This window comes from Nocardioides islandensis (assembly GCF_015352455.1).
In the GTDB taxonomy this organism is placed as follows: domain Bacteria; phylum Actinomycetota; class Actinomycetes; order Propionibacteriales; family Nocardioidaceae; genus Nocardioides; species Nocardioides islandensis.
In genome coordinates this window covers 1-55,523 of record NZ_JADKPN010000003.1, presented here as the reverse complement: position 1 = coordinate 55,523, position 55,523 = coordinate 1, and the positions used below count along the sequence as shown (strand labels likewise).

Below are 55,523 nucleotides of genomic sequence, written 5' to 3'. Positions count from 1 at the left end.
TTCTTGGTGATCCCGCCGACCCAGACCGAGGGGTCGTACGTCGGCTGGCTGGCCATCGCCACCACGCGACCGGTCTTCGCCTCGAGCACCACGACCGCCCCGGAGTCGGCGGCGTAGTTGCGGCCGGTCACGGGGTCGTGCGTCGCCCGCGCCAGCATCATCGTGTCGTGGAGCCGGCGCTCGACGACGCTCTGCACCTTCGCGTCGATCGAGGTGACGAGCGTGTCGCCCGGCTGGCCGGAGACCTCGCTGTCGTCCCCGATCACGCGGCCCATCGAGTCGACGGCCACGGTCCGGTAGCCGGGCATGCCGCGCAGCCACCTGTCGTACTCCTGCTCGACGCCGGCCCGCCCCACGACCGACGCGCCGTTCACGGAGGTGTCGTCGCTCTTCTGCGCCTGCTCGTACTCGTCGGCGGTGATCGGGCTGAGGTACCCGAGCACGTGCGCGAGGTTGATGCCGTACGGCGACGGGTAGCTGCGCACGCTCTGCTGCTCGGCCAGCACGGCCGGGTAGTCCTCGGGCTGCTCGAGGATCCGCAGGGCGACGGCCTTGCCGACGTCCGAGGCGACGGGGACGGGTTGGTACGGCGAGCCGTTCCAGCAGACGCCGACCTTGCTGTCCCGGTCGCCGCAGGAGACGAGCTTCGCGTGGATGCGGGCCGGTCGCATGTCCAGCACGGATGCCAGCCGCTTCACGACGACCTCGGAGCCGTGCTCGCCCAGCTTCGACAGGACGTTGCGGTCGACGCTGACCACCCACGACATCCGGTTGGCCACCAGCGGGCGGCCCTGGTCGTCGACGATCAGGCCGCGCTCGGGCTGCTCGACGATGTCGCGCAGGGACTGGGAGGCCGCACGGGCGTGGTACGTGTCGCCGCTGACCACCTGGAGGTAGTAGAGCCGCGCGAACAGGGTCGCGAAGAGCGAGAACACGAGTGCCTGGATCACCAGCACCCGCAGGCGACCTCGCTCCTGCCGCACCGTCACGCCCGGCCCGGCTCGAGCGCCGTGAGCACCCGCATCAGCCCGGGCATCAGCAGCGGCGTGAGCAGGACGTCCCAGACCACGGCGATCAGCACCACCGGCAACAGGTCGGCCACCGAGACCACGGGGTCCTGGAGCAGCAGTCCGGTGATGGCGTAGACCGAGGTGCCCACGAACGAGGAGGCCGCGACGGTGGTCATCACCGCGGTGGCGGTCGGCCGGGTGTCGGTGCCGTCGGGGCGGACCCGGCCGGCGACGTACCCGACGACGACGAGCGCGAGCGCCCACCGGCCGGCGACGTGGTCCGCCGGCGGGGCGAGGTCGAGCAGGACCCCGGCGACGAACCCGAGGACGGCGGCCTGCTCCGGTCCGCGCACGAGAGCGGCGGCGACCACGACGAGCAGGCACAGATCGGGCACGACGCCGTGCACGGCCAGGTGCGGGAAGAACGACACCTGCAGCACGAGGGCCAGGGAGACGAGGGCGACCGTGACGGCCCACTTGAGGGAGCTCACTGAAGTCTCCCGTCGGCCTCGACCACGGCCCGGTCGGACCTCGTGCCCGACGGGACCACGACGCCGACCACGTCCAGGGCTCCGAAGTCCACGAAGGGCTGGATCACCGCGCGCTGCGAGGTCTGCCGCAGACTGCTGAACACCTGGGTGACCCGTCCGACGGGGACGCCGGTGACGTACGGCGCGCCGCCCTGGCTCCCCCACGTGACGACGACCTCGCCCTTGCTGGGCACGACCGAGTCGTCGACCAGCTCGAGGTCGAGGCGGCCGCTGCGGCCGAGGTCGCCGCGCCCGTGCAGGAAGCCGAGCTGCATGCTGTCGCCGATCCGCCCACCGACCACGGACTCGGCGTCGATGACCAGCAGGACGGTGGCGGTCGTGCTGGTCACCCGCAGGACGCGGCCCACCAGCCCGTCGGCGTTCACGACCGTCTGGTCGGGCGCGATGCCGGCCTTCGAGCCGGCGTCGATGGTGACCGTGCGCGAGAAGGTCTGGGAGGCTCCGATGCCGATGACGCGGGCCGGGACCAGTGCCTGGCCGAGCGTCTTCGCGGCGCTGGTGAGGTCGTCGTACTCGGCGAGCCGGTTGCGGTCGACCCCGGAGGTGTTGACCTGCTGGCGGAGGTCGGAGTTCTCCGCGGTGAGCGTGGCGATCTCGTGGCGCATGTCCGACCGGCTGCGGAACCAGTCGGGGACCGCGGTGACCGGACGTACGGCGGCCGCCGCGGCCGACTCGACCGGCCCGAAGACCTCGCCCATGGCGCGGCGCGCCGGCTCGACGGGCGAGTCGGTGCCCCCGTGGTAGTCGAGGGTGATGAGCGTGGCGCAGGCGAGCAGGAGCGCGACGAGGACGGAACGGCGGGGGCCCCGAGATCCGTAGCGCTCTCCTGAGCGAGGCCCCGTCGAGAACACCGCCATCAGCGCCTCCGGCGCTGGTCGACGAAGACCTGCTGGAGCGCCTCGAACTCCTCCACGCACCTGGCCGCGCCCATCGCCACGCTGGTCAGCGGGTCGTCGGCCACGTGGACGGGCATGCCGGTCTCGTGACGCAGCCTCTCGTCGAGACCGCGCAGCAGCGCACCGCCCCCGGTGAGCACGATGCCGCGGTCCATGATGTCGCCGGCCAGCTCGGGCGGCGTCTGGTCGAGGGTGCTGCGGACCGCGTCCACGATCGTGTGCAGCGGCTCCTCCATCGCGTGGCGGATCTCGGCGGTGGAGACGACGACCGTGCGGGGCAGCCCGGAGACCAGGTCGCGGCCGCGGATCTCGGCGGTGGTCTCGTCCGCCAGGGGGAACGCCGAACCCATGGTCATCTTGACCTCCTCGGCGGTCCGCTCGCCGAGCATCAGCCCGTGCTCCTTCTTCATCCACGCCACGATCGAGGCGTCGAGCTCGTCGCCCGCGGTGCGGACGGACAGGCTGGTGACCACGCCGCCGAGGCTGATCACGGCGACCTCGGTGGTGCCACCGCCGACGTCGACGACCATGTTGCCGGTCGGCAGGTGGATCGGGAGCCCGGCGCCGATCGCGGCCGCCATCGGCTCCTCGATGATGTAGACCTGACGGGCGCCGGCCTGGTAACCGGCCTCCTTGACCGCCCGCTGCTCGACCGCGGTGATGCCGCTGGGCACGCAGATGACCATCCGCGGCTTGGCGAAGTACCGGCGGCGGTGCACCGAGCGGATGAAGAACCGGAGCATCTGCTCGGTCGCCTCGAAGTCGGCGATCACGCCGTCCTTCATCGGCCGGATGGCCTCGATGTTGTCGGGCGTGCGGCCGATCATCCGCTTCGCCTCGTGGCCGACGGCGAGGATCTCGTCGGTCGTCGTGTTGAGCGCCACGACGCTCGGCTCGTCCAGGAGCACGCCCTTGCCGCGCACGTAGACCAGCGTGTTGGCCGTGCCGAGATCCACGGCCATGTCACGGCCGATCAAGCTGCCTGCCATGCGTGCTGCCTCGTCTGTCGTCGAACCGGGGAAGGTGGGCCGGTCAGAACAGACGGCGACACGACGGCCGACCCGGTTCGAGGCTAAGTGCGCAGGTCAGCGCATCAGGGGCAACACGCCGGGGTCGGGCCCCGCGATCAGGCGGGGAACCAGATCCCGATCTCGCGCTCGGCCGACTCGGGCGAGTCGGAGCCGTGCACGATGTTCTGCTGGACGGCGAGACCCCAGTCGCGGCCGAGGTCGCCGCGGATGGTGCCGGGGGCCGCCTTGGTCGGGTCGGTCGCGCCGGCCAGCGACCGGAAGCCCTCGACGCAGCGCTCGCCCTCGACGACCATCGCGGCCACCGGACCGGAGAGCATGAACTCGACCAGCGGCTCGTAGAACGGCTTGCCCTGGTGCTCGGCGTAGTGCTCGGCCAGCAGCTCCGGGGTCGCCTCGCGCAGCTCGAGCCGCACGAGCGTGTAGCCCTTGGCCTCGATCCGGCGGATGACCTCGCCGGTGAGACCGCGGCGGACGCCGTCGGGCTTGACCAGGACCAGGGAACGTTCCATTGTGCGACCCTATCCGTGCGCGATGCAGGAGCGCGCGGATAGGTGGTCGCCAGGTCGAGCGAGCCGCGGGACCGAGCTCGCGAGGGCCCGACCGGCGGGTCGAGACCCGGTGACCTAGGAGTCGGCCTCGACCGAGGCACCCAGCTGCTCGGCTCGACGGCGTACGTCGTCCGGCACCGGCCCACGCGAACCCTCGTCGCCGACGGGGGCACCGGCGATGCGGTACAGCGGGATGTGGCCGCCCCACGGGTTGTCGGCGACGTCGTCGTCCTCGTCGTCGGGGCCGCCCTGGCGGACCTTGAGCGAGGCCTCGTGGAGAGGGACGGCGAGCACCTGGGTGGCGGCCAGCTCCTTGCGGGTCGGGCGCCGGATCGTGGCGGCCCGGCCGGGGACCATGTGGTCGACCATCAGGTCGAGGGCGTGCTGACGCTCATCGGCGTCCTCGACGACGCGGGCCTCACCGAGGACCACGGCCGTGCGGTAGTTCATCGAGCTCTCGAACCCGGACCGCGCGGCCACCAGCCCGTCCACCTCGGTGACCGTCACGCAGACCTTGGCGCCGCGGGCCGCGTTGATCCAGCGGGCGGCCGTCGAGCCGTGGATGTAGAGCGTGCCGTCACGGTCCGGACCGTCGAGGTCGACCGCGAAGGCGGTGGGCAGCACCAGGGGGTAGCCGCCCGCGTCCAGCCCGACGTGCGCCACGAGAGCCGTGTCGAGGAGCGCGTGCAGCTCGGCGCGGTCGGTGCGGCCCTTCTCGGCCAGCCGGCCGAGCGTCGTGCGCGCGGTCGGGGACAGCGGCGCCACCTCTGCGTCGGTCACCGGTGCGCCGCCATCTCCGCGCGCTCGCGCTCGATCTTGCGGCCCAGGAAGTACGCCGTCCCCCACAGCAGCGCGAAGACCGCGCCGAGCACGAACATCAGCGGGATCACGAAGCCGAGCGCGATGGCCGACCCCTGGAGCGCCCAGCCGAGGGCGTAGGCCCACTCGCCTCGCAGCATCCCGGCCAGCAGCAGGCTGGCCACCGCCAGGCCGAGACCGACCCAGAGCGCCTTGGCCGTGTCGACGCCGGCGACCGAGATCATCACCGGCGTGGTCAGGCCGAGGGCGACGCCCTCGAGGCTGAGGATCGCCGCGCACATCCCGCGCCGCGGGGAGCGCTCCTGGGACGTCGGGGTCTGGTCCGTCGGCTGGGTCATCGCGAGCCCTTGAGCAGCCGCCGTGCCTCGCCCACGGTGACGACCGAGCCGGTGACGAGCACGGCGCCCGAGCCGACGGACGAGCCGGAGGTGTCCGACTCCGCGATCGTCACGGCCCGGTCGATGGCGTCAGGCAGGAACGGCTCGACGCTGACCCGGTCCTCGCCGAACACCTCCCGCGCGACCACCGCGAGCTCGGCCGCCGGCATCGCCCGCGGGGTGGAGTTCTGGGTGCAGACGACGTGGCTCAGCACGCGTTCGTACGCCGCCAGCAGGCCCTCGGCGTCCTTGTCGCCCATCACGCCGATGACACCGACGAGCGGGTCCAGCTGGAAGGAGTCCTCCAGCGCCGCCGCGGTCGCCTCGGCGCCGTGCGGGTTGTGGGCGGCGTCGAGCACGATCGTGGGGCTCCGGCGGATCACCTCGAGCCGGCCGGGCGAGGTCGTCTCCGCGAACGCCGCGGCCACCACCTCCGCATCGAGCGGGTCGGTGCCGAGGAACGCCTCGACGGCCGCCAGGGCGACGGCGGCGTTCTGCGCCTGGTGCGCGCCGTACAAGGGCAGGAACAGCTCGTCGTACCTCGCGCGGAGCCCCTGCAGGGACACCAGCTGGCCGCCGACCGCCGGAGTGCGGTTGACCACCCCGAAGTCGACGTTCTCGCGCAGCAGCCTCGCGCCGACGTCGTGGACCCGGTTGCGCAGCACCTCCTCCACGTCGGGCAGCTGCTGCGCCGAGACGGCGATCGAGCCCGGCTTGATGATCCCGGCCTTCTCCCCCGCGATGGTGACGGGGTCGTCGCCGAGCAGGTGCGCGTGGTCCACCGCGACCGGCAGCACGACCGCGACCGCGGCGTCGGCGACGTTGGTGGCGTCCCACGTGCCGCCGAGGCCGACTTCCACGACGGCCACGTCGACGGGGGCGTCGGCGAACGCGGCGTACGCCATGCCGACGACCGTCTCGAAGAACGACAGCGGGTAGGGCTGGTCGCGGTCGACGAGGTCGATGTACGGCGCCACGTCGTTGAAGGCGCGCACGAACTGCTCGTCGGTCAGCTGCTCGCCGTCCAGGCTGATCCGCTCGGTCATCCGCTCGACGTGCGGGCTGGTGAACCGGCCGGTGCGCAGCTCGAGGGTGCGCAGCAGCGTGTCGATCATCCGCGACGTCGAGGTCTTGCCGTTGGTGCCCGTCAGGTGCACGACCGGGTAGCCCTGCTGGGGGTCACCGAGCAGCTCCACGAAGGCACGGATCCGGTCGAGCGAGGGCTCCATCCGGGTCTCCGGCCAGCGGGAGAGCAGGGCGTCCTCGGCCTCCTCGAAGGTCTCGGCGAGCCTGGGGGCGTCGGTCACGACGCCAGCCTAGGGGTGGGCACTGACGATGCTGAGGTTCACCTGGTCGACGACCGGGCGGTACCCGAGCGCGACGTACACGCCGTTCGACGTCGGGTTCGCCTGGTCGGTGTACAGGCAGACACGGGCACCCTGCTCGAGGAAGATCCGCGAGACGGCGGCGACCGCGGCGCTGGCGTACCCCTTCCGCCGCTGCTCGGGCGGCGTGTAGACCGGCCCGATCCGGGCGACGCCGTACGACGGCGGGTTGGCGCCGGTGAGGTGGACCCGCTCGCCCTCCTCGTCGAGCCAGAACCAGTACGTGCCGCGCTCGATCCGCCTGCTCAGGTCCTGCGGCTCGATCTCCTCTCGGCCGTGCGCGCCGGCTGATGGGCTGGGGTCGCGGCCGGCCTGCTCGTCGGCGTCGTGCATGAACCGGTCGACCCAGTGCTTGGCCAGGTCGAAGTCATCGAGCGTGGCTGCGCGGAGCCGGCCGGGCACGGCGGCGGGTTCGACCAGCTCACCCAGCTCGAACAGCCGCGTGTGCTGGGCGACCTCGACGGTGTCGCCCTGGAGGCGGGCGAGCTCCCCGGCCATCACCTCGGCCGCCGGCAGCGAGCCGTTCAGGCCGCCGACGCGCTCACCGCGTGCGTGGACCGCGCGGGCCAGCGCGAGCGCGGCTTCGGCGGCCATCGGCAGCACGAACATCGGGTGCGGCGGCGTACGGGCCGTGCGCATCGCGAGCCCGGCGATCGCGCGGTGCTCGTCGCGCACGACGGCCCACCACTGCGGGCGGTCCTCCGGTGGCGGCTCGCCGACCATCCGGCTGGTGACGGAGGCCATGACGGTGGAGACGAGCGGGTCCGCGGCGAGCAGGTCGCCGGCGATCTCGAGGAACGCGGCGGGGTCGGTGAGGAAGGCGACGTCGTACGTCATGCGGCCCGACGGTATCGATGCGACTCGGGCCCGCTCACCCCCATATTCTGAGGCGCATGACCTCGACCGAGCACCAGGCCCCGGACCCGACGAGCGCCGAGCGGCGTTCCGTCGTCGTACCGGACAAGCCTGCGCTCGAGGGCCTCGAGGCCAAGTGGTCGGAGCGGTGGAAGGCCGACGACACGTTCGCGTTCGACCGGACCCAGGTGCGCGAGAACGTCTACTCGATCGACACCCCGCCGCCCACGGTGTCCGGGTCGCTGCACGTCGGGCACGTGTTCTCCTACACGCACACCGACCTGCTGGCGAGGTACCAGCGGATGCGCGGCAAGGCCGTGTTCTACCCGATGGGCTGGGACGACAACGGGCTGCCGACCGAGCGCCGCGTGCAGCTCTACTACGGCGTCCGCTGCGACCCGACGCTCCCGTACGACCCCGATTTCACGCCGCCCGACGACCCCGACCCCAAGCGCCAGGTGCCGATCAGCCGGCCGAACTTCATCGCCCTGTGCGAGACGCTGGCCGTGGAGGACGAGCGGGTCTTCGAGTCCGTGTGGCGGACCCTCGGCCTGTCCTGCGACTGGTCGCAGACCTACACGACGATCGGCGACAAGGCGCGCACGGTCAGCCAGCGGGCGTTCCTGCGCAACTTCGCGCGCGGCGAGGCCTACCTCCAGGAGGCGCCGACGGTCTGGGACGTGACCGACCAGACGGCGGTGGCGCAGGCCGAGATCGAGGCGCGGGAGTACCCGGGTCACTACCATCGGGTCGCCTTCCACGCTCCTGACGGCTCCCCGGTGTACATCGAGACCACGCGGCCCGAGCTGATCCCGGCGGTCGTGGCGCTGATCGCGCACCCCGACGACGAGCGCTACCAGGGGCTGTTCGGCACGACGGTGACCTCGCCGGTCTTCGGCGTCGAGGTCCCCGTGGTCGCGCACCACGCGGCCGAGCCCGACAAGGGCGCGGGCATCGCGATGTGCTGCACGTTCGGCGACCTGACCGACGTGCAGTGGTGGCGCGAGCTGCAGCTGCCGGTGCGCACGGTCGTGCAGCGCGACGGGCGGCTCCAGCGCGAGGTCCCGCCCTGGATCACGTCGGAGGCCGGCGCCGCGGCGTACGAGCAGCTGGCGGGCAAGACCATCTTCTCCTCGCGCGAGGCGATGGTCGCGCTGCTGCGCGAGTCCGGCGACCTCGACGGCGAGCCGACGAAGACGATGCGGATGGCCAACTTCTACGAGCGGGGCGACAAGCCGCTGGAGATCGTGGCGACGCGGCAGTGGTACATCAGGAACGGCGGCCGCGACGAGGGGTTGCGCACCGAGCTGCTCGAGCGCGGTGCGGAGCTGACCTGGCTGCCGGCGCACATGAAGCATCGCTACGACAACTGGGTCGGCGGGCTGAACGGCGACTGGCTGATCTCGCGGCAGCGCTTCTTCGGGGTGCCGTTCCCCGTCTGGTACCCGCTGGACGACGAGGGCGAGCCCGACTACGACCACCCGCTGCTCCCCCGCGAGGCCGAGCTGCCGGTCGACCCCTCGACGGACGTCCCCGGAGGGTACGAGGAGTCGCAGCGCGGGAAGTCCGGCGGGTTCGTCGGCGACCCCGACGTGATGGACACCTGGGCGACGTCCTCCCTCACACCGCACATCGCGGGCGGCTGGGGCTCCGACGACGACCTCTTCGCGCGGGTCTTCCCGATGGACCTGTGCACCCAGGCGCACGAGATCATCCGGACCTGGCTGTTCTCCCGCGTCGTGCGCGCACACTTCGAGAACGGCGTCGCCCCGTGGACCCACGCCATGCTGTCCGGCTGGATCCTCGACCCCGACCGCAAGAAGATGTCGAAGTCCAAGGGCAACGTGGTCGTGCCGACCGAGATCCTGGACAAGTACGGGTCGGACGCCGTCCGCTGGCGCGCCGCCACGGTGCGTCCGGGCATGGACTCGCCGTTCGACGAGTCGCAGATGAAGGTCGGTCGCCGGCTGGCGATGAAGGTGCTGAACGCCTCGAAGTTCGTGCTGTCGTCCGTGGGCGCCGTGGACCCCGACCCCGAGCTCGTGACGGCTCCGGTGGACCGCGCCCTGCTGGCCCGGCTCCTCGCGACCTGTGCCCGCGCCACGGAGGCGTTCGACGCCTACGACTACACCAGCGCGCTGGAGGTGTCGGAGACGTTCTTCTGGGAGTTCTGCGACGACTACCTGGAGCTGGTGAAGGAGCGCGCGTACGACACGGCGGACCCGGCGTCCGCGTCGGCCCGCGCGACCCTGGCGTGCGCCCTGCACACCTCGCTGCGCCTGCTCGCGCCGTTCCTCCCGTACGTCACCGAGGAGGCCTGGTCCTGGTGGCAGGAGGGCTCGGTCCACCTCGCCCCCTGGCCCGCCCCCCACGACGGCCTCGCCCTCGACGCCGACCCGGAGCTGATCGACGCCGTCGCCGCCGCCCTGATCGGTATCCGCGGCGCCAAGTCGACCGCCAAGGTCTCCATGCGGGCCCCGTTGTCGCGCGTCGAGGTCACCGGCCCCGCGTCCCTGGTGGACGCCGCCCGCCTCGCCGCCGACGACCTCCGCCGCGCCGGCACCATCCAGGGCGACCTGGTCTTCACCCCGTCCGACTCCGCCACCGAGATCTCGGTGGTCGCCGAGCTGGCCGAGGTGCCGTAAAGGGATTCGTCTGCGGCCTCGCCTGGAGTTCGCGGTGCGTCCACGCAGACGAATCGCGCGGGGCGCGGGACCTGTGGAGAGCGGCCGTCGGGGTCGGCGTCACGGCTGCATCATCGGGCGGTGACCCGCGAGCTCCCCACCGATTCGTCTGCGCCCACCTCGCTCAGGCACCAGGCGAGACCGCAGACGAATCGACGGGATCGCGTGGAGCGGCTGGGTCCGCTGCTGCGCGAACAGTCCCGCGTGGTCACCCGCCAACAGCTGCGAGCGGCGGGCTGGACGCACAAGCAGATCGACCACGAGCTGACCATCGAGCGCTGGCAGAGCCCCACCGACGGCATTCTCGTGACGCACACCGGACCCTTGCTGGGTGACGAGCCCCTCTGGGTCGGCGTTCTTCACGCCGGTCGCGGCGCCGTGCTGTCGCACCTGTCCTCGGCGCGCCGGGACGGGCTCACCTGGATCGGGAGGCACGTCATCGACGTGCTGACGCCGAAGGGCGACCTCGTCGAGCCGCTCGACGGCTACTTCTTCCACCAGACGCGCCGCCCCTACCACCTCTGGGTCAGGCCCAGATCAGGACCACCACGACTGCCGTTCGAGCACGCCGTGCTCCTGGCCGCGGAGCGTGACAAGGACGTACGCCGCGCGATCGGGCTGCTGGCCTCGTCGGTGCAACAGGGGCTGACGAAGGCGGACCGGCTGACTCGAACGATCCCGCAGATCCGCAAGCTCCGCCACGGCAGGACGTTTCGCCTGGTGCTGCATGACATCGCCGGCGGCGCCCAGTCGTTCGCCGAGCTCGATGTGGGCAGGATGTGCCGTGACGCCGGACTCATCGAGCCGGCTCGTCAGGTCGCGCGTCTCGACAAGGCCGGCATGCGCCGGTACCTCGACTGCGTCTGGGTCCTTCCCGACGGCCGGACGGTCGTCCTCGAGATCGACGGGTCATTCCATGCCGAAGTCGTGGCGTGGTGGCAGGACATGCGTCGGGAACGGGCCGTCGTCATCGCGGGCGACACCGTCCTCCGGTGCTCCTCGATCGAGCTGCGGCTCGAGCGCGCCCAGATCCTGGCCGACCTCAAGGCGATCGGCGTCCCGCGAGCCCGGCGATTCGTCCAGGCCTCCTGAGCGTCGCACCCCAGGCGACACCGCAGACGAATCGGGCAAAGCCCGCTCGGCTGCGCCTAGGCCGACTTCTTCTTCTTCGCCTCGGACTCGCGCAGGACGAGCTCGGGGGTCTCCTCGTCGTCGACGGTCTCGCGGGTGACGATGACCTTGCCGATGTCGCCGCGGGAGGGGACGTCGTACATCACGTGGAGGAGGACCTCCTCGAGGATGGCGCGGGCGCCACGGGCGCCCGTACCTCGCTCGAGGGCCTTCGCGGCCACGGCGGCAACCGCGTCCTCGGTGAACTCCAGCTCGACGTTGTCGAGCTCGAAGAGCTTCTGGTACTGCTTCACGAACGCGTTGCGCGGCTCGGTCAGGATGCGCACCAGGGCGTCCACGTCGAGCTTGCGGACGGTCGCGATCATCGGCAGCCGGCCGATGAACTCGGGGATCAGCCCGAACTTGGCGAGGTCCTCGGGGCGCACCTCGGACAGCAGGTCCTCGCCGTCGCGCTCGGCCTGGCCCCGGACCTCGGCGGTGAAGCCCAGGGACTTCTTGCCGACCCGCTGCTCGATGATCTGCTCGAGGCCGGCGAAGGCACCGCCCACGATGAACAGGATGTTGGTGGTGTCGATCTGGATGAACTCCTGGTGGGGGTGCTTGCGGCCCCCCTGCGGCGGCACCGAGGCCGTCGTGCCCTCGATGATCTTCAGCAGCGCCTGCTGGACGCCCTCGCCGGAGACGTCGCGTGTGATCGAGGGGTTCTCCGCCTTGCGGGCCACCTTGTCGATCTCGTCGATGTAGATGATCCCGGTCTCGGCCTTCTTGACGTCGTAGTCAGCGGCCTGGATCAGCTTGAGGAGGATGTTCTCGACGTCCTCACCCACGTAACCCGCCTCGGTCAGCGCCGTGGCGTCCGCGATCGCGAACGGCACGTTGAGCATCCGGGCGAGGGTCTGGGCCAGGTAGGTCTTGCCGCAGCCGGTCGGGCCGATGAGCAGGATGTTGCTCTTGGCGACCTCGACGACCTCTTCCTTGGAGTGCTTGCCGGTCACCGGCTGGAGACCGGCCTGCACGCGCTTGTAGTGGTTGTAGACCGCCACGGCGAGCGTCTTCTTCGCCTGCTCCTGGCCGATGACGTAGGAGTCGAGGAACTCCGAGATCTCCCGCGGCTTCGGCAGCTCGTCGAGGGAGACCTCAGCACCCTCGCTGAGCTCCTCCTCGATGATCTCGTTGCACAGGTCGATGCACTCGTCGCAGATGTAGACGCCGGGGCCGGCGATGAGCTTCTTGACCTGCTTCTGGCTCTTCCCGCAGAAAGAGCACTTGAGCAGGTCGCCTCCGTCACCGATGCGTGCCACGGGCGGTCATCCTCCGATTCGGCCGGGTTCAGGGGGTCCAGCAGGTACGACGGGTGCTGCAGGCCACGACGAACAAGTCAGCGATTCGACGTTACCCCGTGCCACCCCCCGGTGGGGGGACGGACACGGAACTGTCTAGGCGAGGACCGGGGTCCTCTTGCGGGACTCGAGGACCGCGTCGACCAGACCGTACTCGACCGCACCCTCCGCGGTGAGGATCTTGTCGCGCTCGATGTCGCGGCTGACCTCCTCGATCGACTTGCCCGAGTGGTCGCTGATCATCTTCTCCAGCAGCTCACGCATCCGCAGGATCTCGTTGGCCTGGATCTCGATGTCGGAGGTCTGGCCGAACGTGCCCTCGGTGTAGGGCTGGTGGATCAGGATGCGGCTGTTGGGCAGCGCCAGGCGCTTGCCGGGCGTGCCGGCCGCCAGCAGGATCGCCGCCGCCGAGGCCGCCTGGCCCAGGCACACCGTCTGCACGTCGGGCTGGATGAACCGCATCGTGTCGTAGATCGCGGTCAGCGCCGTGAACGAGCCGCCCGGCGAGTTGATGTAGATCTGCACGTCCTGGTCGGGGTTCATCGACTCCAGGCAGAGCAGCTGGGCCATCACCGCGTTGGCGACGTCGTCGGAGATCGGCGTGCCGAGGAAGATGATGCGGTCCTCGAACAGCTTGGCGTAGGGGTCGATCCGGCGGAAGCCGTACGACGTCCGCTCCTCCCACTGGGGGATGTAGTAGTTCATCGAAGTCCTCAGTCCTTGGTACGGGCCGGGCGGCCCTCGTCGGCGGCCTGCAGCGCGCTGGAGATGACCTGGTCGACCAGGCCGTAGTCGCGCGCCTGCTCGGCGGTGAACCAGCGGTCGCGGTCGGCGTCGGCGATGACCTGGTCGATCGGCTGCCCGGTGTGCTCGGAGATCAGCTCGAGCAGGATCTTCTTGATGTGCAGTGACTGCTGGGCCTGGATCTTGATGTCGGAGGCCGAGCCGCCCATGCCGGACGACGGCTGGTGCATCATGATCCGCGCGTGCGGCAAGGCGTAGCGCTTGCCCTTCGCGCCGGCGCAGAGCAGGAACTGGCCCATCGAGGCCGCCAGCCCCATGCCGACCGTCGCCACGTCGTTCGGGATGTAGTTCATGGTGTCGTAGATCGCCATGCCCGCGTCGACCGAGCCACCGGGCGAGTTGATGTGCAGGAAGATGTCGGCGTCGGGGTCCTCGGCTGAGAGCAGCAGCAGCTGGGCGCAGATCGCGTTGGCGTTCGAGTCGCGCACCTCCGAGCCGAGGAAGACGATGCGTTCCTTCAGCAGCCGCTGGTAGATGTGGTCGTCGAGCCCGTAGCCCGCGGGGCCACCGTTCATGGTCGGCCGATCGTATGTCTCATTGCCTGTCACGCCTGCGACCCTAGCCGCCGGGAGCCCCCGAACCCGGGTGAACGGGCACCTGTTCGCCGAGAGCAGACACATCGAGCCCCAGGGCACGGCGGGTCATCCGGTTGCGCGTGTCGAGCAGGTCGTCCAGGGCTGCCACGAGGTCCTCCCCCGTCACGCGTACGACGGCACCCGCGGCGGTCTCCTCCCGCTCGGCCGCCACCACTGCGGCCCGTCGGAGCAGCTCCTTGAGGAACGAGGCGGTCACCCCGTCGGTCCGGTCCAGCACCTCCTCGACCCGGGACTCGTCCAGGTCCAGGCCGCGGCGGTACAACGCGACCAGCCGCCGCCGGGCCTCCCGGTCGGGCAGGTCGATGTGCACGGCCTGGTCGACGCGGCCGGGCCGGGACGCCAACGCGTCCTCGAGCAGGTCGGCGCGGTTGGTGGTCAGCAGGAACACCACGTCGGCGTCCTCCTCGAGCCCGTCCATCTCGTTGAGCAGCATGAACAGCAGCGGCGCGCCACCGTCGTACACGTCCCGCTGCTGCGCGATCAGGTCCACGTCCTCGACCACGATCATCGCCGGCTGGAGGGTGCGCGCGATCGAGCACGCCTGCCGGATGGCCGACAGCGCGTCGCCGCTGAGCTGGACGATGGTGGTGCCCGTGAGCTCGCCCACGAGGTACCTCACGGTGTGCGTCTTGCCGACGCCGGGCGGGCCGTAGAGCAGCAGCCCGCGCTTCAGGTGCTGCCCGGCCGAGCGCAGCGCGTCGCGGTGCCGGGCGACGCCGACGACCTGCCGGCGTACGTCGGCGAAGGTCTCCTCCGGCAGCACCAGCTCGGCCGGGTCCAGCGGCTCTCGGTGGTGGAAGGTGAGGGCGGTGCCCGGGTGGTAGCCGAACATCGTCCGCCCGAACGACACCACCTGCCCCCGGTAGACGTTGTGCTCGATGGCCAGGTCGCGCAGCCGCGCCGCGATCTGCGTTCCGGCGCCGTCGCGGGAGGCGATCACCTCGATCGTCATGGAGTCCCGGCCCTGCTCGGGGTCCGGGCAGCGGAACAGGATCGCGACCCGGCTGCCGTCCGCCTCGGTCACGAACACGATCGCCGTCCGCAGGCACTCGCGCGTCTGGCCGTCCGGACCGGTCGGCAGCGCGGTGCGCAGCACGTTGCCCGGCCGGGCGCCGTACTTGCTCTCCTCCGGCGTCATGCCCAGCAGGTCCGCGATCCCCACAGGGCCGTGGTGCCGCAGCCCGGCGACGCCGACCACGTGGTGGGTGCGACCCGGCTCGCCGAGCCAGGCGTCGAGGGCGGCCTGGACGTTGACGTGCTCGTACGACGGCCACTGCTGCTCGGCCACCGGCAGGCCGTCCGCGGACACGCCGAGATGGTCGGTGAGCATGGTGGCGAACCGCGGCCGGTCCGCCTCCCGCGCCTTCTCGACGAACCGGCTCACGAGCCGTCGGCCGTACCTGCCCAGGTCAGCGACCTCCGGAGCCGCCCCGTCGCTCATGGGGCGACGATACGGCCGCAGACATGGCCGTGCCCCGGCGTCCAGGGAGGACGCCGGGGCACGAGCGGTGGTGCAGCTGGGGTCAGCCGGTCGTGAAGGAGAACGTCACCTTCTGGGCCCCCGGCTTGCCCGCGGCGCCGTCGAGCGGGTTGCCCGACACGTCCTTGACCCCGGGCGTCGCCGTGAAGGTGTACTTCTTGTTGTGCTTGAGCGCGCTCTTGGGCGTCAGCACGATGGTCTTGCCGGCTGCGTTGTACTTCAGCTTGGCCTTGACCTTCTTGGAGCTGCCCTTGGCCTTCAGGTAGACCGTCTTGGTGGTGATGGTGCTCGCGTTGAGCGCCTCGCTCACCTTGAGCTTGACCTTCGTCGTCACCTTGACGCCCTTGGCGTTCTTCGCGGGCGTGGTCTTGACGACCGTCGGGCTCGTCGTGTCAGGGACGACCGTCGACAGGGCGATGGTGTCGGTCGCGACCGCCGACTGGTTGCCGTCAGCGTCCCGGAACTGCGCGTAGACGGTCTTCACGCCGTCGCCGGCCGCCAGGGTCCACGCCGCCGTCGGCGCGAACGCCTGGTACGGCGAGAAGGTGACCCCGTCGTTGCTGAACCGCATCTGGGTCACGCCGCTGGCCGGCGCCGGGTCGTTCGCCGTCACGCCCAAGGTGACCGCCGTCGTGTTCGTCGTGGCCGCGCCGCCGTTCACCGTGACCGTCCCCGTCGGGTTCAAGGTGTCGGCCCAGGTGAACTCCAGCGACCAGCCGCTGATGACGATCGGCTCCTCCATCGCGTCGTTGAACGCGTACAGGTCCCAGTTGCCGTTGGGGCTCTGGCCGTCGAAGACCGACAGCACCGTGACCCCTGTGGCCGGCGGAGCCGGCGATCCGAAGTCCTCGATGTCCCCCTGGAGGAAGGGCTTGTAGGTCCCTCCGTTGGTGATGGGGTCGTCGTCGGGCATCGTGCCGGCCGCTTCGTCGTCGAAGGTCACGTTGAAGTTCGAGATCGGGAGGAATCCCCCGCTGTCGCCCCACAGGTAGGACTGCTGCCCACCGGGTCCCACGAGCAGCAGGTTGATGTCGTCGGGCTCATTGGCGGTGATGCCGTTCAGGTGCACGTTGACGTCGCTGATCTGCGGAAGACCGGTCACCGCGACAGTGCTGGGGTGGGGCACGGTCTCGGTGACGAAGCTGAGGCCCCAACCTCCGGCCACCGTGCCGGAGTCCACGACGGTGTCGTCCCGGATGTACAGGCTCCAGGTCCCCGCCGCGAGGGTGTCGTTGAAGACCGACAGGGAGGTGTTGCCGTTGGCCACCGGTGCGGGGGCCTGCCACGAGTCCACGCCCTCGTAGTTGGTCGGACGGAAGGTGCCGCCCGAAGCGCCGATGGCGGTCGAGTCCGGCAGCAGCGACCCTGCCTGGCTGTCGAACGTCAGGTTGGCGTTGACGAGGTCCTCGCCCGCGTCGGCGCCGTCACCGGCGTCACTCATCAAGATCACCTGCTCCCCGCCCGGACCCACCAGCAGGATGTCCAGGTCGTCGGGGAACGTGTGGCTGATGTTGAACAGGTGGACGTTGACGTCCTTGATGAGCGTCGGGGACGTCACGTTGATGGTCGACGGGTACGTGCCCGCAGTCCCGACCGCCGGGATGCTGATGGACGCCGTGTTGGACACGTCGTAGCTGACCCCACCCATGGAGATGTCGGTGTCCTGGGTGAAGGTGGACGTCGCCGCCGATGCGGGGACCGCCGACAAGGCGATCAGCGAGGCCGCGGCCAGTGACGCGGCGACCGCAGGCGCGATGACGCGCGCCCGCGAGATTCGAGTGGTCATGGCCGGACCCTAGAGGAACCTGAGAGGCCGCGGGGATGGTTCGAACGAACTAATTTTGCGCAGCGACGACCTCGGTCACAGGCGCGCGGCCGCGGTGGTCGGCTCGTCCGGCTCGGCAGCCGGCTGCTCCGCGTCCCCCTTCTCGTCCGTCGCCTCGTCGGTCTCGTCCGCCGGGTCGCCGATGGTGCCGTCCGGGCGCAGGTTCTTGAGGTCGATGACGTTGCCGGAGGCGTCGGTGACGGTGGCGTTCTCCACGATCTGGGCGAGCGCCTTGCCCCGGCGGATCTCCTGGACCAGCTCGGGGATGTGGTTGTGCTCGAACATGTGGTTGACGAAGTCCTGCGGGTCCTGGCCGGACTGCTGGGCCCGCACGGAGAGGTGCTGCTGGAGCTCGTTCTGGTCGACGCCGAGCTCCTCCTTGGTGGCGACCTCGTCGAGCAGCAGCTGCGCCACGACGGCGTCGCGGACGCGGCGCTCCAGGTCGGCCTCGAACTCCTCGGCGGTCTGGCCCTCGTCCTCGAGGTACTTGTCCATCGTCAGGCCGGCGTACGCCAGCTGCTGCTCGATGTTCTGGCGCCGGGAGTTCAGCTCGTCGGTGACGACGGTCTCCGGGAGCGGGATGTCGACGCGCTCGAGCAGGGCCTCGAGGACGGCGTCACGCGCGGCCGCGGCCTGCTCGAGGCGCTTGCCCCGGCCGAGCCGCTCGCGGACGTCCTCGGACAGCTCGCCGGCGGTGTCGAACTCCGAGGCCAGCTGGGCGAACTCGTCGTCGAACTCCGGGAGCTCCTGCTCCTGGACCTTGTCGACCTTCACCGTCACGTCGACGTCGGTGCCGACCAGGTCGCCGCCCACGAGCTGGGAGGAGAAGGTCCTCTCGTCGCCGGCCGACATCCCGGCGAGCGCCTCGTCGAGGCCGTCGAGCATGCCGCCGCGGCCGACCTTGTAGGACATACCGGTCAGCTCGGCGCCCTCGACGGTCTGGCCGTCCTGCTGGGCGACCAGGTCGATGACCACGAAGTCGCCGTCCTCGGCGGCGCGGTCGACGTCGACCAGGGTGGCGAACCGCTCGCGCAGCGCCTGCACCTGCTCCTCGACGTCCTGGTCGGTGACCGCGACGTCCTCGACCTGCGCGGTGAGGTCGTCGTACGCCGGCAGCGTGATCTCCGGCTTGACGTCCACCTCCGCGGTGAACTCCAGCGACTCGTTGTCCTCGAGCTTGGTGACCTCGATCTCCGGCTGGGCCATCGGCTGGAGGTCGTTGTCCTGGAGCGCCTGGACGTACAGCTGCGGCAGGGCGTCGTTGATCGCCTGGTCGAGGATGGCGCCGCGGCCGACCTGGCGGTCGATCACCATCGGGGGCACCTTGCCGCGGCGGAAGCCGGGGACGTTGATCTGCTGGGCGATGGTCTTGTACGCCTTGTCGAGGCTCGGCTTGAGCTCCTCGAAGGGCACCTCGACGGTCAGCTTGGCCCGGGTCGGGCTCAAGGTCTCGACGGCGCTCTTCACAGGGGTGTCTCCTTGATCGTTCGGGGGTTGCGGCTCGGTCGGATCGGTCGTTCTCGTCGGTCGGGGCGACAGGACTCGAACCTGCGATCTCCTGCTCCCAAAGCAGGCGCGCTAGCCACTACGCTACGCCCCGCCAGGCTGCCTCGGCCCACCGCTCAGCGGTGCTGAACGCACGGGTAGAGGCGCCTGAGAGCGGATGACGGGAATCGAACCCGCGTAGCCAGTTTGGAAGACTGGGGCTCTACCATTGAGCTACATCCGCGCAAGCCCGAATCGTGCCACAGCGGCGGGTGCCCACCCCAACCGGCGAGGCCTCCCGGCCGGCGTCAGCGGCGGTGCACGAGCAGCATCGCGCGGTCGTCGTCCTTCGACCCGAGCTTCTCCACCAGCCGGTCGACGCGGTCGGCGGTGGCGTCGCCGTGCAGCACCTTCTCCGCCTCGCCGATGAGCCGGTCGATGCCCAGCTCGATCTCCCTCTTGGAGGTCTCGACCAGCCCGTCGGTGTACATCACGAGGGCGTCGCCCGGCCGCATCACCCCGCGCACGCTCTCGAACTCCGCCCCCTCGATCAGCCCCAGGACCGGTCCGTCGGACTGGAGGGCGGACCAGCGTCCGCTGCCGGCGGCCAGGTGGACCGCCGGCGGGTGGCCGGCCGTCCAGACCTCGAAGTGCCCCGACTGCAGGTCGAGGGAGAGCTGGACCGCGGTGGCGAACCCCTCGTCCCAGCGGTGACCGAGCAGGTAGGCGTTGGCGGCGGTCAGGAACTCGTCGGGAGGGATGGCGGTGATCAGGCCACCGAAGGCGCCCGACAGCAGCAGCGCCCGGGTGGCCGCCGCGTCACCCTTGCCGGAGACGTCGACGACGGCCACGTCGAGCCGGCCGCGCGACGCCGACGCCACGATGAAGTCGCCGGCGAAGAGCGTGCCGCCGGCGGAGCGCAGCGCCGACTCCGCGACCCACTGCGAGGGCAGGTCGGGGAGCCGGCCGTAGCGCTGGATCCGGTCGCGAAGGTCGATCAGCATCGACTCCCCCTGTGCCCCGGCGACCCCGAGACGCGAGCGGCGGTGGGAGGTGACCAGCACGATCACGCACAGCACGAGGATGACGACGACCGCGACCCAGGTGCGGTGGGTGGGGCTGACGATCCTCGGCAACGAGGCCAGCACCAGAACCGCGAGGAACGAGATGAACGGCAGCATGAACCGCGGGCTCAGGAAGAGGCTGGCCAGGATCAGCGGCACGACCAGCAGGTTGATCGGGACGTACTGCGGGAACCCGATGGTGCCGACGCCGCACAGGATGGCGAAGGCCACCAGCGCGACGAGCGGACCCCTGGTCGGGGCACCCGGGTCGTCGAGCGACTTCCAGGCCGCCGTGAACCGGCGTGGGACGCGCGCGGGGACGACGGATCGCGACTTCGGCGCTCCACTCATGGTCGTGATCCCGTCCGGTCGTTGGCGCTCACTGTACGGCGCGGGACCGGAACCGCGGCTGACAATGCGCACACCAGAACAGGTTCCTTCCGTTCAGCTGCTCGGTGCGCACGCGGGTCCCGCAGACCAGGCACGCCTGGCCGGCGCGACGGTAGACGTACACCTCACCACCGTGGTCGTCCTCGCGGGCCGGCCGGCCCATCGCCTCGGGCGTGTGCTCGGGACGGACCGTGTCGATCGTGCCGGTCTTGACGCCCTCGTTCATGAGCGCGACCAGGTCCTCCCAGATCGCGCGCCACTGGCCGACGCGCAGGGTGCGGCCCGGCCGCAGCGGGTGCATGCGGTGCCGGAACAGCACCTCGGCGCGGTAGACGTTGCCGACGCCGGCGATCACCTCCTGGTCCATCAGCAGGTCGCCGATGGGCCGGTGGCTGCGGCTGATCCGCGCCCACGCGCGGGCGGGGTCGGCGTCGTCGCGGAGCGGGTCGGGACCGAGACGCGCGACCACCTCGTCGCGGCGCGCCGTGGTCACCAGGTCGCAGACGATGGCGCCGCGCAGGTCGGCGTACGCAGCCGGGCCGGAGTCCCAGGTCGCCAGCCGCATCCGGACCTGGCCTACGGGCAGCGGGACCTCCGTGACGCCGGTGTGCACGTCCAGCTGGCCGATCAGCCCGAGGTGGATGTGCACCACCCGCTCGCCGCTGAGCTCGACGAACAGGTGCTTGCCGGCGGCCTCCGCCCCGACGACCACGGAGCCGTCGAGGAGCGCGGCCGAGTCGGCGAACCTTCCCTGCGGGCTGGTCACCGACACCCGGCGGCCGCCGAAGGCGGCCCCGACCTCGTGCGCCAGCCGGTGGAGGGTGTGCCCCTCAGGCATGCGAAGTGCTGGCCGAGGGCGGCAGCGGAGGGAGCTCGCCCGTGCGCTCGTAGTCGGTGAGCATCGCGATCCGGCGGGCGTGCCGCTCCTCCTCGCTGAACGGCGTCTCGAGGAAGACCTCGACGAAGCGGGTCATCTCCTCGACCGTGTGCATCCGTCCACCCACGGCGATCACCTGCGCGTCGTTGTGCTGCCGCGCGAGCGCCGCGGTCTCCTCCGACCACACCAGCGCGCTGCGGATGCCCTTCACCTTGTTGGCGGCCATCTGCTCGCCGTTGCCGGAACCGCCGATCACGACGCCCAGGCTGCCGGGGTCCGCCGCCACGCCCTCGGCCGCGCGCAGGCAGAAGACGGGGTAGTCGTCGAGCGCGTCGTACACGAACGGGCCGTGGTCGACCGGCTCGTGGCCGTGGTCGGTCAGCCAGGCCGTGAGGTGGGCCTTGAGGTCGAGACCGGCGTGGTCGCAGCCCAGGTGCACGCGCATGACGCAGGAGTCTAGGGATGCTCGCCGACGGGGCCGGACCCGTCCAGGGCTTACGCTCCTCGCGTGATCCGGGCACGGCGGGCGACCGCACTCCTGATGCTCGCCACGCTCGCCGCCGCCACGTCCTCGTGCTCGGCCGACATCTCCTCGGGAGCGGCGCCGGACGACCCGCCGTCGTCGTCGAGCGGCGGTGCGGACCAGGGCCCGTACCAGCCCACCGACGACGACCGGGCCGACATCCGGTACCTGATGGAGACCCGTGCGCGGGCGCTCGACGACGAGGACGAGCAGGCGTTCCTGGCCACCGTCGACCCCGGGAACGGCGACCTCGTGGCCGCCCAGCGCACCCTGTTCCACAACATCACCCAGCTGCCCGTCGCGTCGGTGGACTACCTGGTCGAGGACGCCTCCGGCCTGCCGCCGGCCGACGTGGACGGCGGCGACCCCGTGTTCCGCCCCTTCGTCATCGAGCGGCTGGAGCTCGACGGCATCGACGAGGCACCGGTCGGCAACACGCTCGAGGACACCTTCGTCAAGCGTGCGGACGGGTGGGTGCTGGGCGCCGAGACCCTCGCGGGCGACTACCCGGAGGGTGAGGAGCCACAGTCGTGGCCCTGGGGCGGCGGCGTACCGATCGTCGGCGCCCGCGTCGACGACCTCCTGGTCCTCGTCGACCGTGAGGACCGCGAGCAGGCACCGGAACTGGCCCAGGCGGTGGCCGGCGACATCGACGACGACGCGGAGGTCCTGGGCGTCGAGCCGCGCACCGACGTGCTGGTCGACGCGACCACGTCCGGCTCGGTGCGGATGATGAACACCCTCGACGACAGCGAGGCCGCCGCCGTCACGTTCCCGGTGTACGCGCTCGACGAGGACGGGCGCGCCTCGGAGTTCGGGGGCATGCGCATCAAGATCAACCCCGAGCAGATCGACGCGTACGCCGCCGACGACTTCGTCCTCAAGCACGAGCTCAGCCACTTCCTGATGGCCCGGCACGCCGGCGCCTGGCCCACGTGGCTCTCGGAGGGGCTGGCCGACTACACCGCCACGCAGCCGTTGTCCTTCGCCCAGGGCCCGGCGGGCGTCGACTCGTCGTACCTCGACGGCCTGCGCCGCGACCTCCCCACCAAGGCCAAGTGGGGGCTGGACCCGCAGGCCGACTACCTCATCGCCCGGGCGGCCGTCACGTACCTCGCCGACACCTACGGCGTGCCGAAGGTGCTGCAGCTCGGGCGCGCCTACGAGAAGGCGTACGACGGCGGCGACGCCGACCAGCTCACCGCTCGTGTGCTGCCGAAGACGCTCGGGCTCACCGAGGCCGACCTGGTACGGGAGACCTGGGCGCTGCTCGACACGCTGGGGTGAGCGCCCGCAGGTTTCCCCGGTCGACCGGGGAAACCTTCAGTACCCGACCTTGAGCACCTGGCCGGTACCCGAGCCCTCGATGGACGCGACGTACGCCGCGGCGGCGTCGGCGACGGGGATGGGGGTGGCGCCGGGGAACATCGGCCCGTAGGCGTCCCAGGCCTCGGCGAACACCGTGGCGCTGACGGCGTTGATCCGCTGGCCACGCGGGAGCTCGATGGCGGCCGAGCGGACGAAGGCGTCGACGCCGCCGTCGACCGTCGAGGCGATGGGGCTGGTCGGCACCGGCTGCTCGGAGAGGATGCCGGACACGAGGGTGAAGGAGCCGCCGTCGGTGACGTGCTCAATCCCGAGGCGGACCAGCTCGACCTGGCCGAGCAGCTTGTCCCGTACCCCGGCCAGCCACTGGTCCGAGGTGAGGTCGGTCAGCGCGCCGTACGGCGTCTTGCCGGCCGTGCACGCGACGGCGTCTACCCGGCCGACCGCGGTGTACAGCCCGGCGATCGAGGCGGGGTTGGTGAGGTCGACGAAGTTCTCCCCGGACCGGGACGCCTCGACGACCTCGTGCCGCCCGGCCAGAGCGGCGACGACGGCCGAGCCCAGCCGCCCCGACGCGCCGACGACGAGCACCCTCACGACGCCTCCAGCCTCGCCCGCTCCTCGTCCACGACAGACGGGTCGAGCTTGGTGAAGATCGGCGTCGGCTTCTCGACCTTCGCACCGACGGTGACCGGGCGCGAGGACCACCGCGGGGTCTCGGAGTACGAGCCGGTGATCACCGGGTAGGTCAGCAGGCCGGCGCCCTCGTCGGGGTCCAGCTCGTCGACGTACTCGATCCGCGGCATCGGCTGGAACTCGCCCTCGCCGCCGAGCGCCTGCCAGACCTTGGTCGAGGTGTGCGGCAGGAACGGCGACAGGAGGGTGTTGCAGTCGAGCACGCACTGGGCGGCGACGTGCAGGACCGTCCCGAGCCGCTCGCGCTGGCTCTCGTCCTTCATCTTGTAGGGCTCGGTGGCGGTGAGGTACTTGTTCACCTCGCCCACGACCCGCATCGCCTCCGCGATGGCCGCGCGCTGCCGGTGCCGGCCGATCAGGTCGCCGACGGTGTCGAAGCCGGAACGTACGGCGGACAGCACGGCCTCGTCGACCGCGTCCAGCGGACCCGCGGCCGGGATCTCCCCGAAGCTCTTGCTGACCATCGTCGCGGTGCGGTTGACCAGGTTGCCCCAGCCGGCGACCAGCTCGGAGTTGGTGCGCTGAACGAAGTCGGTCCACGTGAAGTCCGCGTCGGAGGTCTCCGGTCCGGCCGCGCAGATGAAGTAGCGCAGCGCGTCGGGCTGGTACCTCGCCAGGAAGTCGCCCACCAGGATCACGTGCCCACGGCTGGTCGAGAACTGCCGGCTCTCCATCGTCATGAACTCGCTGGAGACGACTTCAGTGGGCAGGTTCAGGCGGCCGTACTCCCCCGGCTCCCCGCCCCGGTCGCCCTCGCCGTTGTAGGCGATCAGCTCGGCCGGCCAGATCTGGGCGTGGAAGACGATGTTGTCCTTGCCCATGAAGTAGTAGGAGAGCGCCTCCGGGTCGTTCCACCACTCGCGCCAACGATCGGGCTCTCCGAGCCGGCGAGCCCACTCGATGGAGGCCGACAGGTACCCGATGACCGCGTCGAACCAGACGTACAGCCGCTTGCTCGGGTTCTCCCGCCAGCCGTCGACGGGCACGGGGATGCCCCAGTCGATGTCGCGCGTCATGGCCCGCGGCTTGAGGTCCTCGATGAGGTTGAGCGAGAACTTGATGACGTTGGGCCGCCAGGTGCCGGACGCCTCGCGGCCCTCCAGGTACGCCGTCAGCGCCTCGGCCAGCGCGGGCAGGTCGAGGAAGAAGTGCTGGGTCTCCACGAACTCCGGCGTCTCGCCGTTGATCTTGGACCGCGGGTTGATCAGGTCCGTGGGGTCCAGCTGGTTGCCGCAGTTGTCGCACTGGTCACCGCGCGCGTCGGGGTACCCGCAGATCGGGCAGGTGCCCTCGATGTACCGGTCCGGGAGGGTGCGGCCCGTCGACGGGCTGATCGCGCCGAAGGTCGTCTGCTCGACCATGTAGCCGTTGCGGTGCACCGTCTGGAAGAGCTCCTGCACGACCTTGTAGTGGTTGCCGGTCGTCGTCCGCGTGAACAGGTCGTAGGACAGGCCGAGGTCGACCAGGTCGTGCACGATCACCGAGTTGTTCTTGTCGGCCAGCTCGCGCGCGGTCACGCCCTCGCTGTCGGCGGCCACCAGGATCGGCGTGCCGTGCTCGTCGGTCCCCGAGACCATCAGCACCTCGTGCCCGGCCATCCGCATGTACCTGCTGAAGACGTCGGAGGGCACGCCGAACCCGGCCACGTGGCCGATGTGGCGCGGGCCGTTGGCGTACGGCCAGGCGACGGCGGACAGGACATGCGTCATGGGGAGAGCCTATTGAGGTAGGGCGAGCGGTTATCCGCGCCCATGGTGGTCGAGCCGCGAGGCCGGCCACGGCCGAGCGTGTCGAGACCTCGGAGGAGCCACCGGGTCTCGTGACGGGACTTCGTCCCTCCTCGACCAGCGGGACGGGGTGTCAGCTGAAGTCGAGCGTGCGGTTCCGCGTGCGCTTCAGCTCGAAGAACGTCGGGTACGACGAGAGGGTGACGGTCGCGTCCCAGATCCGGCCGGCGTCCTCACCGCGGGGGATGCTGGAGAGCACGGGGCCGAAGAAGGCGGCGCCGTCGAAGGCGATCGTGGGCGTGCCGACGTCGTCACCGACCTGGTCCATGCCGGCGTGGTGGGACTTCTTGATGGCCTCGTCGTACGACGCGTCGTCCCAGGCCTCGATGAGCTCGGCGGCCAGCCCGGCGTCCGCCAGGGCCGCGGCGACCGACTCGCGGCTCGAGCCCTCGCCCTGCGTGTGGATGTGCTCGCCCATCGCGGTGTAGAGCGGGAGCAGGGCCTGCTGGCCGACGTGCTCCTGCGCGGCCATCAGCACGCGGACGGGTCCCCACCCGTCGGCGAGCCCGCGGCGGTAGTCCTCCGAGACGTCCTTCTTCTCGTTGAGGTAGCTCAGGCTCATCACGTGCCAGCTCACGTCGATGTCGCGGACCCGCTCGACCTCGAGGATCCAGCGCGACGTGATCCAGGCGAAGGGGCACCGCGGGTCGAACCAGAAGTCCGCCGACCCCGAATTCGTGACCGACGATGCTGAATCGTTACCAACAGGGGAGTTGCCCGAGGAAGAGGTCATGGCTCGGTAACAGGGACCGCATCGATGCTGTTCCGTCTTTGTCCGAATGGCAGGATGCCGGTCATGCCCGGAACCAACCTCACTCGGGAAGAGGCGCAGACCCGCGCCGGTCTTCTCGCGGTCGAGTCCTACACCGTGGACCTCGACCTCACCGTGTCCGACAAGGTCTTCGAGAGCACCACCGTGCTCCGGTTCACCTGCTCCGAGCCCGGCGCCAGCACGTTCGCCGACCTGGTCGGGGCCACCGTCCACGAGGTCGTCCTGAACGGGAAGAGGCTCGACGAGTTCGACGTCTACCGCGACAGCCGCATCCGGCTCGACGACCTGCAGGCCGAGAACGAGCTGCGCGTCCACTGCGAGCTGCCCTACAGCCACACCGGCGAGGGCCTGCACCGCTTCGTGGACCCGGCCGACGGCAAGGTCTACCTCTACAGCCAGTTCGAGGTGCCGGACGCCCGGCGGATGTACACGACGTTCGAGCAGCCTGACCTCAAGGCGCGCTTCACCTTCAACGTGACCGCCCCCTCGCACTGGGTGGTGGTGTCCAACGCTCCGACGCCGGCGCCCGAGGAGCTCGACGACGAGAAGAGCGTCTGGCGGTTCCCGGCCACCAAGCCCATCTCGACGTACATCACCGCGCTGATCGCGGGCGAGTACCACTCGGTCCACGACGCCTACGAGGGCAAGAACGGCACGATCGAGCTCGGCCACTACTGCCGGCAGAGCCTGGTCGACCACCTCGACACCGACGAGGTCGTGAAGATCACCAAGCAGGGCTTCGAGTTCTTCGAGGAGGCCTTCGGCTACCCGTACCCCTTCGAGAAGTACGACCAGCTGTACGTCCCCGAATACAACATGGGCGCGATGGAGAACGCCGGCGCGGTCACGCTCCGCGACGAGTACCTCCCTCGCAGCCGCCAGGACGGGTCCTTCTACGAGTTCCGCGCCTCGGTGATCCTGCACGAGATGGCGCACATGTGGTTCGGCGACCTGGTGACCATGAAGTGGTGGGACGACCTCTGGCTGAACGAGTCGTTCGCCGAGTGGGCCTGCTACCACGCCGCGGTCGAGAACACCGAGTTCACCGAGTCCTGGACCGGCTTCACCAACGCCCGCAAGAACTGGGCGCTGCGCCAGGACCAGCTGCCCTCGACGCACCCGATCGCCGCGGACAACCACGACCTCCAGGCCGTCGAGGTGAACTTCGACGGGATCACCTACGCCAAGGGCGCCTCGGTGCTCAAGCAGCTGGTCGCGTGGGTCGGTCTTGATGCGTTCCTGACCGGGCTCAAGCAGTACTTCCACGACCACGCCTACGCCAACTCCGAGTTCACCGACCTGCTGACCGCGCTGGAGAAGTCGTCCGGCCGTGAGCTCGACTCCTGGGCCAAGGAGTGGCTGCAGACCTCCGGCGTGAACACGCTGGCGCCCGAGTTCGAGCTGGACGCCGACGGCGCGTACACGTCGTTCGGCGTGCGCCAGACCGCGGCGGCGGGGTTCCCGACGCTGCGCCGGCACCGCATCGGCATCGGCCTGTACGACGAGGAGGGGGGCCACCTGGTCCGCCGCCACCACCTCGAGGTCGACATCGAGGGCGAGCTGACCGTCCTCGACGAGCTCATCGGCCTGGACCAGCCCGACCTGCTGCTCCTCAACGACGGTGACCTGACCTACGCCAAGATCCGCCTCGACGAGCGCTCGCTGGCGACCCTGGTCGGCGGCCTCGGGCGGCTCGACGACTCCCTCGCGCGGGCCCTGTGCTGGGGCGCGGCGTGGGACATGACCCGGGACGCCGAGATGGCCGCCACCGACTTCGTCGAGCTGGTGCTGCGCAACATCGGCTCCGAGACCGACGCGTTCGGTTCGGCCCGGATCCCCGGGTACGCCGCGCTGGCTGCGCACGCCTACTCCGCCCCCGAGCACCGTGCCGCGTTGCTCGACCGCTGGGAGGCCGGCCTCAAGGAGCTGCTGCTGGCCGCCGAGCCGGGCAGCGACCACCAGCTGACCTTCGCCCGCTCCTACGCCGGCGCCGCACACAACCCGGCCGCCCTGGACGACGTGCAGGCGCTGCTGGGCGGCTCGCTGACGATCGAGGGCCTGGCCGTCGACACCGACCTGCGCTGGGCGCTGGTCACCAGCCTGGCGAAGAACGGCCGCATCGGCGCCGACGAGATCGCCGCCGAGCTGACGCGCGACAACACCATCTCCGGCCAGGAGCACGCCGCTGCGGCGCTCGCCTCCCGCCCCACCGCCGAGGCCAAGGCCGAGGCGTGGGACCAGGCGACCGTCCAGGAGAACGTCCCGAACGAGACCCACCGGTCGATCTGCTCGACGTTCATGCGCTACGGCCAGGAGGCCGTGCTGGCGCCGTACCTCGACAAGTACCTCGAGGCCGCCGACGACATCTGGGAGCGCCTCGGCACCCACAAGGCGTCGACCGCCCTCGAGTACGCCTTCCCCAACCCGCTCGCCAGCCCCGAGCTCCTGGAGAAGGTCGACGCCTGGCTCGACTCCTCCCCCGCGAACCCCGCCGCCAAGCGGTACGTGCGGGAGGGCCGCGACGACGCCGCCCGCGCGCTCCGCGCGCAGGAACGCGACCGCGTGTAATCGCTGGTCGAGGAAGGCGCGCTAGCGCCTGTCACGAGACCCGGTGAGAGGTCAGCGGACGTCGTGCCGGGTCTCGTGACGGGACTTCGTCCCTCCTCGACCAGCGGAGGCGGACGGGACTTCGTCCCCCTCCAGCGGCCGCAGGCGGACTACTCCGCGGCGTGGAGGGTCTGCGGAGGTCGCGCGTGCGCGGCGAGCATGGTGATGCCGCGCTTGAGCCCGCCGACGAAGTCGCCGGCCGCGAAGGCCGACTGCATCTCCAGGATGGCCAGCTGGACCTCGTGGTCGGTGAGGGTGCGCTTGACGACCGAGCCGGTGACGACCTCGATCGCGCGAGCGACGGGGTCGACCATGATCAGCACGGAGTGCGTGGGCGCGACGAGGGCGGCGTGGAGGCCGGCGGCGTACTCGCGACGCGGCTCCTCGGCGTGGCCGACGAAGACGGAGAACTCGAACCGGCTGGTCTGCTCGGCCGCGCGGATGGCGCGGTCGATCTCGAAGCGCTCGCCGGCGGAGAAGTCACCAGCTGCCACTGGCACCACCCGTTTCGTCGGTCGTGTCGGCCTTCTTGGCCTCGATCGCCTTGTCGGCGTCCCGGCGGCCGCCGAACCACTCGTCGTCGGAGCGGGCGCCCGCCGGCGCGACGGACTCTCCGCGCACGATCGACGGGACGTACACCAGCAGGGCCAGCAGGACGATGACGAGGAGCGGGATACCGCCCAGCACCAGAAGGGCGTGCAGGAACGAGACGTCGTCCGGGTTGCTCCAGCCCTCGGGTACGTCGGCGCTCGCGGCCCCGGCGTACGTGAGGGGCAGGGCGAGGGCGACCGTGACGACGGCCAGGATGCGTACCAGTGCCTTCACGGGGCCGAGACTATCGGCATCCGGGCCTCGGTACGGTGGCGCCCATGGTCCCCCTGACCTATGACCTGACCACCGTCCTGTCCAACCCGTGCCTGCCCGACGAGAACACCTGCGAACGCATCTACAACTGGACCCACAACTCCCAGCTGGCCGAGGTCGCCGACCTGATCATCGGCAAGCCGCTGGCGATCGTGATCATCGTCATCGTGGGCCTGGTGGCCCGCTGGCTGCTGCACCGGGCCGTCGACCGCCTCGTGCGCCGCGCCGAGGACGGCGTGCTGCCCGACCGGATCAGTCGGATGTCGGTCGGCCGCAGTCGTTCCGAGGCCAGCGACAGCGCGCACAGCCGCCGCCTCCAGCGCGCCCGCACCATGGGCGACCTGCTCAAGAGCATCATCACCGGCGTCATCGTCGCCGTGGTCATCACCATGGCGCTGGCGGAGCTCGACTACGAGATCGGCCCGATCCTGGCCAGCGCGGGCATCCTCGGCGTCGCGCTCGGGTTCGGCGCGCAGAACCTGGTCAAGGACTTCCTGGCCGGCATCTTCATGATCTTCGAGGACCAGCTCGGCGTCGGCGACTCGGTCGACCTCGGCGAGGCCAGCGGCACCGTCGAGGCGGTCAGCCTGCGGGTCACGCGGCTGCGCGACGTGAACGGCACGGTCTGGTACGTCCGCAACGGCGAGATCCTCCGCGTCGGCAACCAGAGCCAGAACTGGGCGCGGACGGTCCTCGACGTGACCTTCCCCTACCGGGAGGACGTGGCGCGGGTACGCCGCGTGCTCCAGGAGGTGGCCGACGACCTGTGGCACGACGACGAGTACGACCACGTGATCATCGAGCAGCCCGAGGTCTGGGGCATCGAGGCGGTGACCGCCGACGCGATCACCATGCGCGTCACGCTCAAGACCGCGCCGCTCGAGCAGTGGAAGGTCGCGCGGGAGATGCGCGCCCGGATCAAGTCCCGCTTCGACGCCGAGGGCATCAGCGCGCCGTACGCGCACACCGTCGTGGTCAACCAGAGCCAGAACGACCAGAACGCCCCCGAGGGGGCCTGACGCGGCGTCACCGGTCGCTTGGGAGGATGGTCCGGTGACGTTCTACGACGAGATCGGCGGGTACCCGACCATCGAGAAGATCGTCGCCACCTTCTACGCCGGCGTGGCCGAGGACCCGGAGCTGCGGCCGCTGTACCCGGAGGAGGACCTCGGCCCGGCCGAGGAGCGGTTCCGGCTGTTCCTCTGCCAGTACTGGGGCGGGCCGACGACGTACTCCGACACGCGGGGCCACCCGCGGCTGCGGATGCGGCACGCGCCGTTCGCGGTGACGCCGCGGGCGGCCGAGCGCTGGCTGGTGCACTTCCGCGAGGGCCTCGACGCGGTCGCGCTGCCGCCCGAGCAGGACGCGCAGTTCTGGGACTACGTCACCCACGCCGCGCAGTTCATGGTCAACACCCTCGACCCCGTCTAGAGCCCGGGTGCGGCGAGCAGCCGCTCGCGGACCTCGGCCGGCGGGGCCTCCGCCCTGCCCGTGGCCGGGTCGACGAACACCATCACGACGCGGGCCCGGGCGAGCAGGCGATCGCCGTCGAGGATCTCTGACGCGATGACCATCGACCTCGTGCCGACGTGGGTCAGCCAGCACCATGCGTCGTACGGCTCGCCCCGGAACAGGATCGGCAGCTTGTAGTCCACGTCGGCCCGCGCCGTGACCATCTGGACCGGCGGGCCGTCCTCGCCCAGTCCCTTCCAGAGGCGGGCGGTGAAGAGGATGCGCGCCTCCATGAAGTACTCGAAGTACGTGACGTTGTTGACGTGCCCGTAGACGTCGACGTCGGAGAACCTGACGTGAAGGGGGTAGTGGCCGACCGGGTCGCGGCGGCTCTCCCAGGTCAGGCGGAGCGGGTCGGCCCACTCGGGCGCGTCCTCCAGGTACGCCGCCAGGGTGGCGCGCTCGCCGTCGCTGACCCGGCGGGGCCGCTCGGCCTCGAAGACGAACGGCGTGAGGACGGTCGTCGCCCGGAGGTAGACCCGTCGTCCACCCGGCTGCCCCGACTGGTGGGCGGCCTCCTCGCGGAAGACCTCGTAGGCCATCGTGAACGAGGCGGCGCGGATCTCGGTGACCCAGCACTCGATGCTCACCGGCCGGAAGTCGTAGGTCAGCGGCGCCTTGTAGTGCACCTCGTGCCGGACCACGACCAGCGCCTCGGCGAGCCCGCCGGACTCCTGGTCGTGCGTGCGCGCGTGCACCCGGAGCATGTCGACGCGCGCCTCCTGCAGGTAGTCGACGTACACGACGTTGTTGACGTGTCCCTGCAGGTCCATGTCGGCCCAGCGCATGGGGCACTCATAGACATGGCGCATGGCCCGACTGTGCCACCTCTGCTCAGTGGCCGAGCGCGAGGTGCCCGTAGTACGTGCGGATCGACTCGCGGCGCGAGACGCGGGCGCGGTGGTGGAAGGCGAGCCGGTTGGCGGCGATGGCGCCGAGGATGCCGACGCCGGCCACGACGGCGATGCCGACGAGCGAGAGGAGGGTGACGACGAAGGCGGTGCTGACGATGACCATGACGGCCTCACTTTCTACATCTGTAGTTTCTACTGATGTAGAAGGTACGCCGCAGCCAGATTCTTCCCAACTCCGGGGAGGGTGACTCAGATCACGCCTCGGCAGCCCGCAGCCGCTCGCACATCACCCTGAGCAGCTGCTTGGCGACGTCCGGGTGGTCGTCCAGGATCGGGTGGAAGGCCCACGAGGCGAGCGCGATGGTGGTGACCGGCGTCTTGGCGCGGACGGTCGCGGAGCGTGGCTTGCCGTCGATCATCGAGATCTCGCCGAAGTAGTCACCGGCGCCGAGGTCCTTGCGGGGCTGGCCGTGCACCGTCACCGAGACGTCGCCCGAGCGGATCAGGTGGAAACCGGCCGCGCCGCCGCCCTCCTCGGTGATGTCCTTGCCCTCGGGGTGGTTGACGACCCGCGCCTGGGCGGCGATGGCGTTGAGGGCCTTCTTGCCCACGCCGGCGAACAGGTCGGTGCTGCTGAGGGCCTGGACGATCTCCGGGTCTGCCGCCATGCCGATCCCCACTCTCGCTCGTGGCGCCGCACCTGGGCGCGGCGGCCAAGGTATCGCCGCAGGTCCGGGCCGGGCAACGAAGGAGCGGTACGGTCCGACCATGCCCGACCTCTCGCCGCGCCGGCGCCGGTTGATGGCGGCCGCCACGGAGGTCGTGGCGGAGCAGGGGCTGCGCGGACTGACGCACCGCGCGGTGGATCGGGCGGCTGGGTTGAGCGAGGGCAGCTGCTCGGCGTACTACCGCACCCGGCAGGCGCTCCAGCAGGGCCTGGCCGAGTACGTCGCGTCGACGGCGGCCGGCGACGTGGCGGCACTGACCGAGGACCTCCGCGTCTGCGGGCCGGACGACGACCGCAAGGTCGAGCTGACCACCCGGCTCTTCCTGCGCTGGCTGACCGAGCGCGACGTGCTGCTGGCGCGCCTGGAGCTCGAGCTCGCGGCCACCCGCGACCCCGGGCTCGCCGCGGTGCTGACCGAGTGGCGGCAGCGGCTGGTCGGGATCGTCGGCGCGATCATGACCGACCGCGGGGTGACCGACTCCGACCGGCGCGCCGAGGTGCTCGTCGCCGCGCTCGACGGGGTGCTGCTCACGGCCCTGCTGCGGCCCGCTCGCTCGCGACGTACGTTCGTCACCGGCTCCCTGGAGCGGCTGATGAGCGGGCTCGCCGAGCCCGGGTGACAGACCCGGGCCTAGGCTGACGGCATGCCGGAAGCCGTCATCGTCGCCACCGCCCGCTCCCCCATCGGCCGGGCCTTCAAGGGCTCGCTGGTCGACCTTCGTCCCGACGACCTCGCCGCGACGATCGTGCGCGCGGCCCTCGACAAGGTGCCGGCGCTGGACCGGCACACCGTCGACGACGTGTACCTCGGGTGCGGTCTTCCGGGCGGCGAGAGCGGCTTCAACATGGGCCGGGTCGTGAACATCCTCAACGAGATGGACGACGTGCCGGCGGCGACCATCACCCGGTACTGCGCGTCCTCGGTGCAGACCACGCGGATGGCGTTCCACGCCATCAAGGCCGGCGAGGGCGACGTGTTCGTGTCCGCCGGCGTGGAGACCGTCTCGCGGTTCGCCAAGGGCAGCTCGGACAGCTGGCCCGACACCCACAACCCCGTCTTCGCCGATGCGGAGGCGCGTACGGCGGCCGGTGCGGAGGGTGGCCCGGTGAACGGCGCGCACTGGCACGACCCGCGCGAGGACGGACGGGTCCCGGACATCTACATGGCCATGGGCCAGACCGCGGAGAACCTCGCCCAGTCGCGCGGCATCTCCCGCCAGGAGCTCGACGAGTTCGGCGTGCGCAGCCAGAACCTCGCCGAGAAGGCCATCGCGGACGGGTTCTGGGAGCGCGAGATCACGCCGGTGACGACGCCCGACGGCCGGCTCGTGTCGACCGACGACGGGCCGCGCGCGGGCGTGACCTACGAGGCGACCGCCCAGCTCCAGCCGGTCTTCCGTCCGGACGGGCTGGTCACGGCCGGCAACTGCTGCCCGCTCAACGACGGCGCCGCCGCGGTCGTCGTCATGTCCGACACCAGGGCCGCCGAGCTCGGGCTGACGCCGCTGGCGCGCATCGTCGCGACCGGGGTCAGCGCGCTGTCGCCGGAGATCATGGGCCTCGGCCCGGTCGAGGCCACCAAGCGCGCCCTCGCCCACGCCGGCATGACCATCGGCGACATCGACCTGGTCGAGATCAACGAGGCGTTCGCGGCGCAGGTCGTGCCGTCGTACCAGGACCTCGGCATCGACCTCGACCGCCTCAACGTCAACGGCGGCGCGATCGCGGTCGGGCACCCGTTCGGCATGACGGGCGCGCGACTCCAGGCGACGATGCTGAACTCGCTGGACTGGCACGACAAGTCGACCGGCCTGGTGACGATGTGCGTGGGCGGTGGCCAGGGCATGGCGTTGATCCTCGAGCGGGTCTCCTGACCAGGGCGTCGACCCGGACCGTCTGACTAGGCTCTGGGTGTGCCCGAGACCGCCGACGCACGCTGGCTCGACCAGCCGCAGCAGCAGTCCTGGCGTGCGCTGGTGATGGGGATGACCCTGCTCCTGGACCGCCTGGACGCCGACCTGAGGCGGGGGTTCGACGTCTCGCTGGCCGAGTACGAGATCCTGGTCCGCCTCTCCGAGCGGCCGGGCCGCCGGCTGCGGATGGCCCAGCTCGCCGACGCGATGGCGCACAGCCGCAGCCGGGTCACCCACACGGTCAAGCGGATGGAGGCGGCCGGCCTCGTCGAGCGGACCGAGGCCGCCGAGGACGGCCGCGGGGTGGTGTGCGCGATGACCGACCACGGGTACGAGCTCCTGGAGCAGATGGCGCCGACCCACGTCAACGGCGTGCGCGACTACCTCGTCGACATCGCGACCTGTGAGGACTTCGAGGCCCTCGGCCGGGTGATGAACGCGGTGGCCGACAAGCTCGTGGTGACGCACCCGGAGAGCGAGATCCGCTGACCTCCGAGGACGTCCTCGACTCCTCGGCTCCACCGAGGCGCCCCGTGCTGCGCGCCGTCGTCGCGGTGGTCCTGGGAGCTCTCCTCGCCTGGGCGGCGTACGGCCGCCTCACGGGCGACGACCCCGCCGCCCCGGCGGCCGCTCCCCCACCGGCGGCGGCGGACGCGACGCCGGGCCCGACCGTGATCGGGCCGCCGCCGTGGGTGAGGTACCCGAGCCCGCTCGAGGGCGTGTGGACGGCCGACTCCGGCCGGCTCACGCTGGTCGTCGCGAACGAGCGGCTGACGCTGACCGACGTCACCCACTACCGGTCGCTGCGCTACATCCGCGTCGAGGGCCACCGCGTGCACCTCCGGCCGACAGGCGCGGTGACGAAGGAGCCCGACCTCGCGACGTACCGGTGGCAGATCGCCGGTGACCGCCTCACGTTCAGCCCGCTGACGCGCCCTCACGACTCGGCCCTGCCCCTCGAGTCGCTGACGTTCCACCGCCGCGGCTAGCGTCGTGGCCATGCCCGACACCGCCACCACCCGGCGCACCGATCGCCTCGTGCTGCGCCCCGCGGCGCCCGCCGACGTCGACCGCATCCTGGAGTACCGCAACCTGCCCGAGGTCAACCGCTGGCTGATCCGCACCACGGTCGAGCCGGACGAGTTCCGCGCCGCCATGGAGCGCGCGGCGCAGGATCCCGACGACCACAGCGTCGCCGTGGAGCTCGACGGGACCGTCATCGGGACCGTGTCCCTGGAGGTCGAGGACGGGATGGGCCAGCCCGGCATGCCCGAGCGGACCGAGGCGATGATCGGCTACGTCTTCGACCCGGCGTACGGCGGCCATGGCTACGCCAGCGAGGCGGTGCTGGCCATGGTGGCGGTGGCCTTCGAGGAGCTGGGGATCCACCGGCTCACCGCCGGCTGCTTCGCCGACAACCTCGCCTCGGTGCGGATCCTGGAGAAGGCCGGCATGCGTCGGGAGCAGCACGGCGTCGAGGACTCCTGGCACGCCGAACTCGGCTGGGTCGACGGGTACACGTATGGGCTGCTCGCCGACGAGTGGCGGGCCGCTCGGCGCTAGCCCACCCGCCGGGACGCGTCGATCCCCGGGCCATGAGGCCCGGGGATCTTCCCGCGTCGCGCGTCAGGCAGGCTGGACCGCCCGGTCGGGGACGAGCCGCTCGGCGGTGTGCTCGACCCGTCGAGCGTGCCAGAGGCCGAGCGCGACGAGCACCAGCAGGATGGTGGCTCCCGCGAAGGAGACGATGGCGGCGATGCCGGCGATCGTGCCGATCGTGGCGAACGCGTAGGCGTAGAGCAGCAGGCCGCGCAGCGTGTTGCCCATGAAGAGCGTCTGGCGCAGACCGGCCAGGGCCTGGCCCTCTTCGGACGCCTTCTGCTCGTCGCTCATCGAGATGAACTCGCCGCTGACCTCCTCGTAGGTCCGTCCGCCGCTGGCGGCGTTCATGTGGACGAGGATGTAGTGGTCGGCGTACGCCTGGGCCTCGGGCCCGGTGTCGAGCTTGCTGCCGGCGTACTTCTTCATGACCTTGGCGTCAGCCGCGGGCAGGCCCTCGAGGGCTCCGCCGGACGGCATCGTGATGTCCTGCATCACGAGCTGGTCGTGTACCTGGTTGCCCACGAAGGTGTTGGCCCACGTCAGCAGACCACCCGCTACGAGAAGGACCGCGACGAGCAGAAGCCCGGTCCAGGAAATGAGCTTGTCGAATGCCGAGCGCATGATGTTCGTGTCTCCTCTGTCTGTGGTGCAGACCCGGTGCCTGCCCCTCATCGACGACGGTAGGAAGAGAAGGGCACCTCGATTCAGGGTCGTGCGACCACCGTGTGGGGGACGAACGTCCCGACAGTCGGGGGACCTACGGCGACCAGCCCGTGTCGTCGTCCTCGTCGAACTCCACGGAGACTGTCTCGAAGCCCTTGTGGCGCTGGGCCGCGGCGTAGCCGTGGTAGGCGCGGCGGTCGGCGTCGGTCAGCACGACGGCGTCGGTGAACGGCGTCAGCAGCGCGCGCGGCCACAGCCGCCTTCCGAGGACGACGTTGATCTCGACGCCGAGCATGCCCGCGACGGAGAGCAGGAAGATCGCGGCCATCAGGCCGAGGACGAGTCCGAAGGTCTGGTTCACCGGCTGGGCGCCGGCGAGGATGTGGGTGACGTACAGCGCGCCGACCTGCTGCACGAGGTGCCAGAGCACCGCGATGACGAGCGCGCCCGGCAGCGTGGTCCGTTGTCGCTGGCTGCGTACCGTGGCCAGCCGCATGATCACGAACAGCACGCCGCCCACCACGAGCACGCTGACCAGGCGGGCGAGCCATTGCAGCGGCGACCCCTCGAACCAGGTGATCAGCGTGGTGTTGCTGACCAGCACCGAGGCGGTGGTGAACGCGAGGACGGCGAGGCCGCCGAAGGCGACGACGAGCAGGCCACGCACCCGGAGCAGGATCGGGTTGGGTCGGCTGTTGCGGGGTACCTGCCAGGCCACGTTGAGGGCGTTCTGCACCGCCGAGCCGAGCCCGATCGCGCCGTACAGCGCGGCCAGCGAGCCGACCACCACACCGGTCCTCGACCCGGTGAGGCCCTCCGGCCGGCGGAACTGGTCGCCGATGACGGGGAACTGGCTCAGCGCCGAGTCGAGGACCTTGGCCTGCAGGTCCGGGTTGCCCTGCAGCACGAAGCCCAGGATGGAGGTGGCCAGCAGGAGCAGCGGCAGCACCGCGAACAGCGCGTAGTAGGTCACGATCACGGCCAGGTACGTGCCCTGGTCGTCGCCGTACTTGTAGATCGTGGCGATCGGGACCCCGAGCCACCGGTGGCGTCGCTGGTAGGCGTCGACGCGTCCTACCGGCCCCCGCCCCGTCATGGGCCTAGTGTCCCGTCCGCGGAATGCGTGTGCTCAATCCGTGGTCCAGGTGCGTGCATGGCAAGGCGCCGGAGCGACGCCGTACTTGGTCGTCCAGCGAGCGACGGCAACGCCGCCACGTGCGTGCCTGGGCCGCGGAGTGAGCCTGCGGATTTCGCGGACGGGACACTTAGGGACGCGTCAGCCGGCGGTGGGTCACCCGGTGCGGGCGCGCGGCCTCGATGCCCAGCCGCTCGATCTTGTTGGCCTCGTAGGCGTCGTAGTTGCCCTCGAACCAGAACCACTTGGCCTCGTCGTCCTCGTCGCCCTCCCAGGCCAGGATGTGGGTGGCGACGCGGTCGAGGAACCACCGGTCGTGGGAGGTGACCACGGCGCAGCCGGGGAAGTCGAGGAGCGCGTCCTCGAGGGACTGGAGGGTCTCGACGTCCAGGTCGTTGGTCGGCTCGTCGAGCAGCAGCAGGTTGCCGCCCATCTTCAGGGTGAGCGCGAGGTTGAGGCGGTTGCGCTCGCCGCCGGACAGGACGCCGGCCTTCTTCTGCTGGTCGGGGCCCTTGAACCCGAACGACGCGACGTACGCGCGGGAGTTCATCTCGAAGTTGGCGACCTTGATGAAGTCCAGGCCGTCGGAGACGACCTCCCAGACGTTCTTGTTGGGGTCGATGCCACCGCGGCTCTGGTCGACGTAGGAGATCTTCACCGTCTGGCCGACCTTGAGCTCGCCGGCGTCCGGCTGCTCGGTGCCGATGATCATCCGGAACAGCGTGGTCTTGCCGACGCCGTTCGGGCCGATGACGCCGACGATGCCGGCGCGCGGCAGCGTGAAGGACAGGTCGTGGATCAGGGTCCGGCCCTCGAAGCCCTTGCTGAGGTCGTGCGCCTCGAGGACGACGTCGCCCAGGCGCGGACCGGCCGGGATGTTGATCTCGGAGGTGTCGATCTTGCGCATGCGGTCGGCCTCGGCCGCCATCTCCTCGTACCGCGCGAGACGCGAGCGGCTCTTGGTCTGGCGGGCCTTGGCGTTCGAGCGCACCCACTCGAGCTCGCGCTCGAGCATCTTGGCGCGCTTGGCGTCCTTCTGCCCCTCGATCTTGAGGCGCTCCTTCTTGGTCTCCAGGTAGGTGGAGTAGTTGCCCTCGTAGGGGTGCGTCTTGCCGCGGTCGAGCTCGAGGATCCACTGCGCGACGTTGTCGAGGAAGTACCGGTCGTGGGTCACGGCCAGGACGCAGCCGGGGTACGACGCGAGGTGGCCCTCGAGCCACTGCACCGACTCGGCGTCGAGGTGGTTGGTGGGCTCGTCGAGGAGCAGCAGGTCGGGCTGCTGGAGGAGCAGCTTGCAGAGGGCGACGCGGCGGCGCTCGCCACCGGAGAGGTTGTCGACCAGCACGTCGGGGTCCGGGCAGCGCAGCGCGTCCATCGCCTGGTCGAGCCGGCTGTCGATGTCCCAGGCGTTCGCGTGGTCGAGCTCGGTCTGGAGATCGCCGGTCTCCTTCATCAACGCGTCCTGGTCGGCGTCGGGGTCGCCCATCTCCATGTAGGCGTCCTCGAGCCGCTTCATCTTGCCCTTGATCTCGTGGACGGCCTCCTCCACGTTCTCCAGGACCGTCTTGCCCTCGCTCAGCGGCGGCTCCTGCTGGAGCATGCCCACGGTGGCGTCGGGGTCGATGATCGCGTCGCCGTTGTTGGCGTGCTCGAGCCCGGCCATGATCTTGAGGAGGGTCGACTTGCCCGTGCCGTTCGGGCCGACGACGCCGATCTTGGCGCCGTGCAGGAACGAGAGGGTGACGTTGTCGAGGACGACCTTGTCGCCGTGGGCCTTGCGCACGTTGCGCAGCGTGAAGACGTACTCAGCCATGATCGGCAACCCTACGGGCGCACGGGTCGCGACCAGAAATGCCGGAATCCGGCTGAGACCTCCGACCGCGGCAACGCGTCGATACTCATGACGGGCACCGATCGGCGAGGAGACGGGCAGCGCGGATGGACGGCGACGAGGAGTTCTCGGCCTTCGTGGCGGCGCGGGCCGACCACCTCTACCGGCAGGCGTGGCTGCTCACCGGCAGCCGGTCCTCGGCCGAGGACCTGGTGCAGACCGCGCTGACCAAGGCGTACGCCGCGTGGTCCCGGGTCCGGCGCGCCGACGACCCGGTGGCCTACGTGCACGGCGTGCTCATGAAGTCGTTCCTCTCCGACCGTCGGCGACGCTGGACCTCCGAGCTGCCGGTCGCCGAGCCACGCGTCGACACCGGAGGCGGCGGCGCCGACCCCGCCGACGCCCAGGTCGAGCGGCTGGCCCTGGTCGGCGCGCTCGACGGCCTGAGCCGGACCGACCGCGCGGTCGTGGTGCTGCGGTACTGGGACGACCGCTCGGTCGCCGAGACCGCCACGACCCTGGGGCTCAGCGAGGCCGCGGTGAAGAACCGCAGCCTGAGGGCCCTGCGCCGACTCGCCGACCACCTGGAGCCCGTCCCCGACGACACGCGAGGGAGCCACCGATGACCACCCACCACGAGACCCTGGTGCGGGAGGTGCTGCACCGCGCCACCGACCACCTGACCGCACCGGTTCCCAGCCTGACGGCGACGGCGACCGTGCGCGGACGACGGCTGCGCCGTCGGCGGCGGATCGGGACGGTGGCCGGTGGCCTGTGCGCGGCGGCGCTTGTCGCCGTACCGCTCGTGGCATCCGTCGGCTCGGACTCCACCGCGGGCACCGACGTGGCCACCGACCCGACGCCCTCGGTGACGCCGACGCCCGCGGCCGTGCCGCAGCTGGTGGACAACGACGCGTGGGCCTCGATGCCCGCGGCCGAGATGGCGGCCCACTTCGAGCGGCTCGCGCCGGACGGGATCGGGCTGACCGACGTCCGGCTCACCAACGAGGACCGCGCGCCCGACGAGCCGGAGACGAAGAGCCCGGGGTACCTGGTGGCTCGTGTCACCACCGACGGGACCGTCACCGGCAGCGCGAACCTGATCCTCTACGTGACCGGGTTCTCCGACGCCACGTACACCTGCCCGGGCAACCTGACGCGTTTCGACTCCTGCACCGAGATCCTCGGTGAGGACGGCCAGCCGATCGGTCGCCGGTCGGTCACGACGAGTGGTGGCGTGGTCGTGCACGAAGTGGTGGAGGCCCGCGAGAACGGCGGCCTCGTGTACGTCGCCGCGACCAACGCGACCAGCGACAAGTGGGGTTGGGGATCCCCGATCGCCGCACCGGACGCGCCGCTCACGCTCGACCAGCTCCAGGCGATCGCCGAGGACGACGCGTGGATCGGCTACGAGCCTCCGGCCGGGTCAGCCGGCTGACGCGCGACGCGCACCGGCTGCCCGCCCCCGCGACCGCCTCCGAGGACGAGTGGCGGCGACGGCGGCCTTCACGTCGAGGGACTCGAGCGCGGCGGCGACCTTGGCCAGCAGGCGGACGAACGTCTCGCGCTCCTGCTCGTCGAGGCCCGCGAACACGTGGGCATGGAGCGTGGTCACCTCGGCCAGGAAGCTGTCGATGACGGGGTACGCCGCATCGGTGAGCTGGACGAGCACCACCCGGCGGTCGTCGGTGTCGCGGATCCGCCGGACCAGGCCGCGACGCTCGAGGGTGTCCACCAGCGAGGTGACACTCGCTCCCGTCACGAAGAGCCGCTCGGCGATGGCCGAGTGCGAGAGCGGCTCGCCGGCCCCCTCCAGGGTGCCCAGCAGGATGCGGGCCGGGACGGAGAGCCCGTGGTGGCGCAGTGCGCGCATGTCGGCGTCGAGGAAGAGCTCTGCGGTGCGCACCAGGTTCTGCGCACACTCGGTGGCGCTGGCCTCCCCCGATGGGAACTCGCGCCCGAAGGCGACGCGGTCGACGCGACGCGGCGTTCCGGCGGCCGCGCCCTCGCCGGGGCGGCCGCCGGGATGCTCGTCGGGGTCGCGTGGCTCTCCCATGGTGTGGGCGCCTTCCTTCAGGTCCGTTGGTTAGAGTGCTGAAGGTCAGAGGCTACATCGTTCGACCGCACCTCACGGTCGGATGCCGAACGGGCCGAGGCGACCCGCGTCGATCCTCAGCGACTCGAACAGCACCGCCGCGTTGTCGACGGTGAAGACATCGGCGCCGCCGAGCTGGCCGAGGTACTTGTCGACCACGGGCGCAGCCGCCTGGACGGCGGCCGCATCCAGGTAGCCCTTGAAGATCGCCCAGGCATTGCCCGAAGGGCCGTACTGCTGGAAGAACGGCGTCGGGTCCAGGCTCGCCAGGGTCTGCCGCACGCTGTCGTCGAGGTCGTGCACGTACTGCCGCTGGAGCTCCACGTCGGCGCGGACGCCCAGACGGCCGAGGTGCCCGCCCACGAGGGTCGTCCACCCGTAGTCCAGCGCGACGTCGTGGGCGCGCACCCAGCCAGGGATGTCCTGGGACACCGCCAGGTTCTTGAACGGCACCCAGCCGGGGAAGACGACGTCGACCACCATCAGGGTCCGCTGCCGGGGTGCGTAGATGAAGATGTTGTCCGGCGAGTGGTTCGGCCCGTGGTACTCCAGCTCCAGCCGATCGGCGCCGACCGCGAGCACGCGACGGTCGCTGAAGGTCAGCGTCGGCGGTGGGCGGTTCGGGTCGCCGGCCTCACGCAGCAGCCGACGTGTCTCCACGTGGCCGACCCGGACCACGTCGTCACCGAAGATCGACGACGCCCCGATGTGGTCGGCGTGGGAGTGCGAGTAGACGAGGTGCGTCACCGTGGACGACGTGCCCGCCTCGGCCGTCACCTGGTTGATGGCACGCACGAGGTTGTGCCCGATGGTCGGCGGAGCGTCCACGACGACGACGCCCCTGGCACCCGCGAGGAACATGGACTGGTAGAAGCCGTCGGTGACCCAGTAGAGGTTGTCCTGGATCCTCCCGACGAAGTAACCGTCGGCGTTCAGTGCGGGGCCGAACGACGCCGCGGGCACGGGCGCGTACGACGGCAGGTCACCCTCGGCAGCCTCAGCCCTCCCGGCGGCGAGCCCGGGGCCGACGATCGCGGCCGCGGCGGGCGCGGCAGCCATCATCGCCGCCCGGCTCAGGAAGCCTCGCCGGCTCGGGCTGTGCGTCGTGGACAGGTTGCTGGTCATGACATCCCTCCTGGTCCCCGAAGGTCACTGCTTGTAGGCGATGGCGGCACTGGTGGGTCCGGCCAGGTGGCGGACCTCCGTGCGAGCGAACCCGGCACGGCGGGCCCAGGTGTCGAACTGCGCGCCGGTGTAGTCGAAGCCGCCGGGCAGCTCGATGAGCATGTTCAGCGACATGAGGAGCCCGAAGGCGTTGGTGCGACGGGCATCGTCGATGACGTTCTCGATGGCGACGAGGATGCCGCCGGACGGCAGGGCGGCGTACGCCTTGTCGATGAGCGCCTGCTTCCCCCGCTCGTCCCAGTCGTGCAGGACGTTGCCCAGGAAGTAGACGTCCGCCGCCGGGAGGTCGTCGACGAAGAAGTCGCCGGCGACTGCGGTGACCCGATCGCCCACCCCCTTGCCAGCGAGGTGGAGGTCCGCGATCGGGACGACCGGGGGCAGGTCGAACACCGTGCCGGTGAGGTGCGGGTTGGCCGCCGCGATGGTCGCGGCCAGCTCGCCGTTGGCCCCACCGAGATCACAGAACGTCGCGTGGCCCCGCAGATCGAGGGTGTGCGCGAGGGCGTTGAAGGCGCCGAGCTGGAGGCCGCTCATGGCGTCGAGGAAGGCCTCGAGGTGCTCGGGATCGGCGTAGACGCCCTCGAACAGGCTCGGTGCGCCCGTCTTGACCTCGCTCTGCGGGAGGCCGGTGCGCAGGGCTTCGGTCAGCGAGCCCCAGAAGCCGTACAGCCTCGCGGACGACATCTCCAGGATGCCGCCGAGGTAGGCAGGCGACCGCTTGTCGAGGAAGAGCGCCGTGTCGGTCGTGTTGCCGTATCGGGCGCCGGGTCCGTCGCCCTCGCGGTCGAGCAGACCGAGCGCGACGAGCGCATCCAGGAAGTCCGCGCCGCTCCTCTGGTGCAGCCCGAGCCGGTCCCCGATCTGCGGCCCCGTCAGCCGGCCGTCGCCGAGCTCGGTGAACAGGCCCATCTCGACGGCGGAGAGCAGCGTCTTCGACGCCCAGAAACCCATGCCGATCTGGAGGATGTGCCCGGGGTCCGCGCCGCCCGCGTGCGTCGTGGTCTCGATGGTGTCGGTGGTGGTCATCCAGAACTCCTTCATGAAGCCCGAGTCCTTGAACCTCTAATACTTAGGACTCTAATCATTAGGGCTCGAACGTCAACGCCGGTCTGGACCAGTGATGGGGTGGGCGGAGTGCCCCGCTCAGAGCAGGTTGCGCAGCCGGTCGACCAGGGAGTCCTTGACCGCCTGGGTGACGGCGGCCTCGACCTGCCGGTTGAGGTCGTCCTGGTCGTCGACGTTCGCGAGCAGCTCGCGCAGGTCGAGGTCGTCGATCGTGCGGTCCAGCACGTCGTCGGTCTTCAGCGCCGCGTCGATGACGGAGTCCGGGAGGGCCCTGATGGCGGCCTTCAGGAACCCGTTGAGGTCGGCGTTGTCGAGGGCCTCGTCGACGAACGACGAGATCGGCGGCAGGGTGCCGTCGGCCTTCATCCGGTGCACGGCGTCGTGCAGGCCCCCGCGCAGCGCGTCGACCTGCGCATCGGTCGGGTCGTCGGACTGCGCCAGCTCTAGGGTGAGCGCCTCGCGGTTGATGTGCAGGCGGCAGGCGGCACCGTCGATGCCGAGCAGGACGAGGCGCTCGGTCAGGGCGTCGATGCCCTCGGCCCGTGAGGTGACCTCGCGCTCGACGCAGGGGTCGGCGGGGTGGAGCGGCTCGAACGACCCGCCGCCGTGGCCGACCTGGACCGCGAGCACGCCGGCGACCAGGGCCACGGCGAGCACGGGGAGGGCGGTCCACCGCAGCCACGACGTCATCGGGCCGGCCGCCTGCGCGGGATCGCCACCGTGAGCAGGGCGAGGAGCGCGAGCCCCGCGCCGATGACGAAGGAGTCGCGGAACGCCCGGGTGGCCGCGCGCTCCAGCTGCTCGTCGAGATCGCGCTCGAGCCGCGCGGCGGCCGGGCGCTCGCCGGGCGCGAGGTCGAGCGACGCGAAGGCGCGGTGCAGGTCCGGGACCCTCCCCCGCTGGGCCGACAGCTCACGGCCGAGCGCCTCGGCCACCTTGACCTTGTCGTCGGGGAGAAGCGGAGCGTCCAGCACGAGAGCGGTGATGGCCTCCTGCGCCGGCACCTGGGCGTCCTGGAGGTCGGCGGTGAACACCGGCGTCAGGATGGCCAGCCCCACGACCACGCCGACGTGGCGGGCGCCGATCGTCCACCCCGCGTGGTGGGCGCGCGGCAACCGCAGCTCCATCGCCTGCGCGGTCAGCCGGTCCGCTGTCAGCCCCAGCCCGAGCCCGACGAGGGCCTGCGGCGCGATCGTCCAGGCGAGGTCGGCCGAGGGCAGCAGGCCGAGGCCGGCCAGTCCTCCGGCGATCAGGAAGCAGCCGGCCGCCACCTCGACCTCGGGCGGCGGCCCGAGGACCCGGGCCAGCGGCCGCGCGAGCAGGGCGGCCAGTGGCACCACGGACACGGTCACCGCCGCCGTCGACGGGCTGCGCTGCCACCCCTCCACCAGGAGCAGCACCAGCAGGAACAAGGCCGCCGTCAGGGCCGCCGACAGCAATGCCAGGGTGAGGTTCGGGCGGATGGCGGGGCGATGCCGGTCCGGCGCGGGTACGGCGGCGTGCGACATGGACAGGGCCGCGGGCACCGCGAGCACGGCGAACGGCACCTGCACCACGAAGATCGCCTGCCACGAGAACGCCTCGGTCAGCAGCCCGCCCGCCACCGGCCCCGTCGCCGTCCCGACCACGCCTGCGGTGACCCAGGCAGTGACCCCGCGCCGCTCGCCGTACGCCGCCACCAGCAGCTCGAGACAGCCCACCAGCGCCAGCGCGCCACCGAGCGCCTGCACGCACCGGGCGATCACCAGCGACTCGATCGACCCGGCCATCGCGCACCACGCGGAGGCGCCCGCGAACACCGCGATGCCCACCGCGGCGAAGACCCGCGGCTGCGCCCGGGCGAACCCGATCGCCGTCGGCACCGCAGCGAGGCCGAGGACCAGGTTGAAGGCGATCAGCACCCACGCGACCTGCCCGACGGTGGTGTCCAGGTGCCGCAGGATGGCGGGCAGCGCGAGCGTGACGACCGCCGAGTCGGCCAGCACGAGCGCCACGGTGACCGCGAGCAGCGGACCCACGGCACGGCGCACCCGGCCATCTTCGCAGCGCCTTCCTGCACGCCTCTTCAGGTGGGGGTGGCGCCCGTTGACGCTGGTTCGGCACGGCGAGAGACTCAATGGTTGAGGAAAGGGAGGGCCTGATGTCCTGGAACCTGAAGGGGAGCTACGTCGAGACCTGCTCGTGCGAGCTGATGTGCCCGTGCAACCTGTCGCTGGACCATGGAGCCACCTACGACTTCTGCCGCGTCACCCTGGTCTTCAACGTCCGTGAAGGGACGGTCGACGGCACGGACATCGCCGGCTGCAAGGTTGCTCTGATCGCCGACACGCCGAAGGTGATGACCGAGGGCAACTGGCGCGTCGGCGTGTTCGTCGACGACGCAGCCTCCGACGACCAGTTCGAGAAGCTCGTCCAGGTCTTCAGCGGGCAGCTGGGCGGCCCGATGGCCGGGCTGGCTCCGCTGATCGGCGAGATGCTGGGCGTCGAGCGCGCGGCGATCGTCGTCGAGGACGACGGGGTGCGCCACAGCGTGCGGGTGGGCGACGGGATCGACTTCGAGGTGCACGACATCGTCCCCTTCGGAGTCGAGACCGGTGAGCCGGTGAGGTTCGCCGGGATGTTCCACCCGGTCGGTTCGGACTTGACGATGGCCGAGGCGAAACGATCCAGGATCAGTGCGTTCGGGATCGAGTACGACGCGAAGACCGGGCTGTCGACGTCGGACTTCTCGTGGGCCGCCTGAGGACATGACCGCGGTCCAGCCGGCGGGTTCGTCCGCCGGCACGGGGCTTCGCCCGGCGTTCGCAGCGGTGCGCGTCCAGCTGGGGCTGGTGGCCGTCCTGTTCGCGCTGGCCGGGCTCGGCTGGTGGTGGACCGTCGGCGAGATGCGCGGCATGGACCGAGGGCCGTGGACGGGTCTCGGGACGTTCGGCTGGTTCCTGGGTGTCTGGGTCGTGATGATGGCGGCGATGATGTTTCCGTCGGTCGCCCCGACGGTCGCGTTGTACGCGAAGCTGAGCGGGACGTCGCGGCTGGCGCCGTTCGCGTTCGCTGCCGGCTACCTCATCACCTGGACGGGCGCCGGGATCGTTGCCTTCCTCATCGGGGTGGCCGCCACCAACGTCCTCGGCGGTGCGCTGGCGTGGGAGGACGCCGGGCGCACCGTCGCCGGGGCGACCCTCGTCGTGGCGGCTGTCTATGAGGTGACGCCGCTCAAGAACGCATGCCTGGGCAAGTGCCACAGCCCTCTGGGGTTCCTCCTCGGATCGTGGCGCGACGGCTGGCGTGGAGCGCTCGGCATGGGTCTGAAGAACGGTGCGTGGTGCGTCGGCTGCTGCTGGGCACTGATGGCATCGCTCTTCGCGTTGGGGGTGATGAGCGTGACCTGGATGGCCGTGGTCGCCGGCCTCATCGCCATCGAGAAGGTCCTTCCATGGCGGCGGACATCGACGTACGGCACGGCGCTCGTCCTCCTCGCCTTGGGCGTGCTCGTCTTCGTCGCTCCCGACGCGGTGCCCGGACTCACCCTTCCCGATCACCAGATGCCGTCGATGGCGCCCATGGGGCCGTGACCCGAGCCGTCAGCTGGAACGGTCGCGCGTGCGGCTGCGGCTACTGCGGCTGCTCGGGGGCCCGGCGGTGCCGGTTGCGGTCGGGGAAGCGGTGCACCTCCTGCGGCCACCCGACGGCGACCGCGATCCGGCCCGCCCAGTAGCGCGCGTCCTCGTCGGTGGGGGCGTCGATGATCGCCAGGCCGCCGAAGTGCTCCTTGGTCTCGACGAACGGCCCGTCGGTGAAGACCGCCTCCTCGCCCTCCGGGACGACGCTGCAGATCGCGGTCGAGGCGTCCAGGCCGCCGTGGGAGAAGATGAAGACACCCGCCTCCTCCATCTCGGCGCAGACGGCCCGGCCGCGCCGGCCGCGCTCGCCCAGGACCTCGTCCGACATGTCGGGGGTCCACTCGTCGTTGAAGGCGATCATGTACTCCGGCATTCTCCCGCTCCTCTGGTGCACGGGCAGCCCGGACGGCTACCCCTCGCCCTCTCCACGAACGGACCCGGGCGGATCCGACAGGCCCACCCGAACGTAACCGGGCCGGTCCCGCCGGGGAACGCGGCCGGCCCGCGACCGGGCGCTCGAGCGGTGGGCGACGAAGGAGCCCGCGTCGTACTCCTTCGACTGGCCCGGACGGCTACATGGACTGCGGCATCGGCTACGCCGTCACGGACTTCGCGCCGCACCCGTGACGGGAGGCGCCGTCATGCGGCGACCTCGTCACGCGCCGCCTCGGGCGCGAGCGCCGGTTTCGGCGTCTTGGTGAACACCGACGTGCCACGGCTCAGGTCGTGGCCGACGTGGGTGGCCTCCACGTCGAGGGTGTTCACCTCGATCCCGTCGCGGTTGACGTAGGAACCGACGGTCAGCCGCCCGTGCACCACCACGGGATCGCCACGGTGCAATGACCGGAGGCAGTTGTCGGCGAGGGCGCGCCACGCGGTCACGGAGTACCACTGGGTGGGGCCGTCGACCCAGGACTCGGTCTTGCGCTGGTACCTGCGCGGCGTGCAGGCCACGCGGAAGCTGGCCAGCACGGACTCGCCGGCGACCCGGCTGGTCAGGTCGGTGCCGACGTAGCCCTGCAAGGTCACGGTCGTCTCGTACATCTCGGTCTCGCTCTCTGTCGGTGCGTGCCGCGGACTGCGGCCGTACGACGAGCGAACGCGGCCGCACCGACGCCGAGCGGCCCGAGCGGGTCACCCCTGTGCAGAAGGGGTGCGGGAACCGAGGCTGTGGACGGAGAGCGGGCTACCGGACGGTCAGTCCAGGGCCTGGTCGATGCCCCGGCGAGCCTCGTCGTACCCCGCCAGCACCTGCTGGACCGGCTTCACGACGAGCTCGTCGGCCACCTCGGCGATGCCGGCGCGCAGCCGCTTGTCGGCCACCCGCGCCCGCCGGCGCGCCGTGCCGCCAACGAGGAGCCGGCAGAACATCGCGAACAGGATGCCCAGCACCACGCCGCCCGCGAGCAGGAGGAGCGGCAGCGGGTACCCCGCGACGTCGGGTGTCTCCGGCAGCTCGACGGTGAGGTACCGCACCGCGAACAGCGCCCCGAGCCAGAGCAGCCCACCGATCGCCGCGAGCAGGAAGAGCCACTGGAGCACCCGCACGAACCCCGCCCACGCGGGGATCCGGGACGTCCCCAGGTCGGTGTCGCCGAGCGCCCGGTCGAGCCGGTCGTTGAGGTCGTCGCGCCGCGACAGCGACGCCTCGCGGACGGCCTGCGCCCACGGCCGCGACAGGTCCTTCGCCACGTCGTCGGCCACGCCGCGCACCGCGGAGTCGACCCGGGCCCGCTGGACCTGCGTCGGCGCCGGGACCGAGGTCCGGGCGCGTCCCGACAGCTGGCCGGACAGCTCCTTGCCCGACTTCCCGAGGTCGAGGTGCAGCCGCCGCAACGGGTCCGGCCGCAGCTTGGAGAGCCACGACACGACCGGCCAGCCGGTGGCCCGGCCGGCGCGTAGGCGCGTCGAGGTCTCGACGGCCTTCACGACCGTCGGGACGCCGGCGGAGTCGGCGAGCGCGTCCTCGAGCGTGGCCACCCGCTCCTTCGACAGCTTGGGCGCGGGCGCCGACCCCGTCGCCTCGCCCAGTCGCTGCGCGGCCGCGCGCAGGTCGGCCTCCAGCCGCGCGCGCACGACCTTCTTGGCCGCGACGCGGGAGGCGATCTCGTCGCGGAGGGCGTCGATGCCCTCGCCGGTGCGGGCGCTGGTGGCGATGACCGGTACGCCGCCGAGACCGTCGGCCTCCAGCAGCCGGTGGATGTCGGCGAGCATCGAGTCGAGCCGGTCCGGCGGCACGGTGTCGACGTGGTTCAGCACGACCAGCATCACGTCGCGGTGGGTGGCCAGCGGCGCGAGGTACCGGTCGTGCACCGCGGCGTCGGCGTACTTCTGGGGGTCCAGCACCCAGATCATCAGGTCGGCCAGCTGCACCAGCCGGTCCACCTCCAGGTGGTGGGACACCTCGGTCGAGTCGTGGTCGGGCAGGTCGAGCAGCACCACGCCGCGCAGCTGGTCGTCCTCGCGGGTCGCGTCGAGCATCGAGTCGCGCACGACCCGGTGCCGCGGCGGGATGCCCAGCCAGTCGAGCAGGTCCTCCGCGCCCTCGGCCCCCCACACGCAGGCGGTGGCCCAGGACGTCGTGGGACGGCGTACGCCGACCGCGGACAGCTCCAGGCCGGTCAGCGCGTTGAACGTCGACGACTTGCCCGAGCCGGTCGCTCCCGCGATCGCGACCACCGTGTGGTCGGCCGACAGCCACAGCCGGCTCGACACCCGGTCGAGCACCTGCTGGCTCTGGTCGAGCAGCTCGTCGGGGAGGTGGCCGCGCGACGCGGTGATCGCCGCGTCCAGACCCTCGATGCGGGTGGAGGTGTCCGCGCCGCGGGAGACGAGCCTCTTGGCCCCCTCCAGCAAGGACGTCATGGTCTCCCCGTTGCGTACGGTCGGCGGCGGTCTGCGGCGCGTCTACTGGGCGAAATCCTAGTCGGAGAGGGGGTCTGGGCCGCGCACCGACCGGTAGCGCAGGTCGTCGACCCGCCGTGCCGCGTTGCGCAGGTCGTCCGCGCTCTGCCCCTCGAGCGCGAGCGCGTCCAGCAGGTCGGTGTACCTCGCGCGCTCGGCGTCGAGCAACGAGCGGACCCGTACGGCGAGCGACCGGCGGGCGCGGTCGGCCAGCGACCGCACGGCCTGGTCGCCGAAGACGGCCTCCAGCAGCTTCTGCCCGAGCACGGCCGAGCCGCCGGCGATGCCGGCCTCGGCGCCGGTCAGCCCGGCGGTGTGCGAGAACACCACGACCATCAGTGCCACGGACAGGCCGTTCACGCCGAACGCCAGGAACCTCGCCGTGCTCCGCTTCTCGGCGCCCTCGGTGCGCACCATCTCCAGGACGTCCTGCTGCCAGTCGCGCACGGCCCGCTCGGCCTGGCGGCGCAGGTCGCGCGACGCGCGACCGAGGTCCTCGCCGGCGTCGGCCAGCAGCGCCTGGCCCGGCGCCAGCGACTGCCACGACGCCTCGGCGCGCTCGGCGGCCGCCTCGGCGTGCTCGAGGATCAGCGTCTCCAGGCCGGACTCGACGGCGACGGTCACCCGCTCGGCCTGCTGCGGCTTCCCCTTGATCGCGTTGACCAGGCGGTCGCGCACCCAGCCGACCTTGGTCTCCAGGCCGCGCAGCAGCTCGCCGGTGCCGACGAACTCCTGCCAACGCGCCAGCACCTCGCCACGCAGCAGGGTGCCGTCGGCGGTCGCGTCGACGACGTCCTGGATCGCCCGGTCATAGGCGCGCTCGGCGTCCTCGCGCAGCCGTCTCTCCGCGGCGACCTGCTCGGCGACGCCGTCGGCGACGTCGTGCGTACGCCGGGTGAGCGTGCGGATCGCGCCGTCCAGGGTCTGCTTCACCACGGCGGCGCGGGCCCCCGAGTCGGCGGCGAGGTCGCGCAGCCAGCCGCTGATGTCGGCCACCGCCGCGGCGGGCAGCAGCCCCTCGGCGCTGACCGGTCCCTCCCGCACGGTGAAGAGAGGAGAGTCCTTCAGCCCCCGCGACGCGAGCATCCTGGCCAGGTGCGCGGCGACGGTGTCGACGGCGTCGGGCGGGGTGCGGTCGAGCACGATCGCGACGGCGGCGGACCGCTCGGCGGCCTGGCGGAGGAAGTCCCACGGCACCTGGTCGGCGTACCGCGCCGCGGAGGTCACGAAGATCCAGAGGTCGGCCGCGGCCAGCAGCTGGGCGGCCAGGGTGCGGTTGCTCTCCTCGACCGAGTCGACGTCGGGGGCGTCGAGGATCGCGAGGCCGGGAGGTACGGCGTCGGAGGCGACGAGCTGCAGGGCCTTCGGGTCGGTGGTGGCCCGGTGCACGCGCTCGAGGTCCGGCAGCAGCCGGTCCTGGCCGAACCAGCCGCTGTCGGCCGGGTTGTGCACCAGTACCGGCGAGCGGGTCGTCGGGCGCAGGACGCCCGGCTCGGTGACCCGGGCACCGACCAGCGAGTTGACCAGGGTCGACTTGCCGGCGCCGGTCGACCCACCGACGACGGCGAGCAGCGGGGCGTCGAGGGTCATGACGCGCGGGATGACGTAGTCCTCGAGCTGGTCGACCATCTCGCGCTGCTCGTTGCGCCGGGAAGCCACGCCGGGAAGCTCGAGCGGCAGCACGGCGTGCTGGAGCGCGCCCCGCAGCCGCACCAGGGCGGTCAGCATCTGGGCGTCGTACGGGTTGTCGCTCCCGACGTGCTGGAGGTGGGTCATCGAGCGGGCACCACCTGACCGGGGAAGGAGACGCTCGGACGTACCTCGGCGATCCTCGCGACGTACTCCTGGCCGCGCTCCGCGAAGTCCGGCGGCGGCGTGCCGCGCAGGTAGCGGCTGTGCAGGAAGCCGAGCTCGATGACCGCCTGCTGGTAGTCGCGCATCGCCCGCAGGCCCTGGTCGCCGCCGGTGCGCTTGGCGAACGAGCGGCTCTGGCGGCGTGCGCCCAGGTCGACCACCCAGCCGATGTCGGTGCCCGGGATCAGCCCGCGTCGCGCGGCGTCGCCGAGCGCGGCGGCCAGCATCTTGCGCTCCGAGCGCCGCGCCCAGACCGCGAAGCCGACCGCGCCGAGGAACGCCGGCGCCATCAGCACCAGGTAGACGAGGACGAAGTTGCCGCCGCCGTACACGGTCGAACCGTTCCAGATGCCGTGCGCGGTGGCCGCGCAGAGGTACCCGAGCAGTGGCGCCACGAACCGGACGAGCGGCCTGCGGCTGGCCACCGCGATGCCGACGCCGATGCCGGTGAAGCTGGTGAAGAAGGGGTGCGCGAACGGGCTGAACAGGCAGCGCACCACGAACGTGGCGGTGAGCGCCGAGGTACCTCCCGGCCCGTTGCCGTCGGTGCCGTTGTAGGCCGCGGCCAGGTAGAGGATGTTCTCCACGAAGGCGAAGCCGATGCCGACCATGCCGGCGTACACCAGGCCGTCGAGCACGCCGTCCAGCTCGGCCCGGCGCCACCACAGCAGCAGGATCAGGAAGGCGCCCTTGGTGGCCTCCTCGGTCAGCGGCGCGACGAGCGCCAGGCTGGTGTCGTCGTCGATGCCGACGAACAGCCCGCCGATGCCCTGGAGCACGATCGCGACGGCGGTGGCCACGAAACCGCCCCACAACAGACCCGCCGCCAGCAGGCGGCGGGGTTCGGGTTCGTAGCGGTCCAGCCACAGGTAGCAGCCCACGAGGGGCACCACCGGGACGGTGGCCAGCACGGTGGCCGTGACCATGGTCCGCGGGGCGCCCGACAGGGCCAGCACCAGAAGCATCCCGGCCCCGCCGAGCACGACGAGCACCGACACCACCACCGTGAAGGCGAGGGTGTCGCGGCGACGTTGCCGCAGGCCAGGCATGGCGGGAAGCCTACGGCGTAGGCTGAGTGGCATGGCGGACGAGAAGGACATCAAGACCGAATCGCACGACCCGGCGGTGCCCGAGGCCTACTCGAACTTCATGCGCCAGGGCTGGGGCGGAGCCGACGTCGACCTGCCCGCGCACCCCATCACGACGTACGCCGCAGAGCGCCGTCGCAGGCTGGCCGAGATGTTCCCGGGTGAGCGGCTCGTGCTCCCCGCAGGCACCTGGAAGGTCAGGTCCTACGACACCGACTACCGCTTCCGCTCCGACACCGCGCACACCTACTTCTCCGGCAACCAGACCTCCGACGCGGTGCTCGTCATCGAGGACGGTGAGCCCGTCCTCTACGCGCGCCCGAGCGCGACCCGGGAGACCGACGAGTTCTTCCGCGACCGCCAGTACGGCGAGCTCTGGGTCGGCCGCCGCCCGTCCCTGCGCGAGATCTCCAGCTCCCTCGGCATCGAGGTGCGCCACCTCGACCGGCTCGGCGACGCGCTCGGCGCCGCCGGCAAGACCCGCGTGCACCGCGGCGTCTCCTCGGTCGTCGACACGCTGGTGGCCGGCGACGAGACCCTCGACGCCGACTTCGCCCGCGTGATCTCCGAGATGCGCCTCATCAAGGACGAGTGGGAGGTCGGCGAGCTCCAGCACGCGTGCGACATCACCGCCCGCGGCTTCGAGGACGCCGTGGCCGAGTGGTCCCGCGCGCTCGAGTTCGGCGAGCGCTGGATCGAGGGCACGTTCTTCCGCCGCGCCCGCGCCGAGGGCAACGACATCGGCTACGACTCGATCGTCGGCGGCGGCTCGCACGCCACGACGCTGCACTGGATCGAGAACACCGGCACGATCGACCCCGGCAAGCTCGTCCTGCTCGACATGGGCGTCGAGGGCCACAACCTCTACACCGCCGACGTCACCCGCACCCTGCCGGTCGACGGCACGTTCACCCCGCTCCAGCGCGACCTCTACACGCTGGTCTACGAGGCCCAGGAGGCCGGCATCGCCGCCGTCAAGCCCGGCGAGCCGTTCGACTCCTCGCACAAGGCGGCCATGGTCGTGCTGGCCCACGGGCTCGAGGACCTGAAGCTGCTGCCGGTGTCCGCCGAGGAGGCGCTCGACCCGGAGTCCAAGGTCTACGCCCGCTGGACGCTGCACGGCGTGAGCCACATGCTCGGCATGGACGTCCACGACTGCGGCCAGGCGGCTCCCGAGGCCTACGCCAAGGGCACGTACGCCGAGGGCATGGTCCTCACCGTCGAGCCGGGGCTGTACTTCCAGGCCGACGACGAGCTGGTCCCCGAGGAGCTGCGCGGGATCGGCATCCGGATCGAGGACGACGTCCTGGTCACCGCCGACGGCACCCGCAACCTCTCCGACTCCCTGCCCCGCACCGCCGACGACGTCGAGGCCTGGTTCGCCCAGCACCGCGGCTGACCACAGCATGGTGGTCGAGCCCGCGAGCACCAGCGAGCGGAGTCGAGACCCCGTGACGCCCACCGGGTCTCGACACGCCGCTCGCCCCTCGCGGCAGCTCGACCACCACGTATCCCCGGTTCGCCCAGCACCGCGGCTGACCACAGCATGGTGGCCGAGCCCGCGAGCGCCAGCGAGCGGAGTCGAGACCCCGTGACGCCCACCGGGTCTCGACACGCCGCTCGCCCCTCGCGGCGGCTCGACCACCACGTATCCCTGGTTCGCCCAGCACCGCGGCTGACCACAGCATGGTGGTCGAGCCCGCGAGCACCAGCGAGCGGAGTCGAGACCCCGTGACGCCCACCGGGTCTCGA

Annotated in this window: 55 protein-coding genes and 2 tRNA genes (1 of these 57 running past the window's edge); 16 read left to right on the top strand and 41 right to left on the bottom strand. The window is 71.2% G+C overall.

The annotated features are described in order from the left end of the window. The 9 genes from mrdA to ISU07_RS07660 all read right to left on the bottom strand — a co-directional run. Positions 1 to 989, bottom strand: partial view of a penicillin-binding protein 2 gene (gene mrdA, locus ISU07_RS07700; protein WP_323742485.1) — the 5' end (the start) only. 1,129 nt of this gene lie to the left of the window's left edge; only the first 989 of its 2,118 coding nucleotides appear in the window; it begins with the start codon at positions 987 to 989; its stop codon lies beyond the left edge, outside the window. Next, positions 986 to 1,501, bottom strand: coding sequence for a rod shape-determining protein MreD (gene mreD, locus ISU07_RS07695; protein WP_194706200.1), 516 nt, complete (start codon positions 1,499 to 1,501; stop codon positions 986 to 988). The genes mrdA and mreD overlap by 4 nt, the downstream gene beginning before the upstream one ends. Further along, positions 1,498 to 2,418: a rod shape-determining protein MreC gene (gene mreC, locus ISU07_RS07690; protein WP_194706199.1), complete on the bottom strand. Its 921-nt coding sequence runs from the start codon at positions 2,416 to 2,418 to the stop codon at positions 1,498 to 1,500. The genes mreD and mreC overlap by 4 nt, the downstream gene beginning before the upstream one ends. Further along, positions 2,418 to 3,446 carry a rod shape-determining protein gene (locus ISU07_RS07685; RefSeq protein WP_194706198.1) on the bottom strand — a complete coding sequence of 343 codons (1,029 nt, stop codon included), beginning with the start codon at positions 3,444 to 3,446 and terminating at the stop codon, positions 2,418 to 2,420. The genes mreC and ISU07_RS07685 overlap by 1 nt, the downstream gene beginning before the upstream one ends. Before the next feature lie 137 nt (positions 3,447 to 3,583). Next, complete coding sequence (gene ndk, locus ISU07_RS07680; RefSeq protein ID WP_194706197.1) at positions 3,584 to 3,997, bottom strand: nucleoside-diphosphate kinase; 414 nt, start codon at positions 3,995 to 3,997, stop codon at positions 3,584 to 3,586. 114 nt (positions 3,998 to 4,111) lie between these two features. Further along, complete coding sequence (locus ISU07_RS07675; protein WP_323742484.1) at positions 4,112 to 4,816, bottom strand: pyridoxamine 5'-phosphate oxidase family protein; 705 nt, start codon at positions 4,814 to 4,816, stop codon at positions 4,112 to 4,114. Continuing rightward, positions 4,813 to 5,193 carry a DUF4233 domain-containing protein gene (locus ISU07_RS07670; RefSeq protein WP_228521500.1) on the bottom strand — a complete coding sequence of 127 codons (381 nt, stop codon included), beginning with the start codon at positions 5,191 to 5,193 and terminating at the stop codon, positions 4,813 to 4,815. The genes ISU07_RS07675 and ISU07_RS07670 overlap by 4 nt, the downstream gene beginning before the upstream one ends. Continuing rightward, a complete protein-coding gene (locus tag ISU07_RS07665; RefSeq protein ID WP_407671384.1) occupies positions 5,190 to 6,539 on the bottom strand; it encodes a bifunctional folylpolyglutamate synthase/dihydrofolate synthase in 1,350 nt (449 codons plus the stop codon). The genes ISU07_RS07670 and ISU07_RS07665 overlap by 4 nt, the downstream gene beginning before the upstream one ends. A gap of 9 nt (positions 6,540 to 6,548) precedes the next feature. Beyond that, positions 6,549 to 7,454, bottom strand: coding sequence for a GNAT family N-acetyltransferase (locus ISU07_RS07660; protein ID WP_194706196.1), 906 nt, complete (start codon positions 7,452 to 7,454; stop codon positions 6,549 to 6,551). Positions 7,455 to 7,501: 47 nt separating this feature from the next. Here ISU07_RS07660 and valS point away from each other — a divergent pair, with 47 nt between their 5' ends. Continuing rightward, the gene (valS, locus tag ISU07_RS07655; protein ID WP_407671395.1) at positions 7,502 to 10,117 is read left to right on the top strand and encodes a valine--tRNA ligase; all 2,616 of its coding nucleotides are present in this window, start codon (positions 7,502 to 7,504) and stop codon (positions 10,115 to 10,117) included. Between the two features lie 204 nt (positions 10,118 to 10,321). Further along, positions 10,322 to 11,248: a hypothetical protein gene (locus tag ISU07_RS07650; RefSeq protein WP_194706194.1), complete on the top strand. Its 927-nt coding sequence runs from the start codon at positions 10,322 to 10,324 to the stop codon at positions 11,246 to 11,248. 56 nt (positions 11,249 to 11,304) lie between these two features. On the opposite strand, the gene clpX is transcribed toward ISU07_RS07650, so the two are convergent. The 11 genes from clpX to ISU07_RS07595 all read right to left on the bottom strand — a co-directional run bounded on the left by clpX (position 11,305) and on the right by ISU07_RS07595 (position 21,593). After that, complete coding sequence (gene clpX, locus ISU07_RS07645) at positions 11,305 to 12,588, bottom strand: ATP-dependent Clp protease ATP-binding subunit ClpX (RefSeq protein ID WP_194706193.1); 1,284 nt, start codon at positions 12,586 to 12,588, stop codon at positions 11,305 to 11,307. A gap of 135 nt (positions 12,589 to 12,723) precedes the next feature. Next, positions 12,724 to 13,332 carry an ATP-dependent Clp protease proteolytic subunit gene (locus tag ISU07_RS07640; protein WP_194706192.1) on the bottom strand — a complete coding sequence of 203 codons (609 nt, stop codon included), beginning with the start codon at positions 13,330 to 13,332 and terminating at the stop codon, positions 12,724 to 12,726. A gap of 8 nt (positions 13,333 to 13,340) precedes the next feature. Continuing rightward, positions 13,341 to 13,946 carry an ATP-dependent Clp protease proteolytic subunit gene (locus tag ISU07_RS07635; protein ID WP_194706191.1) on the bottom strand — a complete coding sequence of 202 codons (606 nt, stop codon included), beginning with the start codon at positions 13,944 to 13,946 and terminating at the stop codon, positions 13,341 to 13,343. A 43-nt stretch (positions 13,947 to 13,989) separates the two neighbouring features. Beyond that, entirely contained in the window at positions 13,990 to 15,468 is a 1,479-nt protein-coding gene (locus ISU07_RS07630; protein WP_194706190.1) for an AAA family ATPase, read from the bottom strand. A gap of 82 nt (positions 15,469 to 15,550) precedes the next feature. Next, the gene (locus tag ISU07_RS07625; RefSeq protein ID WP_194706189.1) at positions 15,551 to 17,293 is read right to left on the bottom strand and encodes an Ig-like domain-containing protein; all 1,743 of its coding nucleotides are present in this window, start codon (positions 17,291 to 17,293) and stop codon (positions 15,551 to 15,553) included. Positions 17,294 to 17,368: 75 nt separating this feature from the next. After that, positions 17,369 to 18,799, bottom strand: a complete 1,431-nt coding sequence (tig, locus tag ISU07_RS07620) for a trigger factor (RefSeq protein ID WP_194706188.1) — start codon at positions 18,797 to 18,799, stop codon at positions 17,369 to 17,371. A 60-nt stretch (positions 18,800 to 18,859) separates the two neighbouring features. Next, positions 18,860 to 18,932: transfer RNA gene (locus ISU07_RS07615), tRNA-Pro, on the bottom strand. 58 nt (positions 18,933 to 18,990) lie between these two features. Further along, positions 18,991 to 19,061: transfer RNA gene (locus ISU07_RS07610), tRNA-Gly, on the bottom strand. Between the two features lie 64 nt (positions 19,062 to 19,125). Further along, on the bottom strand, positions 19,126 to 20,232 hold the full coding sequence (locus tag ISU07_RS07605; protein ID WP_194706187.1) for a PP2C family protein-serine/threonine phosphatase: 1,107 nt from the start codon (positions 20,230 to 20,232) through the stop codon (positions 19,126 to 19,128). A gap of 28 nt (positions 20,233 to 20,260) precedes the next feature. After that, positions 20,261 to 21,109 (bottom strand): Fpg/Nei family DNA glycosylase, encoded by an 849-nt coding sequence (locus ISU07_RS07600; protein WP_194706186.1) that lies wholly within the window; start codon positions 21,107 to 21,109, stop codon positions 20,261 to 20,263. Beyond that, positions 21,102 to 21,593 (bottom strand): ribose-5-phosphate isomerase, encoded by a 492-nt coding sequence (locus tag ISU07_RS07595; protein ID WP_194706185.1) that lies wholly within the window; start codon positions 21,591 to 21,593, stop codon positions 21,102 to 21,104. Before ISU07_RS07595 ends, ISU07_RS07600 begins: the two co-directional genes overlap by 8 nt. Before the next feature lie 63 nt (positions 21,594 to 21,656). Between ISU07_RS07595 and ISU07_RS07590 the strand changes: the two genes are divergently transcribed. Then, positions 21,657 to 22,958 carry a hypothetical protein gene (locus ISU07_RS07590; protein WP_194706184.1) on the top strand — a complete coding sequence of 434 codons (1,302 nt, stop codon included), beginning with the start codon at positions 21,657 to 21,659 and terminating at the stop codon, positions 22,956 to 22,958. Positions 22,959 to 22,994: 36 nt separating this feature from the next. On the opposite strand, the gene ISU07_RS07585 is transcribed toward ISU07_RS07590, so the two are convergent. From ISU07_RS07585 to ISU07_RS07575, 3 genes are all read right to left on the bottom strand, one after another. Beyond that, entirely contained in the window at positions 22,995 to 23,594 is a 600-nt protein-coding gene (locus ISU07_RS07585) for a short chain dehydrogenase (RefSeq protein ID WP_194706183.1), read from the bottom strand. Continuing rightward, entirely contained in the window at positions 23,591 to 25,402 is a 1,812-nt protein-coding gene (gene metG, locus ISU07_RS07580; protein ID WP_194706182.1) for a methionine--tRNA ligase, read from the bottom strand. The genes ISU07_RS07585 and metG overlap by 4 nt, the downstream gene beginning before the upstream one ends. 151 nt (positions 25,403 to 25,553) lie before the next feature. Beyond that, positions 25,554 to 26,213: a mycothiol-dependent nitroreductase Rv2466c family protein gene (locus tag ISU07_RS07575; protein ID WP_194706181.1), complete on the bottom strand. Its 660-nt coding sequence runs from the start codon at positions 26,211 to 26,213 to the stop codon at positions 25,554 to 25,556. Between the two features lie 63 nt (positions 26,214 to 26,276). Between ISU07_RS07575 and pepN the strand changes: the two genes are divergently transcribed. Beyond that, a complete protein-coding gene (gene pepN, locus ISU07_RS07570) occupies positions 26,277 to 28,820 on the top strand; it encodes an aminopeptidase N (RefSeq protein WP_194706180.1) in 2,544 nt (847 codons plus the stop codon). A 149-nt stretch (positions 28,821 to 28,969) separates the two neighbouring features. On the opposite strand, the gene ISU07_RS07565 is transcribed toward pepN, so the two are convergent. Both ISU07_RS07565 and ISU07_RS07560 read right to left on the bottom strand, forming a co-directional pair. Then, positions 28,970 to 29,359 carry a DUF5130 family protein gene (locus ISU07_RS07565; protein ID WP_323742483.1) on the bottom strand — a complete coding sequence of 130 codons (390 nt, stop codon included), beginning with the start codon at positions 29,357 to 29,359 and terminating at the stop codon, positions 28,970 to 28,972. After that, positions 29,340 to 29,684: a hypothetical protein gene (locus ISU07_RS07560; protein ID WP_194706179.1), complete on the bottom strand. Its 345-nt coding sequence runs from the start codon at positions 29,682 to 29,684 to the stop codon at positions 29,340 to 29,342. The genes ISU07_RS07565 and ISU07_RS07560 overlap by 20 nt, the downstream gene beginning before the upstream one ends. A 44-nt stretch (positions 29,685 to 29,728) precedes the next feature. Between ISU07_RS07560 and ISU07_RS07555 the strand changes: the two genes are divergently transcribed. Both ISU07_RS07555 and ISU07_RS07550 read left to right on the top strand, forming a co-directional pair. After that, entirely contained in the window at positions 29,729 to 30,742 is a 1,014-nt protein-coding gene (locus ISU07_RS07555; RefSeq protein WP_194706178.1) for a mechanosensitive ion channel family protein, read from the top strand. Between the two features lie 34 nt (positions 30,743 to 30,776). Further along, positions 30,777 to 31,154 carry a globin gene (locus ISU07_RS07550; RefSeq protein ID WP_194706177.1) on the top strand — a complete coding sequence of 126 codons (378 nt, stop codon included), beginning with the start codon at positions 30,777 to 30,779 and terminating at the stop codon, positions 31,152 to 31,154. On the opposite strand, the gene ISU07_RS07545 is transcribed toward ISU07_RS07550, so the two are convergent. From ISU07_RS07545 to ISU07_RS07535, 3 genes are all read right to left on the bottom strand, one after another. After that, entirely contained in the window at positions 31,151 to 32,023 is an 873-nt protein-coding gene (locus ISU07_RS07545) for an acyl-CoA thioesterase (protein ID WP_323742482.1), read from the bottom strand. The two genes, ISU07_RS07550 and ISU07_RS07545, sit on opposite strands and share 4 nt — an antisense overlap. A gap of 46 nt (positions 32,024 to 32,069) precedes the next feature. Continuing rightward, complete coding sequence (locus ISU07_RS07540) at positions 32,070 to 32,252, bottom strand: hypothetical protein (RefSeq protein WP_194706175.1); 183 nt, start codon at positions 32,250 to 32,252, stop codon at positions 32,070 to 32,072. 91 nt (positions 32,253 to 32,343) lie between these two features. After that, entirely contained in the window at positions 32,344 to 32,757 is a 414-nt protein-coding gene (locus ISU07_RS07535) for a cyclic nucleotide-binding domain-containing protein (protein WP_194706174.1), read from the bottom strand. Positions 32,758 to 32,857: 100 nt separating this feature from the next. On the opposite strand from ISU07_RS07535, the gene ISU07_RS07530 reads away from it, so the two are divergent. From ISU07_RS07530 to ISU07_RS07510, 5 genes are read left to right on the top strand one after another with little or no spacing between them, the layout of a single operon-like run. Further along, entirely contained in the window at positions 32,858 to 33,436 is a 579-nt protein-coding gene (locus tag ISU07_RS07530) for a TetR/AcrR family transcriptional regulator (protein ID WP_194706173.1), read from the top strand. Positions 33,437 to 33,460: 24 nt separating this feature from the next. Next, positions 33,461 to 34,690, top strand: coding sequence for an acetyl-CoA C-acetyltransferase (locus ISU07_RS07525; RefSeq protein WP_194706172.1), 1,230 nt, complete (start codon positions 33,461 to 33,463; stop codon positions 34,688 to 34,690). 39 nt (positions 34,691 to 34,729) lie between these two features. Continuing rightward, on the top strand, positions 34,730 to 35,218 hold the full coding sequence (locus tag ISU07_RS07520) for a MarR family winged helix-turn-helix transcriptional regulator (protein WP_323742481.1): 489 nt from the start codon (positions 34,730 to 34,732) through the stop codon (positions 35,216 to 35,218). 44 nt (positions 35,219 to 35,262) lie between these two features. Then, the gene (locus ISU07_RS07515) at positions 35,263 to 35,718 is read left to right on the top strand and encodes a hypothetical protein (protein ID WP_194706171.1); all 456 of its coding nucleotides are present in this window, start codon (positions 35,263 to 35,265) and stop codon (positions 35,716 to 35,718) included. A gap of 10 nt (positions 35,719 to 35,728) precedes the next feature. After that, positions 35,729 to 36,292 carry a GNAT family N-acetyltransferase gene (locus ISU07_RS07510; protein WP_194706170.1) on the top strand — a complete coding sequence of 188 codons (564 nt, stop codon included), beginning with the start codon at positions 35,729 to 35,731 and terminating at the stop codon, positions 36,290 to 36,292. 63 nt (positions 36,293 to 36,355) lie between these two features. Here the strand turns inward: ISU07_RS07510 and ISU07_RS07505 are convergent, their stop codons facing one another. The 3 genes from ISU07_RS07505 to ettA all read right to left on the bottom strand — a co-directional run bounded on the left by ISU07_RS07505 (position 36,356) and on the right by ettA (position 39,942). Then, on the bottom strand, positions 36,356 to 36,952 hold the full coding sequence (locus ISU07_RS07505) for a hypothetical protein (protein WP_194706169.1): 597 nt from the start codon (positions 36,950 to 36,952) through the stop codon (positions 36,356 to 36,358). A 136-nt stretch (positions 36,953 to 37,088) separates the two neighbouring features. Further along, positions 37,089 to 38,090 carry a YihY/virulence factor BrkB family protein gene (locus tag ISU07_RS07500; protein WP_194706168.1) on the bottom strand — a complete coding sequence of 334 codons (1,002 nt, stop codon included), beginning with the start codon at positions 38,088 to 38,090 and terminating at the stop codon, positions 37,089 to 37,091. 169 nt (positions 38,091 to 38,259) lie between these two features. Next, entirely contained in the window at positions 38,260 to 39,942 is a 1,683-nt protein-coding gene (ettA, locus tag ISU07_RS07495) for an energy-dependent translational throttle protein EttA (protein ID WP_194706167.1), read from the bottom strand. 125 nt (positions 39,943 to 40,067) lie between these two features. On the opposite strand from ettA, the gene ISU07_RS07490 reads away from it, so the two are divergent. Then, complete coding sequence (locus ISU07_RS07490) at positions 40,068 to 40,586, top strand: SigE family RNA polymerase sigma factor (protein ID WP_194706166.1); 519 nt, start codon at positions 40,068 to 40,070, stop codon at positions 40,584 to 40,586. Continuing rightward, on the top strand, positions 40,583 to 41,398 hold the full coding sequence (locus ISU07_RS07485; RefSeq protein ID WP_194706165.1) for a hypothetical protein: 816 nt from the start codon (positions 40,583 to 40,585) through the stop codon (positions 41,396 to 41,398). The genes ISU07_RS07490 and ISU07_RS07485 overlap by 4 nt, the downstream gene beginning before the upstream one ends. On the opposite strand, the gene ISU07_RS07480 is transcribed toward ISU07_RS07485, so the two are convergent. The 5 genes from ISU07_RS07480 to ISU07_RS07460 all read right to left on the bottom strand — a co-directional run bounded on the left by ISU07_RS07480 (position 41,387) and on the right by ISU07_RS07460 (position 46,335). After that, entirely contained in the window at positions 41,387 to 42,016 is a 630-nt protein-coding gene (locus ISU07_RS07480; protein WP_194706164.1) for a MarR family winged helix-turn-helix transcriptional regulator, read from the bottom strand. The two genes, ISU07_RS07485 and ISU07_RS07480, sit on opposite strands and share 12 nt — an antisense overlap. A gap of 72 nt (positions 42,017 to 42,088) precedes the next feature. Beyond that, complete coding sequence (locus ISU07_RS07475; RefSeq protein ID WP_194706163.1) at positions 42,089 to 43,180, bottom strand: MBL fold metallo-hydrolase; 1,092 nt, start codon at positions 43,178 to 43,180, stop codon at positions 42,089 to 42,091. Between the two features lie 24 nt (positions 43,181 to 43,204). Further along, positions 43,205 to 44,266 carry a methyltransferase gene (locus ISU07_RS07470; RefSeq protein ID WP_194706162.1) on the bottom strand — a complete coding sequence of 354 codons (1,062 nt, stop codon included), beginning with the start codon at positions 44,264 to 44,266 and terminating at the stop codon, positions 43,205 to 43,207. A gap of 117 nt (positions 44,267 to 44,383) precedes the next feature. Continuing rightward, positions 44,384 to 44,995: a hypothetical protein gene (locus tag ISU07_RS07465; protein ID WP_194706161.1), complete on the bottom strand. Its 612-nt coding sequence runs from the start codon at positions 44,993 to 44,995 to the stop codon at positions 44,384 to 44,386. Then, a complete protein-coding gene (locus ISU07_RS07460) occupies positions 44,992 to 46,335 on the bottom strand; it encodes an MFS transporter (protein WP_194706160.1) in 1,344 nt (447 codons plus the stop codon). The genes ISU07_RS07465 and ISU07_RS07460 overlap by 4 nt, the downstream gene beginning before the upstream one ends. 110 nt (positions 46,336 to 46,445) lie before the next feature. On the opposite strand from ISU07_RS07460, the gene ISU07_RS07455 reads away from it, so the two are divergent. Together ISU07_RS07455 and ISU07_RS07450 are read left to right on the top strand one after the other, a co-directional pair. After that, complete coding sequence (locus tag ISU07_RS07455) at positions 46,446 to 47,048, top strand: DUF1326 domain-containing protein (protein WP_194706159.1); 603 nt, start codon at positions 46,446 to 46,448, stop codon at positions 47,046 to 47,048. A 4-nt stretch (positions 47,049 to 47,052) separates the two neighbouring features. Further along, positions 47,053 to 47,877 (top strand): DUF2182 domain-containing protein, encoded by an 825-nt coding sequence (locus ISU07_RS07450; protein WP_194706158.1) that lies wholly within the window; start codon positions 47,053 to 47,055, stop codon positions 47,875 to 47,877. 40 nt (positions 47,878 to 47,917) lie between these two features. Here the strand turns inward: ISU07_RS07450 and ISU07_RS07445 are convergent, their stop codons facing one another. The 5 genes from ISU07_RS07445 to ISU07_RS07425 all read right to left on the bottom strand — a co-directional run bounded on the left by ISU07_RS07445 (position 47,918) and on the right by ISU07_RS07425 (position 53,732). Next, positions 47,918 to 48,298, bottom strand: a complete 381-nt coding sequence (locus tag ISU07_RS07445) for a YciI family protein (protein WP_194706157.1) — start codon at positions 48,296 to 48,298, stop codon at positions 47,918 to 47,920. 266 nt (positions 48,299 to 48,564) lie between these two features. Then, a complete protein-coding gene (locus tag ISU07_RS07440; RefSeq protein ID WP_194706156.1) occupies positions 48,565 to 48,954 on the bottom strand; it encodes a single-stranded DNA-binding protein in 390 nt (129 codons plus the stop codon). Between the two features lie 168 nt (positions 48,955 to 49,122). After that, positions 49,123 to 50,790: a YfjP family GTPase gene (locus tag ISU07_RS07435; protein ID WP_194706155.1), complete on the bottom strand. Its 1,668-nt coding sequence runs from the start codon at positions 50,788 to 50,790 to the stop codon at positions 49,123 to 49,125. A gap of 57 nt (positions 50,791 to 50,847) precedes the next feature. Continuing rightward, positions 50,848 to 52,605 (bottom strand): dynamin family protein, encoded by a 1,758-nt coding sequence (locus ISU07_RS07430; RefSeq protein WP_228521498.1) that lies wholly within the window; start codon positions 52,603 to 52,605, stop codon positions 50,848 to 50,850. Beyond that, entirely contained in the window at positions 52,602 to 53,732 is a 1,131-nt protein-coding gene (locus ISU07_RS07425) for a PrsW family intramembrane metalloprotease (protein WP_194706154.1), read from the bottom strand. The genes ISU07_RS07430 and ISU07_RS07425 overlap by 4 nt, the downstream gene beginning before the upstream one ends. A 31-nt stretch (positions 53,733 to 53,763) precedes the next feature. Between ISU07_RS07425 and ISU07_RS07420 the strand changes: the two genes are divergently transcribed. Further along, entirely contained in the window at positions 53,764 to 55,170 is a 1,407-nt protein-coding gene (locus ISU07_RS07420) for an aminopeptidase P family protein (RefSeq protein ID WP_194706153.1), read from the top strand. Positions 55,171 to 55,523 lie beyond the last annotated feature (353 nt).

Excerpts from the sequence above, each read along its gene's own strand:
- mreC (WP_194706199.1), bottom strand. The coding sequence starts at position 2,418 with ATGGCGGTGTTCTCGACGGGGCCTCGCTCAGGAGAGCGCTACGGATCT.
- ISU07_RS07685 (WP_194706198.1), bottom strand. The coding sequence starts at position 3,446 with ATGGCAGGCAGCTTGATCGGCCGTGACATGGCCGTGGATCTCGGCACG.
- ndk (WP_194706197.1), bottom strand. The coding sequence starts at position 3,997 with ATGGAACGTTCCCTGGTCCTGGTCAAGCCCGACGGCGTCCGCCGCGGT.
- ISU07_RS07670 (WP_228521500.1), bottom strand. The coding sequence starts at position 5,193 with ATGACCCAGCCGACGGACCAGACCCCGACGTCCCAGGAGCGCTCCCCG.
- ISU07_RS07660 (WP_194706196.1), bottom strand. The coding sequence starts at position 7,454 with ATGACGTACGACGTCGCCTTCCTCACCGACCCCGCCGCGTTCCTCGAG.
- ISU07_RS07640 (WP_194706192.1), bottom strand. The coding sequence starts at position 13,332 with ATGAACTACTACATCCCCCAGTGGGAGGAGCGGACGTCGTACGGCTTC.
- ISU07_RS07635 (WP_194706191.1), bottom strand. The coding sequence starts at position 13,946 with ATGAACGGTGGCCCCGCGGGCTACGGGCTCGACGACCACATCTACCAG.
- ISU07_RS07630 (WP_194706190.1), bottom strand. The coding sequence starts at position 15,468 with ATGAGCGACGGGGCGGCTCCGGAGGTCGCTGACCTGGGCAGGTACGGC.
- ISU07_RS07625 (WP_194706189.1), bottom strand. The coding sequence starts at position 17,293 with ATGACCACTCGAATCTCGCGGGCGCGCGTCATCGCGCCTGCGGTCGCC.
- ISU07_RS07605 (WP_194706187.1), bottom strand. The coding sequence starts at position 20,232 with ATGAGTGGAGCGCCGAAGTCGCGATCCGTCGTCCCCGCGCGCGTCCCA.
- ISU07_RS07600 (WP_194706186.1), bottom strand. The coding sequence starts at position 21,109 with ATGCCTGAGGGGCACACCCTCCACCGGCTGGCGCACGAGGTCGGGGCC.
- ISU07_RS07595 (WP_194706185.1), bottom strand. The coding sequence starts at position 21,593 with ATGCGCGTGCACCTGGGCTGCGACCACGCCGGTCTCGACCTCAAGGCC.
- metG (WP_194706182.1), bottom strand. The coding sequence starts at position 25,402 with ATGACGCATGTCCTGTCCGCCGTCGCCTGGCCGTACGCCAACGGCCCG.
- ISU07_RS07575 (WP_194706181.1), bottom strand. The coding sequence starts at position 26,213 with ATGACCTCTTCCTCGGGCAACTCCCCTGTTGGTAACGATTCAGCATCG.
- pepN (WP_194706180.1), top strand. The coding sequence starts at position 26,277 with ATGCCCGGAACCAACCTCACTCGGGAAGAGGCGCAGACCCGCGCCGGT.
- ISU07_RS07555 (WP_194706178.1), top strand. The coding sequence starts at position 29,729 with ATGGTCCCCCTGACCTATGACCTGACCACCGTCCTGTCCAACCCGTGC.
- ISU07_RS07545 (WP_323742482.1), bottom strand. The coding sequence starts at position 32,023 with ATGCGCTGGGCCGACATGGACCTGCAGGGACACGTCAACAACGTCGTG.
- ISU07_RS07540 (WP_194706175.1), bottom strand. The coding sequence starts at position 32,252 with ATGGTCATCGTCAGCACCGCCTTCGTCGTCACCCTCCTCTCGCTCGTC.
- ISU07_RS07535 (WP_194706174.1), bottom strand. The coding sequence starts at position 32,757 with ATGGCGGCAGACCCGGAGATCGTCCAGGCCCTCAGCAGCACCGACCTG.
- ISU07_RS07530 (WP_194706173.1), top strand. The coding sequence starts at position 32,858 with ATGCCCGACCTCTCGCCGCGCCGGCGCCGGTTGATGGCGGCCGCCACG.
- ISU07_RS07525 (WP_194706172.1), top strand. The coding sequence starts at position 33,461 with ATGCCGGAAGCCGTCATCGTCGCCACCGCCCGCTCCCCCATCGGCCGG.
- ISU07_RS07510 (WP_194706170.1), top strand. The coding sequence starts at position 35,729 with ATGCCCGACACCGCCACCACCCGGCGCACCGATCGCCTCGTGCTGCGC.
- ISU07_RS07505 (WP_194706169.1), bottom strand. The coding sequence starts at position 36,952 with ATGCGCTCGGCATTCGACAAGCTCATTTCCTGGACCGGGCTTCTGCTC.
- ISU07_RS07500 (WP_194706168.1), bottom strand. The coding sequence starts at position 38,090 with ATGACGGGGCGGGGGCCGGTAGGACGCGTCGACGCCTACCAGCGACGC.
- ettA (WP_194706167.1), bottom strand. The coding sequence starts at position 39,942 with ATGGCTGAGTACGTCTTCACGCTGCGCAACGTGCGCAAGGCCCACGGC.
- ISU07_RS07490 (WP_194706166.1), top strand. The coding sequence starts at position 40,068 with ATGGACGGCGACGAGGAGTTCTCGGCCTTCGTGGCGGCGCGGGCCGAC.
- ISU07_RS07485 (WP_194706165.1), top strand. The coding sequence starts at position 40,583 with ATGACCACCCACCACGAGACCCTGGTGCGGGAGGTGCTGCACCGCGCC.
- ISU07_RS07480 (WP_194706164.1), bottom strand. The coding sequence starts at position 42,016 with ATGGGAGAGCCACGCGACCCCGACGAGCATCCCGGCGGCCGCCCCGGC.
- ISU07_RS07475 (WP_194706163.1), bottom strand. The coding sequence starts at position 43,180 with ATGACCAGCAACCTGTCCACGACGCACAGCCCGAGCCGGCGAGGCTTC.
- ISU07_RS07470 (WP_194706162.1), bottom strand. The coding sequence starts at position 44,266 with ATGACCACCACCGACACCATCGAGACCACGACGCACGCGGGCGGCGCG.
- ISU07_RS07465 (WP_194706161.1), bottom strand. The coding sequence starts at position 44,995 with ATGACGTCGTGGCTGCGGTGGACCGCCCTCCCCGTGCTCGCCGTGGCC.
- ISU07_RS07455 (WP_194706159.1), top strand. The coding sequence starts at position 46,446 with ATGTCCTGGAACCTGAAGGGGAGCTACGTCGAGACCTGCTCGTGCGAG.
- ISU07_RS07450 (WP_194706158.1), top strand. The coding sequence starts at position 47,053 with ATGACCGCGGTCCAGCCGGCGGGTTCGTCCGCCGGCACGGGGCTTCGC.
- ISU07_RS07445 (WP_194706157.1), bottom strand. The coding sequence starts at position 48,298 with ATGCCGGAGTACATGATCGCCTTCAACGACGAGTGGACCCCCGACATG.
- ISU07_RS07435 (WP_194706155.1), bottom strand. The coding sequence starts at position 50,790 with ATGACGTCCTTGCTGGAGGGGGCCAAGAGGCTCGTCTCCCGCGGCGCG.
- ISU07_RS07430 (WP_228521498.1), bottom strand. The coding sequence starts at position 52,605 with ATGACCCACCTCCAGCACGTCGGGAGCGACAACCCGTACGACGCCCAG.
- ISU07_RS07425 (WP_194706154.1), bottom strand. The coding sequence starts at position 53,732 with ATGCCTGGCCTGCGGCAACGTCGCCGCGACACCCTCGCCTTCACGGTG.
- ISU07_RS07420 (WP_194706153.1), top strand. The coding sequence starts at position 53,764 with ATGGCGGACGAGAAGGACATCAAGACCGAATCGCACGACCCGGCGGTG.